We start from the raw sequence: 57,671 nt of genomic DNA, 5'->3' as shown, positions 1-57,671 counted from the left end.
ACAAAAGTAAATATTTACAGTGAACCCGGTGAGGAACCGCCTCTAAAAATACGAAAAATAAAAAAGATAAAAAGGTCGAATCCAAACAAAAACTGGGACCCTACAGACCCGGATAAAAATAATCCTTGGAAAAAACAAAAATAATTACTCGAAAACCAAAGAGAGGGGACATGATGGCAAAAAAATATTACGCTGTTAAAATTGGAAAAAATACCGGTATTTTCCAAACATGGGAAGAATGTAAAGAAAATGTTGACGGATATCCCGGAGCACTTTATAAAAGTTTTAAAACAATATCGGAAGCTTACACCTATTTGGGCGATGAAGGTACACAGATGAGTCTGTTTGATATGGATGCTGTCACGCAGCCAACCAATACTACAAAAACCGAAATCCCAGATGAAACTATGCCTATTTCCACTGCTTCTAAAGCAATTGCCTATGTGGATGGAAGCTTTAATGCCGAAACTAATGTTTTTGGCTATGGAGTTGTAATGTTTCACAATGGTAAAGAAATCCATTTATCTCATTCCTATAATGATGAAGATTTAGCCACTATGCGAAATGTTGCCGGAGAAATATATGGTTCTATGGCTGCCATGACATATGCTTTAGAAAACAATATAAAAACATTATCTATTTACTATGATTATATGGGAATTGCAAAATGGTGTACGGGAGAATGGAAGACAAACAAAAACGGCACCATTGCATACAAAAAATACTATGATAAAGCCAGAAAAAAAGTTAACATAAATTTCGAAAAAGTTAAAGGCCATTCCGGTGACAAATATAATGATTTAGCTGATAAATTAGCAAAAGAGGCTTGTGGTATTGAATAACCACAAGCCTCTTTATTTTATCTGAAAAAATATGATTAATTATTATGCAAATTAAATAGCCGCTTTTCCATTTCCGTCTATTTCATAGTAGCCTTTAAAATAATTGCTCCACTCAGTATATATTTTATTTCCATTTAAAATCTTGTAGCCTCGTATTCTTCTTCTTATAATAGGATAATATGTTATATCTCCTGCGCTCTTAATCCTTTCATCTATCTTATACAACATTTGCTCACTCATAATTGGTTTATTAACTTCCTCTCTCATTTCAAATTTATCTGTTTCAATAATATTTGTGATTATAATTTCTGTTTCATATCCATCAGCTCCAAAAATTGTATTCCATGCTTTTCCCCCTGGAAGTATAGGTTTAATTTTTGCAAAATCACAATTGTATTTAACAGTTGCTTCAAATGGAAAAGCAGCAGATAGTATTTTCATATCATCTTTAACGGAAACTTCTGTAATACCTGTCTTCCAAAAAGCCTCTGAACCAATTTTTTTTACATTTAACAAATCTATATCTTTTAATTTACTACACCCTTTAAATGCATAATTTTCTATATTTTTTACACTATTGAGATTAATTTTCGTTAAAACACTACATTCGCGAAAAGCCCTTCGTTCAATTTTAGTTGTTTTTTTAGGTATACTTACCTTTTTTAAAGATTTACATCTAAAAAAAGTTTTCTCTTTTATAACTGATATGCTCTTAGGGATTTTAACTTCTTCCAATCTACTTTCTCCAAAGGCATAACTCTTAATATATTTAACAGTGGAAGGAATACTTATTTTTTTCCCCTTATATCCTCTAAATGATTTTGCTGCAATAATTTTTACAGTGGAAGGAATTTTATAATTACCTCTTTTATCTTTAGGATATAATAATAGGGTTTTTCCATTCTTACTAAATACAACTCCCTTTACAGATTTATATTTCTTATTATTTTTTGAAACTGTTACCTTTTTCAAATAAACTGTATTTATATCTCTGAGTCTTCCTTTATAGTGCTCTCCAATATAAATATTTTTATAATATCTATCCGCTTTAATTTTTGTAATATCAGTTTTTTTACTTATAACCTTAACTTTTTTTGCTGACACAACACTCGTAGACATCGTGAAAATAATTAATAGTAACGAACATATCAACATTCCTTTCATAATTTTATTCATAACTCAACTCCTCCTTTATTTTCAATTATTTCAAACATTAAAATTTAATAAGAATACGCTTTTACAAGTGTTCCTTCTGCATTAGTTGCTAAAGCGGCACCTAATGTATTTGTTAGATACGCATTCCTTTCCTTTGCTGCAGATTCCATATTTTTTAATAATATATTATTTGTTATATAACATTTTTGAGGGGAAAATGCATTTTTATATTGCCCTTTTATTGTAGCTGTAAACTCAGCTAATGTTCCGTGATGCTGTATCTTTAATATATTAGTATCCAACTGCTTATATCTATTTCCACACTTTTCTCCCAACTCTGCAATGCGTTTAATAATACTGCTATAAACATCCCCTGTAAACAAATATGTTTTGTCACCAAATTCCACCCGACATATGATTGAACGATTATTCTCATAAACACCATCACCCAAGTTTGTATCTTCACTCTTACTTAAAGGACGATATACATATAATGTAGCCGCTCCTAAACTTAATTTTATTGTCTTTGATGCATTTACAGCATTAGTTATATTTTTATTATCAACATTCAAATTCGAAACATAATCACATGTCCATGTGCTATTAATTTTTTGCATTAACTCTTTATAAGATTGGGCATCACACCCCTTTCCCGTCCCAGCAAGATGTTGATGCACTTTTTCTCTATAGAATTTGGTAACCACTATATTTTTATTTTCTATAATTTGTTTCAAACCACCAAAGTGGTCAAAATGATGATGCGTTAATATAACATATTTTAAATTTAACTTTGAGTCCTCTCCACCTCTGGATTTTCTTATTTTTTCCAAATATGCATTACACAATCCATCGCCCGGACCAGCATCTATTAACGCAAATTCTCCATTGCACTCTATTAATATTGCATCCCCCCTTTTTAATGCCGCATTATCACTTTTAGCATCTCCAACTTTAATATAATGTATTTTTATAGTAGAAGCAGCAGCCTTTACCTGTACTTTTACTACTGAATTTGTATTTTCAAACTCTTTCTCCTCTTTTATATCATATGGGTATTCTTTTACATCTATGTTTGCATGATACGCTTCCTCTACCTCCTGAGGTGTAGCCTCGTCATCTCCAATCCCATAAGTGTATTGTGATATCTTTTCAGTATCTGCCCAAATTTCAATATTATAAGATACACTTATTGTCATCATTACACATAGCAAACTCCCTAATAATATCTTTAGTTTTTTCATAATCCTCTTCTCCCTTCTCATAATATTTACTTATAGAATATTTTTATTATATCACATTTTTTTCATATTTTTTCTTTTTGTGGATAAACGACCATATTTTGCGACAAACGACATCTCTTTACCTTTTAACATAAAAAAGCAAAATGCTGTTAAACTTTCTCAGTTCAACAGCATTTATTCAAAATATAATGATTAGGCATCACGCCATCTCTTCTCCATATTTATGTAATAATCTTTTTACATCACTAACGTATTTTCTTCCTATAGCTATCTCAACGCCATCTTTCATAAAAAAACTCTGTCCATGATATTTTTTTATATACTTAGCATTTACCATAAAAGATTTATGACATCGAAAGAGATAATATTTTTCAAACTTACCTTCGATATTTATAATACTCTCTTTCACAAAGATTTTGCTTCCATTACTCTTTGCTATTTCAAGTCCCTTTTCTTTTGCCTCTATATATGCAATCTCTCCGATGCTTATTCCTTTCGGCACCCCCTCCTCTTTATATTTGAATATCCCTCTGCTATTTTTATTTCTCTGCAAACACTTTTTGATGTCTGAAATTATTCTACTTTCATTCAATGGTTTACGGTGAAAGTTTTGTGGTTCTAAATCAAATATACCATCATCATAAGTTTTATCTTCAGAAATCAAAACTATGCTAATCTCTTTGTCTGCAAACTTTTTGCGAATGACATACCCCAATTCTAATCCTGTCTTTTGCGATAACCCAATGTTTAGAAAAATCATATCAAAAAAGTAGTCATCTTCTATTTTTTTTATAAGGACATTTTCATCATAAAATACTTCAACAATAATGTTCACACACTCTTTTACTCTAAATCTATGAATCCACTTTTCCAGCATAGCACAATATGTTTTATTGCTATCACATATCACAATATTCATAATCGTTCTCCACACTTATCCTATATAAGTTTTTCTCTTTTTTGTTTCCTTCTACAAAATATCTAACAGTATTTCCGGTCTATCAATTATTTTCATTGGTCTTAGACTTTCAAGCAACTTCCTGTCTCTAAATCCCCAACTACAAAGAACACAATCAATTCCTGAATTTTCTGCTGTAGCTCTATCAACTTCCGAATCCCCCACATATATGCTCTCAGACTTTTCACTGCCCAAAAGTTCTAATGCGTGTAAAACACTATCAGGAGCCGGCTTTTTCTTAATGCCTGCCTCCTCATTTTCACCAATAGCAATAGGAATATATTCTTTAAAATAAATTCGATTTAATTCTGTAGTTGCCGGCTGGGCCTTGTTGGAAACAATCGCCATTTTAATCCCCCGATGGTATAATTCCCGCAGTAACTCCATAATTCCCGGATAAGCTGCTGTTTTTACCTGACAATGTCCCTGATAATACTTTTTGAAATCTTCAAAAACACTTTGAAACTGTAAATTTTCTTCTCCCTGCGGAATTGAACGGATAATAAGCTGCCTGATTCCATTTCCTACATGCTTTTTTACCAAGTCCACACTATGGAGAGGATAACCATACTTCTCCTGAACAAAATTTACTGCATTTGCCAAGTCATCTATGGTATTTAAGAGTGTTCCATCTAAATCAAAAACTACCGTATTATACATTTTCCCTACCTTAACACCAATCTGAAATTAAAGTTTATTTCTTCTTTCTTACAGCATCCAGTATCATAATAATAGCAGCAAACAATACTCCTGTTACCGGCCATATAATCCATGATTTTCCCCAATTATTCGAAATAAAGCTATATCCCAAATAAACAGCTGTCACAAATAGCCAATACACAGCTGAGAATGTATCATTATTCTTTCTGTTTGATTTTTTCTCAATGGTAAACTCACCCTGTTCCAAAATCTTATCATAGCTATCTTTCATGATACCTGCCTTTACAAACCTGTACACTCCCAGTGCTACCAAAATCAAAAGCACCCCTACCATTCCGATAACAATTGCATGATTTTCACTGATACATGCCAACACTAAAGGCATCACTGATACTATACATAATACTACACCTACAGCTATATTTCTAGCAAAAATCGGTTCGAACTGCTCTGATTTTTCCCTATATTCTTTCTCAGTATCTTTGTCTATAGTTATCGGTTCTTTTTCTATAAACTCAAATTTACTTATTTTCATTCCATTCGAAATAAATAACCAGACTGCTACTGCAATTACCAGCAACAAAACGCATACTCCAATAAGTCCTGCCATATTTTCCTGCATATAATGTTTCTCAGTATTTTGTAATGCCATAAGCCACATCAACGGTACAGGAGAACAAATACATAAAAATACCCCCAATGCTATTTTACTACAGACACTTTTAATTGTACCCATATATTGCTCAACTTCTGATTTAGAAACAAATCTTGCCCGTGGTAATTCTTCTCTTTCTAAAGGCTGTTCATCACTGCTATCTGTTTCTTCTTTTAATAAATAATCCGTTGTTGTTTCAAATATCTGACTGAGCAAAATAATTTTGTCAATATCCGGTGTGGATAAACCACTCTCCCATTTTGATACCGACTGTCTTGACACATCCATCTGTGCGGCCAGCTCTTCCTGAGACCATCCTTTTTGCTTTCTAAGTAAAATAATTTTTTCTGCCAGTTTCATAACTACCTCCAATTTTATTTTCATTCTATCATCTATTTTATGACATTAAAACCATAGCATATATATAAAAATACAACCACCAATCAGACTTTTCAATTTGTCAACTGGTGGTTGCATCTCCTGTTAATCCCTGTTTTTCAGACATATTGCAACAATGGCGGCTATAATTAATATAATACCAATCAGCGCAATACCTGCTAATAATACTATATTCATTCCTTATTCTCCTACGCACGAACTTTGATATGAACTTCTCTCAGCTGCTGCTCTGTAACATCTCCCGGAGCACCACACATCAAATCCTGTGCATTACCATTCATTGGGAATGGAATCACTTCTCTAATATTTTCTTCTTCACGCAGTAACATTATCATCCGGTCTACTCCAGGCGCCATACCTGCGTGTGGTGGTGCACCAAACTGGAATGCATTATACAGTGCCCCAAACTTTTCTTTCAAGTCATCTTCTGTATACCCTGCAATCTCAAATGCTTTAACCATAACCTTCATATCATGATTTCTCACAGCACCACTGGATAATTCCACACCATTACATACAATATCATACTGATATGCAAGAATATCTTCCGGATTCTTCGTTTCTAATGCCTCAAGTCCACCCTGTGGCATGGAAAACGGATTGTGCGTAAATATCATCTTCTTTGTCTCAGTGTCATACTCATACATTGGGAAATCATTAATATAACAGAACTTATATGACTTCTTGTCAATCAAATCAAGTCTCTCACCGAGAGCTGTTCTAATCTGTCCTGCATAAAGTGATGCATTCTTTTCATTATCTGCGATAAAGAAAATTGTATCTAAAGCCTGCAAATCTGCCATATCCCTAATTTCATCTTTCATATTATCAGGGATAAATTTATCAATTGGCCCTTTATAAGCTCCATCCTCTAATACTTCTAAATAACCAAGTCCGCCCATTCCAATACTTTGTGCAAATTTTAGTAATTTTTCATGGAAACCTTTTGACAGCTTCTGTCCGACCTTGATTGCACGAACTGTCTTACCATGAAACGGTTTAAATGTACATCTCTGGAAAAAGTCTGTAACATCTATAATCTCTAGTGGATTTCGTAAATCAGGTTTATCTGTTCCATACTTCAACATTGCTTCTTTAAAACTAATGATAGGGAACGGTGCCTGTGTCACCTCGTATCCTTCCGGTGCAAACTTATTAAAAGTATCTGCCAGAACTTCTTCGCCAACTCTAAACACATCTTCCTGTGTCGCAAAACTCATTTCGAAATCTAACTGATAAAACTCTCCAGGAGAGCGGTCTGCTCTTGCATCCTCATCTCTGAAACAAGGGGCAATCTGGAAATATTTATCGAAACCTGACACCATAAGGAGCTGTTTGTACTGCTGCGGTGCCTGTGGAAGTGCATAGAACTTTCCTTTAAATTTTCTTGATGGAACAATATAATCCCTGGCTCCTTCCGGCGAAGATGCACAAAGAATTGGTGTCTGAATTTCTAAAAATCCCATATCCACCATCTTCTGTCTCAAATGCGAAATAACTTTTGAACGGAAAATCATATTGTCCTTTACTTTTGTATTCCTCAAATCAAGATAGCGATATTTTAATCTCACATCTTCACGCGTTTCCTTTGACGTCATAATCTCAAACGGAAGCTGTCTATATACCTTTCCCAAAACTTCTACTTTTTTTGCCTCTAATTCGATGGTTCCGGTAGGAATTTTAGGATTATAAGTCTCCTCATCTCTATGTTCAATAGGACCCTCTACCGAAATACAGTCTTCTTTACTGAGTCCCTCAAGTAATGATGTATCACGCATTACAACCTGCATAACGCCATACATGTCTCTTAAATCAATAAATGATACTCCACCATGGTCACGAATGTTTTCAATCCATCCTGCAATTCTTATTGTCTCTCCAACATTACTCTCTGACAACGCCTCCATTGTCACATCACGGTAAATATTATTTGTGTTAATATCCATTAGAATTCTCCTTTCTATTCCACTTCGATTTCGCATTTTCATGCTCCATCTCAGTCGCGGGCTTCGCCCTATATTCATAAATATTTTTATTTCACTTCGCCATGTGTTCATAAATCTAAAAACTTAGATTTGAGCAAGCTCAATCTGCGTTTTAGATTTATGAATGCATGGCTCGTGCCATTACGAAAAAAACTGTTCATCCTGAAAACATCTGTTTCAGGACGAACAGTGTAAAATCACTTATCCGCGGTACCACCTGATTTACTGCCTTTGCAGCCACTCATCGGTCTAAAAACCTTCCGATTTTCGCTCGGTTACGGCTCCCCTACTAACTCTCCAAATACATTTTATATATTTATCAAGATTTCAGTTCGCAGCTCAAAAGTGTTATTCGCCTTAATTCATTCTACAGGACTTCCACCAACACCTGCTCTCTGTAAGCGATAATTAAAGCTACTTCTCTTCGTCATTGCCATTAAAATTGATTATATAATATGAACGTTTTTGTGTCAAATATTAAATACCTATATATTACCTGATTTACTATGATTTTTCTCATACCAAACCAATTTTTAACTTTTTAAAAAAGCCTTATAGCATTTATATGCCTCATACACATCTGCTTTGCTTGTGACTTCCCACGGTGCATGCATATTTAAAACTGCGACACCACAGTCAATAACTTCCATACCATAAAGTGACATGATATACGCAATCGTTCCGCCACCGCCTGCATCTACCTTTCCCAATTCTGCCATTTGGAAATGAACTTCATTATCATCCATAATTTTTCTAATCTTTGCAATATATTCTGCGTTGGCATCATTGGAACCGGATTTGCCCCTGGCACCTGTAAACTTATTAAACACAACTCCCTTCCCTATATATGATGTACTTTGTTTTGAAAATACATCTGCATATAATGGATCAAACGCGGCATTTACATCTGAAGAAAGCATCTTGCTGTTACTCAGACACCTCTTTAATCGAAGCTCACTGTAATTTCCGTTTAAATTAATTAATTCCGCAACCATATTCTCGAAAAAACGCGACTGCATACCTGTAGCTCCGACACTTCCTATTTCTTCTTTATCCACTAAAAGACAACAGGATGTTGTATCCGTGTTCGGGCAGTCCAGCATTGCCTCCAAAGAAGTATATGCGCATACTCTATCATCCTGTCCATATGCCATAACCATACTTCCATCAAATCCCATCTCTCTCGCTTTTCCCGCAGGAACAACCTCTAACTCCGCCGAGAAAAAGTCTTCTTCATCCATTCCATATTTATCCTTTAATATTTTTAGCACACCCATTTTTACATTATCTTTTTCTTCCTCTTTGATTGGTATGCTGCCTACTAAAACATCTAATTTTTCACCTTCAATTGCCACTGCTGCCTTCTTTTCCATCTGTTTAGATGCAAGATGAATCAAGAGGTCTGTCACACAGAAGACCGGGTCTGTATCTTTTTCACCAATATTTACATTTACGGTAGTGCCATCTTTTTTTACTATCACACCGTGAATTGCCAGAGGAATCGTAACCCACTGATATTTTTTAATTCCTCCATAATAATGTGTATCAAAATATGCCATATCTTCTATTTCATAAAGCGGATTTTGCTTGACATCCATTCTCGGCGAATCGATATGTGCTCCCAAAATATTCATTCCCTGCTCTAACGGTTCTCTTCCTATTTGAAAAAGCGCCAGCGCTTTATTCATATAAACTCCGTAAATCTTATCACCGGTCTTGAGCGGCTTGCCTTCTCTTATCACATCCTCAAGCGCTCTATAACCTTTCTGTTTTGCCATTGATACTGCTTCTGTCACACATTCTCTCTCTGTTTTACACTGCGACAAAAAGTCTATATATCTCTTATTCAGCTTTTCTAATCTGTCAACATCCTCTGCGTGATAACTTCCCCAAACACTTTCTCTCTTCATCAATAATCTCCTTTTTAACTTTTATTATCAATTATTTATCCAACTATTATTTTTACACCAAACGCTACGAACCATGCAATGGTACATTGCAATAATACAACAACAACTGCCCACTTTCCTCCGAGTTCTCTCTTAACCGACGATACCGCCGCCACACATGGTGTGTACAAAAGCGTAAATACTAAAAATACAATCGCACTTTTTGCTGTAAACATAGTCCCTAACGCCTTTCCGCTCAACAAAACAGTTAATGTACTAACAACGCTTTCCTTTGCTGTAAACCCTGTTATGAGTGCAGTAGACGCACGCCAATCACCAAATCCAAGCGGTGCAAAAAGTGGTGCGATGGCACCTCCAATCATTGCCAGAATACTGTCTCCGGCATCCTTTACAATATTAAAATGAATATCGAAGGTCTGTAAAAACCATATGACCAGTGATGCGAGAAATATAATCGTAAAAGCTTTTGTAATAAAGTCCTTTGCCTTATCCCACAACAGTCTACATACACTTTTTGCCCCCGGCATCCTATAATTTGGAAGTTCCATTACAAACGGTACCGGTTCTCCTTTAAACTTGGTTTTATCTAATATGAGAGCATAAAAAACTGCCACTATAATACCTGTAAAATACAATCCTGTCATGACGAATGCCGATTTTCCCGGAAAAAAAGCTGCCGAAAAAAAAGCATAGATTGGTATTTTCGCTGAACAGCTCATAAACGGGGTAAGCATTATCGTCATTTTTCTGTCACGCTCTGAAGGTAAAGTCCTTGTTGCCATAATTGCCGGCACCGAACATCCAAAACCTATAATCATCGGGACAAAGCTTCGCCCCGATAGCCCCAACTTTCTAAATAATTTATCCATCACAAAAGCAATCCTTGCCATATAACCGCTGTCTTCCAGCAGAGATAAAAAGAAAAACAATACCACAATTATTGGCAAAAAACTCAAGACACTTCCTACGCCAACAAAAATACCATCTATGATAAGAGACATTAACACTTCATTCACTTCCGCTGCTTTCATTGCACTTTCACATAAATTGCTCAGGGTATTGATACCGGCATCCATCAGCTCTTGCAGCCATAATCCGATAACTCCAAATGTAAGATAAAAAATCATCGCCATAATAACAATAAACGAAGGAATCGCTGTATATTTCCCTGTAAGAACTTTATCTATCTTTCTGCTTCTGGCACGCTCTTTGCTCTCCCTTGGCTTGATAACAGTATCCTTACATACTTTGTCAATAAATGTAAAACGCATCTTTGCCAGAGCAGCATGGCGGTCCATTCCACTTTCTTTTTCCATCTGCACGATAATATGCTCTATCATTTCCTTTTCATTCTCATCTAAATGCAGCCTCTCAAAAACTTCTTCATCTCCTTCAATTAGTTTACTGGCTGCAAATCTCACAGGAACTTCATTTTTGTGGGCATGGTCATCTATCAAATGCATAATAGAGTGTATTCCTCTATGCACTGCTCCACCATCCTCACCTTCCGGCTCACAGAAGTCCATCCTGCCCGGACGCTCTCTATGTATTGCCACATGCATTGCATGTTCAATCAATTCATCCACTCCCTCATTTTTTGCAGCAGAGATAGGTATAACCGGTATGCCCAAAGTAGCCTCTAACATATTAACATCAATCGAACCACCATTGGCAATAACCTCATCCATCATATTAAGCGCCAGAACCATTGGGATATTTAATTCTATGAGCTGCATTGTCAGGTATAAATTTCTTTCAATATTCGTGGCGTCTACTATATTAATGATTCCTCTTGGTCTGTCATTTAAGAAATAATGTCGAGACACAATTTCCTCACTCGTATAAGGTGACAGAGAATATATTCCCGGCAAATCTACGACCATGGTGTTTTCCTGCCCTCTTATCTGACCATCTTTTCTATCCACAGTAACTCCCGGAAAATTTCCTACATGTTGATTTGAACCGGTAAGCTGATTAAATAATGTAGTCTTTCCACAATTTTGATTTCCTGCCAAGCCAAACGTTATCAGGCGTCCTTTCTCTATTTTTTCTCCACGCTGCTTTACATGATAAATTCCCGACTCTCCAATATGTGGATGTCTGGTTGTATTCGTCTGTTTATCTTTTCTCTTCTCAGTCTCTAACTGCTTTGACTGCTCAAAAAGTTCAATCTCAATACACTCTGCGTCATCTTTCCTTAATGTTAATTCATATCCCCATATTTTATATTCAATCGGGTCTCCCATAGGCGCTGTCTTAACATATTCAATAGCTGTTCCCTGTATTAACCCCATGTCAAGAAAATGTCTTCTCAGCTGTCCCTCTCCGCCTACATTTATAATCTTTCCTATCTGCCCCTGTTTTAATTCTGAAAGTTGCATTTTATTTTATGCCTCCAATATTCTATATTCAATAGTTTTCTCTATATCTATATTACTTTTTTCTACATATTTTTATATATTATTCTTTTCTTTCCATTTTTATATTGTATAATTACAATGATGTCATGTTTTAACCCCGGTATCATTATAATGCGAAATAGCTCGAAAGGAAAGATGATTCATATGATATTTCGATTAAAAAGCAAAGGATTATTTTTAATTATATTATCAGGAATATTTTGGGGAAGTATGGGAATTTTTGTCAGACACCTTTCTTCATACGGTTTTACCCCTGTTCAGATAGCATGTATGCGATTGGTCTTAGCCGCCATTATTTTCTCGGTTATCCTATTATGCAAGGAACCGGGAGGATTTAAAATTCATCCGAAAGATATTATTTTATTTCTTGCCCTCGGTCTCTGTAGCATTTTATTCTTTACAATCTGCTATTATACTGCTATTAAAATGATGACCATCTCTATGGCTGCTATTTTACTTTACACATCTCCTATTTGGGTAATGTTAATGTCAGTCGTCTTTTTTAAAGAAACAATTACTAAAACTAAGCTCTTGGCGCTCTCGTTATCTTTTGCGGGATGTATACTTGTATCTGGTATCGGAAACGGAAATATTAACTTTATCGGCATACTCATTGGTCTTGGCGCCGGAGTCGGATATGGACTCTACAGTATTCTTGGCACCATTGCACTAAAAAAATATACTCCGTATTCCGTCACAACTTTTACATTTATTGTAGCAGCACTCGGCTCTATTGTCCTCTGCTCTCCTTTAGATATGATAAATAAAATAGAACGTGCCCAAAGTTTTGTTTCGTTATTCATTTTTGTTATTATAACAAGCCTCGTCACTGCGGTAATTCCATTTATGTGTTATACAATCGGTCTTCGCAGTGTGGAGCCAAGCAAAGCCGCTATTGCCGCTACAATAGAACCGATGGTCGCAACACTCATCGGTGCAGTTATATTTCATGAAAAGATAACACTTCCTTCTGCAATCGGAATACTTTTGATACTCATAGCTATTGTCATTCTCAACCAAAAATCACAAAAATAGAACAGGTCTGTTCATGTTACCACGACACTGACCTGTTCCAATTTTTATAATATTATTTTGTATAAACTTCCATCTCCCACAAGGAATATCCATACGGCAATGCTCTCTTTACACCCTGCATTTTTACATATCTGGCACTCACTGCATCAAATACTACAGTGTCAATTCCACCATTTTGTCCTGTAAGGCTTTTAACTGTTTTCCATGTCTTACCGTCTGTTGATGTCTGTATCTTATAACTTTCTCCATAAGCACCTTCCCAGTTGAGAACTACCTTGTTAATTGTATATGATTTTCCAAGGTCAACACAAATCCATGCATCATCTGCGAAGTTTGATGACCAGCGGGTTCCATTATTTCCGTCAATTGCATACTTGGCTAATGTTCCATCTGCTTCCACGCCGGAAGCATCTGCTGTTGCTCCTTTTGCCACATTTTCTCCGCCTACATCCGGCTCTTCACTTTCACTGGCAGAACCCTTCCCGTATACTTCCATCTCCCAGATTGAATATCCATATGGCAGAGCTCTTGTTACACCCTGCATTTTCACATATCTGGCATCTGTTGCTGTAAATGTGATTGTCTCTACGCCGCCTTTTCCATCTGTTACATTCTTTACTGTTGTCCAGTTCTTACCGTCTGTTGATGTCTGTATCTTATACGCTTTTCCGTAAGCACCTTCCCAGTTCAGTACAACCTTGCTTATTGTATAAGTTTTACCTAAATCAACTGTCATCCATGCATCATCTACAAAATCTGATGACCAGCGGGTTCCATTATTACCATCGATTACATTTTCTACTTTCATTGCACCATTTTCTTCTCCTGATGCTGTAACCCTCTTATTCTTTGCAAGGTTTTCTCCTGTAACAACATCTCCCGGTTCCTCTGTACTTCCACCATTAATCTTATATGCAGCAGTTGATACACCGGAGGTTATCATTCCCTTTCTGTATGCAATGGCTTTCATTGTTGTATCTTTGTTAATCTTTACTGTTGGAACATAAAGCTTCGAATTTTCATTCGGTGTGGAACCATCTGTTGTATATCTGATTTCTACACCCTTTGTCGGGCTGTTAATCGTAAGATGCTGTGTTCCGTTATATGTACCTGATGCCAGGCTAAACTGCGGGTTCTGTACAGTAGCTGCCTCATATACTCCCATTTCCCATAGGGAATATCCATAAGCTAAAGCTCTCTTCACACCCTGCATTCTTACATATCTGCATGTTGTTGCATCAAAAACAATTTCTTCTCTGCCTCCCTTGCAGTTTGAAGTTTCATATACTGTGTTCCAGTTATTTCCATCTGAGGAAGTTTGTAACTTATAAGCTTTTGCATAAGATGCTTCCCAGTTAAGCGCTACTTTATTAATTGTATATGACTTTCCTAAATCAATCTGAGCCCATTCATTATCTGTAAAACCGGAAGACCATCTCGTACTTGTATCATTATCTGCAATCTTACCACCATCTACCGACGGATTTTCTGATGATGATACAGTTACAGTTTTGCCAAGAGCAATATTCGTATCAAGAGATACAGGTGTACCATTTACTGTAATGGTGCTGGTTGCCATTGCTGATGTAATACATTCATCTTTTACTGCAATCGCTTTTACTGTAGCAGTGCTTGATACTGCAAATGTTCCATCATATACCGGTGATGCTTTTGTAGGCATTGCTCCATCCACTGTGTAGTGAATTGTTGCACCTTCTGTTTTTGTCTTAATTGTTACATACTGTGTATCATCATATTTACCGGATGGTACGGAAATTTCCGGTGTTTCTGCCTGTATAATATTGAAGTTTCTGTCTTTGTATACTTCAAAACTTACTAATGCCTTTGCACCGATGGTTGCTGTACCAATTTTTCCTGACTTGTTATTAAATGATACTACTTTTGTCTCGTTTGTCGGATTCCAGACAGTTGCTGTGTATTTATTTGTAGTCTTATTATAGTAAACTGCTGCTGAGCAGTCACCTGTAGCAATAATATCTGTTGTCTTAACTCCTAATTCTTTCATTGCATGAATGAACCAGTAAGTATTCGCTGTATCTGTTCTCTGAACCTTTGTATCATTTTCCAAGAATTTATTTAACGCGAGGTCAGGATTTGTCTGTGAAAGGAATGGCCATGTAATATGCTGCCATCCTGTATCTGCCTGCGGATATTCCTTCAACAGTTTATCTATCTCCTCCTGACTCTTTCCTTCTTTGTTTGCAGCTTTTACCGCTTTATCCATAGCAATATCTGTATCTTTTAAAAGTCCCTGATAAATTTCAGCACATCTTGTCTGATTCATGCCATAATATGTCAAATATTCTGAAATCGGCAGCCACTGGATACCATATACATATAATGGCTGTCCTCCAAAGAATGTTCCATAAAAGTTAATACCGCCATATACCTGACCTACGACATCATATGGCCATGCTTCAACCCAATTATCTTTATCATAATCGAACCAATACTGTTCTACTGCTTCCATTTCATTTGTGAAACCGAACACACCTGCATCTCTATATGTATGATTATTTGTAAGCACACCCCAGAGATACATACTTACCCAGCTAAATAAGGATTCACTGGCTGACTCCTGATTATTTCCCGAATCATTGTCTGCATATCCACCTGCCCATGAATGACCCTCATACAAATCATACGCTCTGAATCTGCAATATTCACTGTCATTATCTGATGGGTTCGCATAATCGCGAATCATCATCTCAATCATACCCTTATAGTCATTGTAAAATTCTTCATCATATGTAGCTAGCACTGTCGCTGCAAACATAAAATAACCATATGTAAAATGATGGTCACAAATAGCTGCATTTGCCCCAAATTCACTCTGCTCATAATACAATGTTCCCCAATTCTGGTTATAAATGAAGTAACTAATATCATCCTTTCCATCGTATGTAAACCAGTTTACTAATATCTTCTTCATTCTCTTTAAGAAAGTATCTCGTAATTCTGTCTCACCAATCTGGTCTGCCATAAGAACTCCCATTCCAAGTGGATGCAGATTTTTACCTTCCCAATAAGCATCTCCTGCCGGATTTAAATTCTTCGTAGCATCTTCTAATTGATTTAAATATCCTAAAAGTGCTTCACCATCAAAGTCTGAACCTGTTGGAAGTGCAAAAGTAGGAAGAAGTCCCGCAAATTCTGAAACCGTCTTGAAAGAATTTCCTTCAATCGCTTTCATATCTCCTCTGACAGATGTATATGTTGCAAAAGAAGTATTATCATCTGTAGAATTCTTCCACTGGTGTGGTAACATGCATTGGAATGTCTGATTTGAAAACCCGGCTCTTTTTACCGTTGTTGTTACGCTGTAGTTTGATGTAATCTTTGCATTACTATCGTTATAATCGTAAGTTACATTTGTATCTGTTACAAATGCATATCCGTGACGATAGAATGTCTCTATCTGTGATTTATTCAGCATTGTACCAATTGACATATATCCATTCTTACCCGGAAATGTTACTCTGATATAACTTCCAATTTTTTTAAATGTTGTATTTTCCGGCACAGACAGTGCATAATAGCTCTTTGAAGTTTTTGTCTTTGCCTTATTATCATTATCTGTAATTTCAAGACCGATATGGTCTGTTTTTAATGTTGCTAAATTGTTTGTTAATATTTCATTGCCATTGCCATCAAAGATGGATGTAATACCCGATGACGAAATATAGATAGTCTCTGTATCACCATATTCCGTAAAGATATATGGGGAACCTTTTACAAAGGTGCTCTTCATTGCCAGATGACTGTCATCATATAATCCCGCTGTCACAGAATAATCACTGTAATCCATCACCTTATCGCAGGCACTGGCATTGTCTAAATTCTCTGGAAGAATATAGAAGTCTGTCTCTGTTTCTGTATTTACTGATACATTTACATCTGTCTCTCCCATATCCGGAAGCCAGCCTTCTGTTGCCGTCAATATTCCAAGCCCTTTTGCAGAATACTTTGTCTTAAACGGCATTGTACATAATGTATTGCCAAACCTGTTAATTAAAATTGACTGCCACCAGTCATTACTGTCAATCGGACTTTTGATGGATTCATCTTTATACACTGGAAGTTTTGTTTTCTCATTGTACATTGAATTTGCAAGGTAAGTTCCTTTTCCATTTGACGCCACATAGGACTCTGGCAGACTTGGTATACGATATGTCGGTCTCGTATCTCCCGGTTTATATTCATATACTTTAAATTCCTTTATACTAAATCCACTTCCACTTTCAACTCTTGTATATCCATTCATTCTGACATATCTTGCTGTTGCAAACATTGGTACATCAGCCACTTCATATCCATATCCTTTTAACTGTCTGTACACTGTTGTCCAGTCATTTCCATTGGTAGATACCTGAATGTCATACATTTTACCTGCATCGGAATTCCAGTCAATTACTACACGCCCGATGTCATAATTTCTTCCCAAATCTACCATAAACCACTGTTTATCGCTCTCGCCGGAACACCAATATGTATTATCACTGCCATCTACCGCATTTTTTGCAAGTACAGATGTCTGATTAATAACACCATTGTCATCATACATCCACCACACATCTCTCAGTGATGATGCTTGAACGCTTTTATTCTCTGCAATGTTTACTCCATAATCTACTGGTCTTTTTGTCACTCCGTCTATTCCGTACACTTCAAATTCGTAAAGTGAATACCCATAGGCTGTCAATGCTTTCTTTGTCATATTTAGTCTTACATATCTGGCATTGCCCTGTATTTTAAGTTCTTCATTTCCTCCATTACAATTATTGTTTGTATAAACTGTATTCCAATTTTCTTCATCATTAGATATCTGAATCTTATACTCTTTGGCATAAGCGCCTTCCCAGTATAATTTAACACCTGTAAAGTTTGTTATCTTCCCTAAATCAACATAAATCCATTCTTCACTATTCTCCCATGCGCTCTCCCATCTGGTAGACTTTGACCCATCGATTGCATATGCCGGGTCACTATTTCCCACGGAGGAACTTGCATATACCATTCTTCCCTGTGAAATCACATAAGGAGAATTATCTGCCGCTTTTATGTTTTGCGCCGGCATTGCAATAAACACCATAACTGCTGCCAGCCCTATTGCTGTAGCTTTTTTTGCTCTGGTAAATAGACTGCCTCTTCTCATTTCTCTGCCTCCTATTGATTCAACCTTTCTCTATTAGGTGTGTGTTGGTTTCGAAACCTTCACACAATTTCTGTGGTTACAATATAGCGCTATTTCCGTTCTTTGCCGGTCCAAATCCAGCCCCGACATCAAAAACATATTCTAAGAATAGGCAATAAAAATATTTTTTGCAATAATCTCACAAAATTGAAATTGTTTTATTAATATTTTTGTTCATTATGTACAATAATTAGTATTTTATCAAATAATGTAGGTGTCTTCCCTCATCAAAATGTTAATTTCTGTAGTAACTTTCAATGGTTATTTGAAATTCTGAAAAGTATTTTTTATAAAAATATTTTTATTTTACATAAAAAGACACCCAAACTGCAAAAGACCTTTTTGCAATTTGGATGTCTAAAAACATTTTCGTTTACCTGTACTCTTTTTACGCCTCTTTCATTGTCTCATAAAAATTAGCTCTTGTCGTCTGCATATATGGTTCTACCCAAAGAATACCTATACCACATAAACACATACCTACAAGTGTCCAACCAATAAAGCTTAAATCTAAAACAAACAAATCCCACTTATGTCCATTCGTGATTCTCATGCTTTCTTTGATACATGCATTCCAATCATAATCCGGATGATCAGCTTTTACATAATACGCCATAGAATAAGAATATGACTTTATAATACCAGGTATAACAAATAGTAATGACCAAAGAAATGTAAAAATTCCTGTCATAAGACCAATTAAAAAACAACCTGAAAAATCATCCTTAAATCCTTCAAAAACATCTGAAATGTCAATTGGCGCACCGGTTCTGACAAGTTTTAGAAATACATAACAGGTACCATACTGGATTGGTCCTGAAATAATCAGCGCTGCAATTACTCCCAAACATGGTATCATTGCACAAGCTGAACTCAAAGCTGTAATGATAAGAACCACTACCACACCCATAAGCCAGTTGTTACTAAAAATCCCACCGCCTAACTGTTGTTTAGACAGTGCTTTTATCTGTTGACGATTCATAATCTGCCTCCTAATGATATTTTTTTTCTATTTTAACATATTCGTCAAAATGTAACAATATTTATAATATTTATCATACATTTACCAAAAAACTTTTGCCAGTTAATTTTATTGAAATACTCTTCATTATGATTTAATATATACTAAGTTGTATTACAAAGATAAATACTGGAGGAACAAATATTATGAACTTCATAAAAGAAAAAGGGAGAGGGATGATTCTTTGTCTTTGCATTGCCATCCCCTCATGGTTTCTGGGAATGCAATTTCCAATTATAGGAGGCGCTGTTATTGCCATTATTGCAGGTATGATGATTACCTTATTGCTTCCTGACAAAACCGGTTTTGATGCGGGTATTAAATTTACATCCAAAAAGATTTTGCAGTGGGCTGTTGTTTTACTGGGATTTGGAATGAATCTAAACGTCATTTTACAGACGGGAAAACAATCCCTGCCTATTATAATAAGTACAATTGCAACTTCACTAATAATTGCATATATACTTCAAAAAATAATGCATATTCCGAAAAAAATCACTACATTAGTGGGCGTTGGTTCTTCCATATGCGGGGGTTCCGCGATTGCCGCTACCGCACCGGTTATTGATGCTGACGATGAAGAAGTCGCACAGGCTATTTCTGTTATATTTTTCTTTAATGTTTTAGCCGCTCTTATCTTTCCGACTTTTGGTTCTATTCTTGGTTTCTCCCATACCGGAGAAGCTTTTGGAATTTTTGCAGGAACTGCTGTGAATGATACCTCGTCCGTTACGGCGACAGCATCTACATGGGACAGCATGTTTAATCTAGGCTCTGCCACACTGGATACTGCCGTCACCGTAAAACTTACAAGAACCCTTGCCATTATTCCTATTACACTCGTGCTGGCTTTTATGCGAACGAGAAAAGAAAAACAGATATCTGAAACAGGAAAATCTGTAAATTTGAAACAGATTTTTCCAATGTTTATTTTATATTTTATATTTGCTTCCGTTATTACTACAATTGCATTATCATTCGGTGTGAAAGCCTCTCTCTTTTCACCAATTAAAGAACTGAGCAAATTTTTTATTGTTCTGGCAATGGCTGCCATAGGTCTTAACACGAATATTGTAAAACTTATCAAGACCGGTGGAAAACCTATTATTCTTGGTTTCTGCTGTTGGGTAGCAATTACATGTGTAAGTCTGCTCATGCAACATTGTATGGGATTATGGTAAATAAAGGGGACTTTATAATGATTGATAATAGACAGATTTTTAAAAAAGGAATGCGGGATGGAATCCCCATAGCACTGGGATATTTAGCAGTTTCCTTTTCTCTGGGTATCACTGCAAGAAATATTGGTCTTACACCATTTCAGGGCTTTCTTGTGAGTTTTCTTAATAACGCTTCAGCAGGTGAATACGCCGGATTTACTGTAATTGCGGCTGATGCCGCTTACATAGAAATTATCTTGGTCACGCTGATTGCAAATGCCAGGTATCTTTTAATGAGTTGTGCTCTAAGTCAGAGATTTTCCCCTGACACCCCGCTCATTCACAGGTTATGCATCGGCTATGATGTTACGGATGAGCTTTTCGGAATTACAATAGCGCAAAATGGTTATCTGAATCCATGTTACACATATGGTGCCATGGCTTTGGCAATTCCCGGATGGTCTATCGGTACGGCTATCGGTGTTATGGCCGGAAATATCTTACCGGACAAAATCGTAGGTGCACTCAGTGTTGCGTTATTTGGAATGTTTATTGCAATAATTGTTCCACCGGCAAAAAAGAATAAAGTTATCGCCGGATTAGTTATAATAAGCTTTATTGCGAGTTTTTTCTTTGCAAAACTGCCCATTATTTCCACATTATCAGGCGGTACCAGAACAATTATTCTAACAGTGGCTATTTCAGCAATTGCCGCTATATTTTTCCCTGTGAAACAAGAGAAGAATACTTGACAGCAAACAAAAAATATTAGTTTTAAATTAAAGGAAAAACCATGACACATAATCCATATATTTATATTCTGTTAATGGCATTCGTTACTCTGGCTATCAGAATCCTCCCATTAACATTGATACAAAAACAAATAAAAAATCAATTTTTACAATCATTCTTATACTATGTCCCATATGTTACTTTGGCCGTAATGACCTTTCCAGCGATTCTGGATGCAACCGATTCACCATTGACAGGTGGAGCTGCTTTAATCATCGGCATGGCTGCCGCCTGGTTCGGCGCAAGTCTTTTTCAGGTATCTGCCGCCTGTTGTTTTATTGTATTTATACTATCTTTTATAATATAAAACAGGCGGTATGAATACCGCCTGTAAGTTTATTTTAATTACCCTTATTGACTTTTAAGTTTTCTTTATTTCTTTATTTTTACTTTTTTAAGTGCTGACCAAACACTATATGTTTTCTTTCCATTTACTGTTTTATAATATCTTGCTCTAACATATAATGTCTTTTTCGCTTTAATTTTCTTTTTATTCTTGATAGTAACAGTTGCTTTTTTTGCCTTTACTGTCTTCTTTCCGGAATATGTTTTTTCACTCTTATTATATGATGTAAAATACTGAACTTCATATCCCTTAGCACCTTTAACTTTTTTAAGAGAAACTTTCATTGTTCCCTTTTTAGCATTTGGTTTTACCTTAGATACTTTGTTTGCTTTTAAAGCAGCACTTCCTGCAACAACTTTGAAATCTTTGACATCAACGACACCCTTCATATCATTTTCATTTGGAAATTCTTTTAAGAATGCACCCATTGCCAGCATAACACCCATAGTATTCTGCTTATAAGCAAGATTGTCACCAGGTACTGTGACTGAAGCTATTACATCAACATAATCATCATTTCTGCTGTCTAACTTAATAAAGTTTGAATAATCTTTTGTCTTTGAAAGAACGCTTGCTCCTTTGTATGTAGCCTTGATAGAATTAAATTTGATAGCCGGGTCACCGTCTTTTTCATGGTTTCTATAAGCTTTCAAATGAATATGTTTTACATAATTCATCTTTCCTGTTCCCACATTGTAACCTGTTCCATCTTTACGGGTCTTTGTCTCTTTAATCTCATTCTGTAGTGTGCTCTTAATCTTGAATGAAATAGTATATGTACGACCCTTTTCAATCTTTAAAATCTTATTTAAAGTAACTCCCCAAGGATTGCTCTGTGCAACTGTTCCATCAGGTTTCCAGTTAGCACTGTAACCTGTGCTTGTCACATTCATCGTAACATTTGTTGAAGTCTGCGAAGAAATCTTTGCATTCTCTCCATAACTCTTAAATGCATCTTTCTGGTTATTATAAACCTGTCCAGCTTTCTTTAATGCATCTTCCCATTCTCCTTTATCCTCTCTGGTATGAATGGAAAAGCCCTGCCACTTAACTCCATTAGAAATATCTGTGCCTGTTTTCACTGCTGCTGGTACAGCAGCTGTCATTCCAACTACCAATGTCAATGACAAGATAGCTGCTGACATTTTTTTGAATAAACTCTTTCTCATTTTATTCTCCTCCTTTAATTTTCCATAGTTATAGAATAACATTTTTATCACCCATTTTCAATAACAACATGTACGATAAAAGTTACTGCCATCATCTTCCAGCAACCAAAATCCTGATTCCATTACATCTCTCTTCTTCGTATACTTTCTCCGGCTATTTTATAAAATCCGGCAAAAATCGGAACACCTACCAGCATGCCGACAATGCCAAACAGGCTGCCGCCCAGTGTTACTGCCGCTAATACCCAAATTCCCGGTAAACCGATAGAAGTACCCATTATTTTCGGATAAATTACATTTGCTTCAATTAATTGTACAACTAAAATTATAATTAAAAATGCTAATGCTTTCATCGGTGATTCAGTCAAAACCATCAATGCTCCCACAGCTGTACCGACATAAGCACCAACTACCGGAATCAACGCAGAAAACCCTATTAACGTACCTATCATAACCGCATACGGAAATCTACATATCAGCATTACCCCAATACACATGCTCCCCAGTACAACTGCATCTATCAATTTTCCAATAATATAACCATGAAAACACTCATCAAACACTTCAAAATAGTGCATTATTTTGTGATACATCTTTTCCTTAAATAATGCTTTCAAAACTCTCTTGGACTGATGGATAAGCATCTCTTTTCCAGTCAGAAAGTACAATGCAAAGATAATTCCCAATACTACGGTTATCACAATAGAAATCACAGATGAAGCCAATTCTGCCATGGTATTTACAGCACCACCAACACCTGTAAATAAAAGACTTCCAATATTTTCAATAAAACTATCCCACTTCATTTTTTTTAATTTGTCCAGAGTCTCCGGGGATACCATCTTTCTCACATATTCATTTTTAGATATATCCTTTACCAAATCAGGCAGGCTGTTTACAAACGTTTCTATACAATTAACCAATTCCGGAATAATCATATAAATCAATGCTACAACGACACCGATAACCAATAATACGGAGGTCAGCATGCAAACTGGTCTTCTGCTTTTTATTACAAAATCTTTTTTGCTATTGGGAAAATATTTTTTTTCCAACGCGCACATAAATATATTTACCAGATATGCCAAAGCACATCCAATCAATATAGGAGTAATACCACTTAAGAACACTCCAATGGTATGCCCTACTATCTTCCAATAATTTATACATAGAAATAAGATAAAAATACTTACCCCGATTTTAAAACACTGCCGCCATTCTATTTTCATGTCTGCTCCTTTTGTCACTTTTTTCTGCTAATTTTATTCTCCTTTTTATGTATCAGTATAATGATATAATATATGTTAAATTAACACAAGCAACAATCTCTCTGTCTATATCTATTATAAATATTTTTTCATCCCTATTGTTATCAGGCAGGCAAACACAATAATGTAAAATCCTATACTGCTCCCCAAAAGCATCCAGCCCAGCTCGCTTATCGTAATTCCCATACTACTAATATTGTCAAAAAACATTGATAATATTTCAGGAATTACGTCAATCACAAGGAAAAATACTCCTGTAAAACATTCTCCTAAAAGAAGTCCTAAAGCAATACTCATCCCCATTGTCCTACTTATTAACTTTACATTAACTCCTTCTGCATTATTATAAATTAATCTTTTTTCAGCTTGCTCTAATTTCTTTTTTTCTATAATTTTGAAGATTAAGTTACAATATTTTTTTATCTCTTTTTCTACATGATTACGCTCCAGAGAATCAAGATACATATCCATCCCCCACTCTTTAACGTCTTTCGTATCTGAAAACCAGGTGCTAAAATAATCCTTATATTTATTTGTCTCATTTTTCTTTATTCTTTTCGTAATAATCTTTATTTTAATACACATACTACCTTTGATATAACCTTCAAAACATTTAATATGTGTTATATTTCTTTGCTCCCGATTTTCTTTATAATAATCAGGATAACTTCCATTCATACCATATTTTTTTAATCTGTCATCTATAAAATCTCTTACATGTGCAACCTCTTTTTTACCACAATATTTCTCAATGCGGCTTTCATATGTTGCAGCCGCCATCTTCATGTCATTAAAAATTAGTCTCCACAAATGCTGCGACTTTTCTTTTAAAAGCATACTTGAAATTTTGTCTGAAATATCAAATGCATCTTCTTTATATAATTTTAACAATAATTCTTCCACTTTTTGATTCCTTGACTCTCTGGCATATTTCAATAAAATATCAATCTGTTCTTTTTTTACGTCCCCTGCCATATCCGTTTCCGGCATACATAATAAAAGAGGGAGAAATGTAGCAAGGGGAAATAATTTTTTCTCTATTTCGTTCAAATATTCATCTCCGAGTTTTTCTACTTTATCCTTCATATCTGTTAGCTTTGCAATCAACATACTCCAGGGTCTCGTCTCGTCTGACTCATACAGCTCCATATAATTAAATAATTCAACATTTATCTGAACATCCTCACAATAAATCTCCACCTCGAAAATTGTATCTTCGCTCTTTTTTCGCCCAATAATTCCAAAACAATATTTACCACTTACTTTAACCCATTCTGTAAGATATATCCCATCCATATTTTTATTTTCGATAACATGATTTTCGTCAATCAACTTATCTGATTTTAAAATCATATTCACTTTACAATAATTTGTATTTAATATAGTTATCACAACATTCTTTTCCTGATTGTAATATATTTCATCGATTGACTTTCCATCTTTAAAACAGCAAATCAAATAATCAAACAAAATATTATTGACTTTGTCTGCCAATAATTCTGCCAACACTCTTTCCAATTCAATTTGCATCTCCCTGTCTCTTCTATCACATTCCCCCCTAAACTCCGGTATATCTGATACCTGTTTTCTATCAATATATTTCATACATCCACCCCCAATATACATTACAAAAATTGTAGCATACCGAAATAAAATATGAAATATTCGTACAAAATAATAGTATACATTTTTCCCTGTGGTTTGATGTAATGTAGGACAATTTGTCCAAACTAAAAAATTTATTGTCGATTTTCTGAATCTATGACATATATTGAAAAGTTTTTCCAACTGTGTATAATGATAATGTACAATTTAGGAGGTGCTTATGGCAAATAATACAAAAGTCAAAAACACAAAACAGACAGATGAAGAAAAATATCAATATGCGGAAACACTGCGCAAAGCCGTTAAATGTCTGACACACGATATCGATAAAGCGCAAACATATGAAGATATATCAAAAATATATGAGTCTTTGGGCGATTATGAAAATTCCCAGAGTCTTTATGAACAATGTACTGAATATGCAAACAAACATAGAGAAATAGCAAGAAAAACAGAAAAAAAAGAGACACCTTCCACAACAGTTACGCAGGAAAATGTAACCATGAAACCTCTTAGAAAAATCATCTTAATTTTGCTTGCAATTACTATTATCGCCTGCATCAGTGGAACAATTTATTTAAAGACCAAACCCGGAAGATATACGAGAGCCTCGTTTTTTCAAAAAGTAGAAAACTACGAAAAATCATATAAAATGTTTCACAATTTAGGGAATTACAAGGACAGCAGTATACGCTCTCGTGAGTGTAAATATCAATACGGTTTACAATGTAAAACTAAGAATGATTACATCAATGCAAAAAATACTTTTAGAGATTTAGGCGATTACAAAGAGAGCGAATCTCATCTCACGGAAGCAGAAATCGAAAATATTCGAAATGCTAAAATAGGTGATTCTGTGCTATACGGTTCTTATAAATGGCTTATTTTAGAAAAAAATGAGTCCAAAGTATTTTTAATTAAATCTGAACCCATTAATGGATATGCATACCACAATATAGATAAAGACATCACTTGGGAAAACTGTACCCTTAGAAAGTATTTAAACGATACCTTCTTAAGTAAAACATTTTGTGATGAAATGATAGAACGAATCGTTGATTCCCATGTTTCTATTCCTGACAATACAACATACAAAACTATTGGCGGTAAAGATACAACAGATAAATTATTTCTTTTAAATGGCCAAGAGGCTGACAAATATAAGAATATATTGAATAACTTTTTACGAGACTGGTGGCTTATTACTCCTGGAAAAACTCAGAATACTGCCCAGTTCGTTTCCTACGGAAAGGTCATGAATTATGGCTATCAAGTCACAAATACAAATATAAATATTCGACCGGCAATGTGGCTTTCCATAAAATAAACCTAACAGTAAAATGCGCAAGTGATATTATTCACCTGCGCATTTTCTATACGAAATCTGTATTTACCGGTTTAATTCCGGAATATTTGGTACAGTTGCAAATCCCTTTTCTAAATCCTCATCTGTCGGAATATAGTCACTCATCACACCATCATTAAATTTCTCATATGCGACCATATCAAAATATCCTGTTCCTGTAAGTCCAAAGACAATTGTTTTTTCTTCACCTGTCTCTTTACATTTAAGAGCTTCATCCATTGCTACCTTGATTGCATGACTGCTTTCCGGCGCCGGAAGAATCCCCTCTACTCTTGCAAATTTTGTAGCAGCTTCAAATACTTCTGTCTGCTCTACCGAAGTAGCTTCCATAAGTCCATCATCATACAACTGTGATAATATAGAGCTCATTCCATGATATCTCAAACCACCTGCATGGTTTGCTGATGGAATAAACCCATTGCCCAATGTATACATCTTTGCCAGTGGACAAACCATTCCGGTATCACAAAAATCGTAAACATATTTTCCACGGGTCAGGCTCGGACAGGATGCCGGCTCTACTGCAATAATTCTGTAATCTTTCTCACCCCTTAACTTTTCACCCATAAATGGTGAAATAAGTCCACCAAGATTAGAACCTCCTCCGGCACAACCAATAATAATATCCGGTGTTATATCATATTTATCCAATGCTGTCTTTGTTTCTAAACCAATCACTGTTTGATGTAAGAGTACCTGCGATAACACGGAACCCAACACATAACGATATCCTTCCTGTGTTGTAGCAGCCTCAACCGCCTCAGATATAGCACAGCCCAAACTTCCTGTTGTCCCTGGAAATTCTTTTAAAATCTTTCTTCCTACCTGTGTTTTTTCTGATGGAGAAGGTGTCACTGACGCACCATATGTTCTCATAACTTCACGTCTAAATGGCTTCTGCTCATAAGATACTTTTACCATATATACCTGACAATCTAAATCAAAGTATGAACATGCCATAGATAGAGCGGTTCCCCACTGTCCTGCTCCGGTTTCTGTGGTCACACCTTTTAATCCCTGCTTCTTTGCGTAATATGCCTGGGCAATCGCTGAGTTAAGCTTATGACTTCCCGATGTGTTATTCCCCTCAAACTTATAGTAAATTTTTGCAGGTGTGTCTAGTTCCTTCTCAAGAAAATATGCTCTCACTAAAGGCGCCGGTCTATACATTTTGTAGAAACTTTGTATTTCCTCCGGAATATCAAAATACGGTGTTGTGTCATCCAGTTCCTGCTTTATCAATTCATCGCAAAAAACCGGTCTTAAATCCTCAAATCCCATCGGCTGCAACGTGGCCGGATTTAACAGCGGCGCCGGTTTATTCTTCATATCAGCACGCACATTATACCACTGTTTTGGCAGTTCACTTTCCTCCAAATAAATTTTGTACGGAATTTTCTTCTCTGTCATAAAAATATATCCTCCTTGTCTTCGTTCTTATTACTATTTAATATAATAACATTTTTTTATTCTGCGTAAAGAAAAAACTTATCACTTTTTTTTGGAATCAGCATTGTCATTGTTCCCACAACAATCATAAGAAGCCCCATAACCGCCTTTTTTGACAAGCGTTCCTGAAATACAATAATTGTTGCACTTTGTTTCATATCTGTTTCTGCATTCTATTTTAGTATATGTAAAAAATATATTCAAACCAATTAATCAAAATTTTCATCATACACTATAACAAGAACTTCCAAGCTACAATATGCAGACTGATAAGAAACAATTTGTGCTATGTTTTGATGCAGCACGGGATAATGTAAGAATGCGCAAGTAGAACTTTCCCACTTGCGCATTTATTTTATAATATTTTTATTTATCTCCATAAAATCCTTCATCACTATATGATGCCCATTTAAGATACATTTCACGATAGTTTTCTTTTATAAACTCCTGAATTTTTCTTAATTCTCTATCATTTAACAAACCTCTATTTTGAACGACTGCTTCTCCATCATCCTTAACAAAGAACTTTGCTGAACCAGCCTCTGTCAATTTACAATCACTTGCATGAACATGCATACATTCTATAACACAAAATGATGTAAAATATAAATAATATCCGGCAACTTTATATTCATAATATTTTGGCATACTACTCCTCCATAAATTTCAAATTACGTGCAAGATACTCAGATACAATTTTTATCTCTATATCATCCATATTAGTTTCAATTATTTCGCCAGTAGCTGTTGCTACTGCTGCCTTATCAGGACGATTTAAATTTAAAATTTTATATTTTCCGTCACTAGAAGTAAATGCATAACCATTTACAATAACATCTGCTGTATCTGCAACTTTTTTAACATCAATCATATACAATCCTCACTTTCTTAATCGGTTCCAAAAATTCTTCCGGTTCCATATATAAATCTTTCAAAATAGGAACCAAATCTATATATTCTTCTTCATCTCGGATATTATGCCTATATTTAGCCATTACTACAATATATCCCCTATCCCATTCTTTTATCTCTGTGTATTTTTCAAGAGAATACGGAGCTTTAAAACGAATCACATAATTCTCAAAAGAAAAAATAGTAAATCTTTCATCACTACTTAATAAAGCTTCTGAATTATTCATTGTTTTCCTCCTCTCATTTTCACAATCTATTTTACATTTTCATTATACACTATTTTATAGCAAATAAGTAAAAATTAAATAAATATTTTATTTTCAATATTTTTCCCAAAAGTTAATAATTTGAATATGACTACATATGAATAAGAAAGCCTATACATAAATTCTTTTGAACGCTTGATAATTCCTATCATCTCTCGGAGGACAATAAACTGCAAACTCCACTGTCTTAAAGTCATATTTGTATTCTTCCATAAGTTCACTGTAAGCCTCTGCTACAATCTCTGGAGGATTGCGAAATGCTCCACATCCAAACGCACCAAGGATTACAACTTCATTTCCATTTGCTTTGACAACATCAAGAATACGTCTGCCCCTTTTTAGATGAAGTTCCTTTATTTCTTTTTTATCTATTGTAACCTTTCCTTCATAATTTCCGAAATACGCTCTTAAGTTCGGTGCTGCGCAGGTTATGATATTTACATGATACCAATCCTCTTCTTTCATCGTTTCAGGTCTGGCACCGTCTGTTTTAAATACTGTCACATCCGGTGTATAGATACAGTCATCATTATATAAATAATTTTTTGCCTTTCTATGTGGTATGTAAAACTCCTTCATAAATCTATCTATTTTTAGATTTGCATATAAGGTTGAACACCTGCAAAAACATTCTTCCTGCGCACCGGAGCCTCTTGTCACTCCGCCTCCCGGATTTGTTGCAGAAGCGAAATTCAGCACACATATCTTCTGTTCTTTATAATTCATTGCAGCTTCAAAACTTCTCTTTTTTGACACCACGATTTCCATAGGTTTTTCATATTTTTTGTTATTGTCTTTTCGTACAATATCCTTTTCCAAAATTAATTGCTGTTTCTCTCTGGAATTTTTAACGGATTCCATTAACTTCGGATTACTGTTGTACATTTTTCTAGTATCTTCAAATATTAATACGTTATCTTCTCTATTCATAGACTATCGCCTCTCATTCCCTTTTACAGTGTAAACGTTTATATTTTTGGTTCCGACTGTTTGGTTTTTCCGGAATTGTCCGCTCTATCACGCCCTGTTCCAACGCAGGATTTAAATAATTCTTTCGAAATGTCGGTCTATGTAATAAATTCATTCGTCCCATTATCTCTGTAGCTGATAATGTTTCATTGCCAATTGCATCTAAAAGTTTTCGAATCGAATCGGTATCTTGGTCGTTTACTTGGTCGTTATCTTGGTCGGTCGTGCGACCAACAACTGTAATTTCCTTTAAACTATCCCGGATTATCTCTAACATCAATTCCACAAAGACAGCGCTGTCACCGCTTTTGTCAGCCTCTCCCAGTGTATTATAATATTCTTCCTGACGTGACTGAATCAATTCCTCAATTGGAAGCCAATAAAACAACTCTTTCCATTTCCCAAGTAACAGACTATGCCACATTCTCCCTATCCGACCATTTCCATCGGCAAATGGATGAATAAACTCAAATTCGTAATGAAATATCGCACTTTTTATTAACGGGTGCATTGGGGAATCCTGATACCATCCAATCAAATCTTTAATTTGTCCTGAAACAAATTTAGCCGGAGGTGCCATATGTATAAGAATGTCTCCGTTGAATACTCCGACTCCGCCGGAACGGAATTTTCCATTTTCAGCCACTAATCCGTTCATCATCAGATGATGTGCTTTCAATAAATCCTCAACAGACATCGGGTTCAAACGCACCATCATCTCATATGCTTCATACGCATTCTGTACTTCCCTGATTTCATTTGGATTTCCCAGCACTCTCTTTCCATCCAATATTGCTGTAACCTGTTCCAGTGACAGAGAATTATGTTCAATTGCCAATGACGAATGAATCGTCCGAATTCTATTTTCCCGACGTAAATGCGGACTGATTGTACCTTCCTGTAAAACAGTGATTCTTCCTACCTGCTCGCTAATTTCTGCTACCAGATAAGTAATATAATCTGTCATACCAAATGGCGGCTTATAATTATTCACTCAAAATACCTCCATACTTGTGTTTTATTTCATATTTACTCTTAAATCCTATTTTAATATATGTAAAAAATATATTCAAATTAATTCATAAAAATATGTAATTGTCTAAATGTCACGGTTTGTCTCTTTTCATGAAATCAGAATTTTCATCATACACTATAACAAGCACTTTTAGGAGACGCCTATGGCAAATCCAGAGCAAACAAGTTTACTTAAAAGGAGCATTTTATGGTTATGCGTATTGCTGGCTGTAGTTGGTCTTACATATTATTATGAGGAAAACTTATTTAAAAACGGCTGGCAGGCATTAACCGCTTCCACATCTACTAAAGAACTGCCAATCTACAACGTGCAGACTGATAAGAAACAGGTCGCACTAAGTTTTGACGCAGCATGGGGGAATGAAGACACTCAAAAAATTCTTGACACATTAAAAAAGTACAAAATTAATGTAACTTTTTTTATGACTGGCGGCTGGGTTGAAAAATATCCTGATGATGTAAAAGCAATTAATGAGGCTGGACACGACCTTGGAAATCATAGTGAAAATCACAAGCATATGCCACAATTAAGCACAACTGAAATGGCAGACGAGTTAAATAAGGTGACTGAAAAAGTAAAGGCTCTCACAGGTGTTACCATGCATCTTTTCCGTCCACCATACGGTGATTATGACAATAACCTTATTATTCAGGCTAAATCATGTGGCTACTATACAATTCAATGGAACGTGGATAGTCTGGACTGGAAAAACTATGGCGTAGATGCTATCGTAAATACAGTCCTAAATCATAAAGATTTAAAGAATGGCTCAATTATCCTTATGCACAACGGTGCAAAATACACTGCCGAAGCGCTTCCAAAAGTCATTGAAGGATTGCAGGAAAAGGGATATACCATTGTTCCAATTTCAAAACTGATTTATAAAGACAATTACCATATGGAACATGATGGCAGTCAGGTAAGTGATAAACAGGCGGAAAGTGTTTCAAACCGGCAAAACGATAACAAATCTCCCTCAAAAAAGAAAGACTAATTTTCAAATTTATAGTATAATAGAAAATATGTTAGGTAGATAAAAATAGAATAAATATGATATAATTTAAACACATGATTTTATTAAAAATACTCATGTGCGCATAAAAATTAAGTATTTACAAAGGAGGCAATTACAAAATGAAATATTCAATTCAAGGTGAAACATTACCGGTAGTTATGTGTGAATTAGAAGCCGGTGAAAAAATTATTACAGAAGGAGGAGGCATGGCTTGGATGTCTCCAAACATGAAAATGGAAACAACCGGCGGCGGTATTGGCAAAATGTTTGGAAGAGCATTATCCGGTGATACTATTTTTCAAAATATTTATACTGCTGTGGGTGGCGCTGGTATGATATCCATTGCTTCCAGTTTTCCGGGTTCTATCAAGGCCTTTGAAATCACTCCCGGCAATGCAATGATAATGCAAAAATCAGCCTTTTTAGCTTCTGAATCCGGCGTAGAATTATCTATGCATTTTAGAAAAAAATTGGGTTCCGGATTATTTGGTGGTGAAGGATTTATTATGCAGAAAATTTCCGGACACGGACTGGCATTTGCTGAATTTGATGGGCACGTTATTGAACATGAATTAAGACCCGGCGAGCAGATAATTATTGATACAGGACATCTCGCTGCCATGACAGAAAGCTGTCAAATGGATATTCAGACAGTACCCGGCTTAAAGAATAAATTTCTTGGTGGAGAAGGACTATTTAATACCGTCGTAACCGGTCCTGGAAAGGTATGGTTACAGACAATGCCAATTTCTAACGTGGCTGGTGCATTAATTCCTTACATACCATCATCCAATAGTTAAATAACAAAAAATTTCCGCGAGGCGCAGATTTGCATGCTAAGCATGTACACTGCATCCCTCGCGGATTATAATTTCATTTCTTATTGGCTATACTTCTACAAGTTCATACTCTCTGATTCCATAACCAAGTTCTGCTGCTGCTTCAATCGTATGCACTCCGTTCCTGCTCTCGATTCTCTCTATCAGATGACCCTTTCCCGAATCATCAGCTTTATAAACCAAATCAATACACGCCTGGTCAATCGCAATCGGGTCAAGTGATACCAATATTCCGATATCCTGCATACATGGGTCTTCTGCCACTGCACAACAGTCACAATCTACTGACATATTTTTCATAACATTTACATAAACCACATTTCCGTTGAAATAGTCAACAACGGAACCTGCCGCATCCGCCATCGACTCTAAAAATGAATCATGGTCGGCTATCCACATTTCATCCGGTTTACCTGCACCATGAATATAAGCCTTTCCATAAGAGGAAGCCACACCAATAGATAACTGCTTTATTGCTCCGCCGTATCCTCCCATCGGATGTCCTTTAAAATGCGACAACACTAGCATCGAATCATAATCTGCTAACGTCTTGCCTACATAATTTTTCTTAATAACTTTTCCATTTGGAATTTCTAACTCCATATCCGGACCTTCTGCATCCATAAGGTCAACATCAAAATACTCATCCCATCCATGTTTTTTAATTGTTCGGAAATGTTTTTCTGTTGTGTTTCTCTCACCATCATACGCAGTATTACATTCCACAACCGTACCGCCCACATAGTCAATCACAGGCTTCCAAAAATCCGGTCTTAAAAAGTTCTGGTTTCCAACCTCACCGGAGTGGAGTTTGACAGCTACCTTTCCATCCAACTGTTTTCCACACATTTTATAAAGTTCTAACACTTTTCCCGGTGTTATTTCTCTTGTAAAATACACTTTCTCTGCCATAATATTCCTCCATTCTTTTGATACTCTTAGTCTAAACCATTTTATCATGTTTTACCAATACCTATTAGGAATAACGATAAATACTTACCGAGCATACTATTCTATATCTCTGTCTGAGTCTGCCACAATAATATGTTTCCCTTTCTCCCCCAAATACGGTAAAACATATTTTTCAATGTCATGATTTGCTTTATTTTCATTAAAAACTGTAACCGAGTCCAAATCAAGTTTCCTTCCGTCATGCATTACCAATACATAAGAACTTCGTTTAATATACTCGTCCCAATCATTATATCTTCCCTTAATCCAATACACTTTTTCTACTTCTTCGTATAGATACTCGTCATACTGAATCTCAAGAAAATGTTCCATCTTATTCTCATATAATCTGTCTTCATATACAATCAATGGTGGAACACTAAGCAGCGAATTAGCTCCCACTACCAGAATACAAATTATCCAGATAAAAATTTTCATCCATTTTCTCTGTTTATCAGTCACCAATATTTCGTCAAAATCCACCTTCTCTTTTTTATGCCTTAACTTATATATTTTCCCTTTATAGAACAGGCTCGTTAAAATAGTCGGTAAAAGTGCAAATAAAAAATTAAAATACCATTCGATTTCAGATACATAAACTGCATTTTTTCCTGCAATTCCTATAATTATTTTTGCCGTTCCCCAAAATAAACCTGCCCAAATAATATAAAAAACAATTAAAACATCTATCATTCCCATTGGAGTCTCTGTCCTCTTTGCCTTCCGATAGGAATAACAATTTATAGGAATCGCCTCAAAAGTTGTATCGGATTCTATTTTACCAATAAAATCATACAGTAATTTCTCGTATAAAATATATTTTCCTTTATGAATCTTTTTCCGATAAATTTTCTTAGCTTTCTCATATCTTCCCTGAAGAAAACACTGATATGCCGGTTCATTTGTAAGTCTCCACACCAGATTTTTTTCATATTCATTTATGCACCAGTTTAACATTCCTTCATCTTCAACAGTCATTTTCATCTTTTCATCATTCATCTTGAACAAATTCTGAATGTCTGTTAATCTTTTATTTTCTAACTCATTTAGAAAATCCGTATCTTCCATTGCATTGCCCAATAACGGCATATACTCATCCAAAATAGCAGTCAGCTGACAAAAGCATGCCTCCAGCCTTTCTTCATTTTCAATATAGGGAAACACGCAGCACCGCAAATCATTTCTGTTTATTGCTGTGACAATTTCACACAAATTATATGGGTTCCCAAAGTTCTTTACAGGATAAACCATACAATATAATGTGCTGGCAGGCAAACTGATTTTATCCTTCAACGAATATATAAATACTATTTCAAATCTTTTCAACACAATATGCTGCCAATAAAATTTACCATTCTCAAATCCTATATTTTCTATGGACGATTTTTCTTCTGCATACTTATCAATCTTTTTTCTTAAAATTTCTTTTATATCTTTTGCTTTCATAATTAATTTTCCTGCACGCTGGGCGAACAACCGCTCACCCCTTAAAACTAAAATCTTATAGAACAAAACAAGGAACAAACTCATTTTCAGATTTGTCCCTTGGCTCTCACAATATTAATCTATTCCTCCGCAATATATGTCGGTGCATTTTTAGGACTTTTTCCTTTGACTACATTATGATAATAAGCATATGTCATCGGTGTACGTCCATTTCCTTTGATATCTCCCTCAATCACTTCTCCTAAAAATACGGTATGACTTGAAGTTTCCATCGTATCAATAACTTTACACACCAAATACCCACAGGTATCATTTAATATCGGTGTTTCCTCCACAATACTAAAATCTACATCCTGAAATTTATTTGTATCCCTTCCCGAGAAAAATCCAAACTTTCCAATAAGCATTGGGTCTGAATCCTCCGCAATAATAGATATCGCAAACTTTCCAAACTCCTTTATACATTGATTCGTATAATTATCATGATTGATACTCACTGCAACCGTAGCAGGAGACGCTGTAATCTGTACTGCCGAGTTAGCTGTACAACCTGTAGCACGCCCATTATCCATTGTGGAAACCACGTACACGCCATACGATAAATTTCTAAATACGTCTGTATTCATAAACTCCTCCTCCCTTTTCCACTTTATTTTGTTTTATTTTACCACAAAAATAACCCAATCAACAACCTAATATTATTATTCACCAACCCAATTAAAAATATTTTCATATTATTACAATTGTTACTACATCTCCTTTATTCCAACTTAAACTTTTCCAACTTGCTCTGATATATCTTATAAAATCTGCTTCCCGGCATTTTATCAATTTCTTTGGTATATGCATGAAGTCCTAAGCTTCCATGTGCAATCTCCTCCACGCATCCTGCGATATTAGAACAATGATCTGAAATGCGCTCCAAAGCAGTAATAATGTCAGTCATAATAAATCCCTGTTCAATCGTACATTTTCCATTTTTCAATCTGTCAATATGTCTCTTTTTCAACTCATATTTCAATTTATCAATAACATGCTCCATTGCCTCAACTGATAACGCTGCCCTCATATCATCCTGTGAAAACGCAAGTTTTGTCTCTTCTAAAATTTCACTGACTGCATCAATGAGAATTTGAATCTCCTCCGTTGCCTTGTCTGAAAATTTTAATTTTTTCTCTGTAATCTCTTCCGCAGATTTCGCTATTCCAACCGAATGGTCCGAAATTCTCTCAATATCACCTATAATATGCAACAGTTCCGTAACGACTCTGCTGTCCTGTTCACTCAGATTCTGCCTGCTCACATGTACTAAATAAGTCCCTAATTTATCCTCATATTTATCCACTTCTTTTTCCGCATCCATAATTTTTTCTAAATTTTTTTCGCTGTATAATCCAATTAACTTACATGCGCTTTCAACTCCCTGTATCGTCTTATCAATCATCACAATTACCTGTCTCTTACACTGTTCTATTGCAATGGTTGGCGTTGCCATCAGTCTCTCATCGACTAGCTGCATAGAATCTCCTACCTTTGATTCTCTCACAATACAGCAGGCCAATTTTTCTAATTGGTTTGCAAACGGAAATAACAACACCGTACATAAAACATTAAATATAGTATGAATCACCGCTATTCCCAATAAATTTGCGCTTTCATTAATAAACGTTAAATCGACAATAGCATTGACGATACAAAATATTGTAAGCCAGACGGTAGTTCCGATGATATTAAATGCCAGATGTACCACTGCGGTTCTTTTTGCATTTTTATTCGCACCGACAGATGAAATCATTGCTGTAACACACGTTCCAATATTCTGTCCCATAATGATAGGAATTGCACTTCCATAGCTCACTGCTCCGGTAGAGGCCAATGCCTGAAGAATACCGACCGATGCGGAAGAGCTCTGAATTACAGCCGTTAAAACTGCCCCTGCAAGTACACCTAAAACAGGATTACTGAACATTGTTAAAATATTTTGAAACTCCGGCACATCTCTTAGAGGACTCACAGCATCTGACATTGCCTCCATACCAAACATTAAAACTGCAAATCCGAGTAAAATCATTCCCGTATCAGCACTTTTTGTATTTTTTTTCCTCATAACGAGAACAATCCCAATCAGCGCCAATATTGGTGTAAAAGATGAAGGTTTTAACAGACTAACTAATATATTACTACTTTCAATCCCTGACAAACTCAATATCCATGATGTAATCGTAGTTCCTACATTAGCTCCCATAATAATACTGATAGCCTGCTTTAAATTCATAATTCCGGAATTTACAAAACCGACTACCATAACCGTTGTCGCAGACGAACTTTGTATAATCGCAGTTACTCCTACTCCGAGCAGAAAGCCCTTCCATCTGCTGGACGTAAGCTTTTCCAAAATTCCTTTTAATTGATTTCCGGCTCTTTTTTCGAGGTACTCTCCCATCACATTCATTCCAAATAGAAATAACGCTAATCCGCCTATTAAAGATAAAATATTAAATATATCCATTTTTTCCTCCTGTTTTTTCCTTCTTTTGGTTTCTTCGACTTTATACTATAGGCAGTGTGTAAATTGTAATTATTTTGAATGTTAAATCTACGTTAAATATTTATAATTCATGTTAAAAAACTAATGTCATAACTGTTCCAACATTATACTCACTCTCCACAAATACTTTTGCATTATGAAAGTTTGCTCCATGTTTCACAATAGAAAGCCCCAATCCGGTTCCACCAATTTCTTTGGAATGACTTTTATCTACTCTATAAAATCGTTCAAAAATTCTTCCTATATCATCTTTGGGTATTCCCAGTCCGGTATCCTCCACTGATAAATGTATGCCCTCCTCACTGCTGTAAATATTTACATTTACCCTTCCTCCATCTCTGTTATACTTTATTGCATTATCTATAATGTTAAAAATCATCTCCTCAATAATCTGCTCTGCACCTGTAATAATCAAATGGCTGCCCGATAGGTTCATAGATACATTTTTCTTATCTGCTGCCGATTCTAAGTGTGCCATAACTGCCTGACTGGTCTCATATAAATTAATCGGCTCAAACTTTACTGTAATATCATTCCCATCCAGTTGGGACAATTTTATAATATCCCCTACTAAAATAATCAGCCTCTGAGCCTCATCATGAATTTTTCCCGCAAACCTAACAATATCCTCTTCCTTTACCAATCCATTTTGAATAATTTCAGCGAACCCTGAGATAGATGTTAACGGTGTTTTTAATTCATGGGAAACATTTGCCGTAAAATCCCTTCTCATATCATTCTGCTTCTTGTGCTCACAGTTTAATTCTTCAATTTGTTTTTCTATCTGCCTGTTTTGTTTCATTATCTTATCTAATAAAGGTTGTATTTCTTCATATGCCTGGCTTTTTTCAGGATAACTGAGATTAATTCCATTTATGGGTCTCGTTATTGCCCTCGAAACTCTTAATGATAAATATCCTGATATTATGATTGCAATACTCATGACAGCCATCATTGACGCAAACGTATTCAGCAACACTGACCAAATTGACGACATCGTATCAGACAATCTTAATACTTTTCCATCATTCAAAAGCTGTGCAACATTTATTGTCTTCTTTGATATGGTATCCGAATATCTCTCAGAATATCCATATCCCTGCTTTCTTGCCTCTATAATTTCTTTTCTTTTATTGTGGTTTTCCATTTTTTGTGTATTTTCTATATTGTCAAATAGAACTTTTCCATCTGTATCCACTAATGTTATTCTATGTTTTATATCGAATGATTGTAAAAAAGCCACACCATTCAGTTTTAAACCGTTGGCAGTGGCTGATAATTCATTCTTTAATGCAATCATATTCTGTTTAGAAAAATTTTTATAGACAATCACTACTGCTAAGACAGTTGTAACAACAATTACAACAGATGATATAATAAACATATTCAGAAAAATTCTCTTACTCATTTTCTTTTTTCTTGTCATAGTTTTCGTTTCCTCTTTTAGCTATTACTGATTTTATATCCTACCCCACGGATTGTCTTAATAATCCCTCCCGCTGTAGTCAGTTTCTGGCGAAGCGTTCTGATATGAACATCCACAGTTCTGCTTTCTCCATCAAAGGAATATCCCCATATCTTATTTAACATCTGATCTCTTGTCAGCACAATTCCTCTATTTTTTATTAATAGACAGAGCATTTCAAACTCCTTTAAAGTGAGAATAACTTCCTGACCATCCACTTTGACAATATGCTTTTCAGGACACACATAAAGATTATTCACCGTATAATCCGATTGGGTACTGCTATACTCAGCTCTTCTCAATAAAGCCTTTACTCTTGCCACCATCTCCATCATGCTAAAGGGCTTTGCAATATAATCATCTGCACCGCTTTCCAGACCGTTAATTTTATCATATTCACTGGTCTTTGCAGTTGCCATAATAACAGGAATTTTTTCTGTCATAGGATTCTTCCGCAATTTTTTTAATATTTCAATACCACTTTCCTCCGGCAACATTACATCCAGTATCACCAATGATGGCATTGTCTTTCTAATTGCCTTCCAAAATTCAGACGGCCGTTCAAAGCCTGTCGCCTGAAGACCGGTACTGTCTAATGTATATATAACTAATTCTCTAATACTGCTGTCATCTTCAACTAAAAAAATCATATTACTGCCTCCTTAAACTTAGCGTAACTTGTATATGTAATTTCTAAGTTAAGCTTAAGTAAATTTTAAGTTAAGTCACAATAACAGTTTATCCCTACACATGGGTTCCCAGTATTGAATATTCTACCCACCCTGCAATGTTTGTAGCATGGTCTCCGATTCTCTCCAAATACTTTGCAATCATAAGAATATCGATATATTCTTCTCCATCATCTGTCCTTTGTGTAATCATAGAAATTAATTTACACTTTATATCATCAAAATAGTTATCTACAACATCATCACTGATTATTACACTTTTTGCCATATCCAAATCTTTATTAACAAATGAATCAATACTATTTGTTACCATTTTTATTACTTCGTTAGCCATATCATTTAAAGGAACCTGATATTTAATACTGCTATTTTTTATATATTTTGCCAGCTCTACAATGTCTGATGCCTGGTCTCCAATTCTCTCCATATCGGAAATCATCTTCAGTGCTGACGAAATTACCCGCAAATCCTTTGCCACAGGCTGTTGTCTCAACAAAAGCTTCATACAGATATTTTCAATTTCTCTCTCTTTCCTATCTATTTCTGCATCTATATCAAATACTTCTATCTTTAACACTTCATTGGAATAGTCCATAGTCACTTTAATTGCTGTGGCAATTGCCTGCTCACATAATTTTCCCATACGAATCATTTCTTTATTCAAATTTTCTAATTGCTCATCAAATTTGCTTCTCATATAAATCAACCAAACCTTCCCGTAATATAGTCCTCTGTTCTCCTATCTTTTGGCATAGAGAACATTTGCTCTGTATCACCATATTCTATAACTTCTCCAAGTAAGAAAAATGCCGTCTTATCAGATATTCTTGCGGCCTGCTGCATATTGTGTGTTACCATAATCACAGTATAATCTTTCTTCAATTCTATCGCCAAATCCTCTATTTTAGAGGTTGAAATAGGGTCCAGCGCTGATGTTGGTTCATCCATTAAGATGACTTCCGGATTCACTGCCAAAGCTCTGGCGATACATAGTCTCTGCTGCTGCCCGCCAGACATTGCCAGCGCACTTTTCTTTAGCTTATCTTTTGTTTCATCCCAGATTGCCGCCTGATTTAATGTTCTCTCTACAATTTCATCTAGTTTAGATTTAGAACGTATTCCGTGTGTTCTCGGTCCATAAGCAATGTTGTCATATATACTCATCGGAAAAAGATTTGGTTTCTGAAAAACCATCCCAACTCTTCTTCTGAGCAAATTCACGTCAATGTCTCTATAAATGTCCACACCATCCAAGGAGATAGTGCCTTCTATCTTACAATCAGTAATCAAGTCATTCATACGATTTAATGATTTTAAAACTGTAGACTTCCCACAACCTGACGGTCCGATAAACGCCGTAATTTCATTTGGCGGTATACTAAGATTTACGTTTTTTATAGCATGAAAATCTCCATAATAGAGTTCCATGTTCTCAATATCAAACTTTCCCATTTATGATTCCTTTCCAACCTTTTTTGCTGCCTTTCCTGACAACCAATTTATAATTAATACAATAACAAGCAGAACCACCGCTGTTGCATATGCCTGATTCGTATACAGCCCCTCATTTAACAGGGAATACATATGAACTGCCAGTGTCCTGGTCGAGGATAATAAACTTTTAGGAACCTCTGCCACTGTTCCTGCGGTAAAAATGAGCGCTGCACTCTCACCGACAATCCTTCCTATGGCAAGGATTATTCCTGACAATATTCCCGGTACAGCTGCCGGAAGTATAATCACAAATATCGTTCTAAGCTTTCCTGCACCCAGTCCAAAACTTCCCTCACGAAACATATCCGGTACTGCCAGAAGCGCTTCCTCTGTTGTTCGTATGATTGTAGGCAAGACCATCATTGTCAGTGTAAATACACCTGCTAACAACGAATTGCCCCATTTTAATGCCAGAACAAACGCAATAAATCCAAACAATCCAAATACAATGGAAGGGATTCCTGCAAGTGTCTCTGTCGTAATTCTAATTATCTTTACTAATTTTGAATTTTTCTTAGAGTATTCTACCAAATATATGGCTGCCGCTATACCTATCGGCACCGCACACAATAACGTCAAAAAAACAACAATAATAGTATTAATAATTGCCGGTGTCATGGAGACATTTTCCGTATTATATTTCCACGCAAATAATTCCGGTGTTATATAGGGAATGCCATTAATCAATATATAAAACACCAAATAAACCATAGAAACCATTGTTACACTTACAGCAACTATGATTAAAATTAGCATTATCAGTGAACCTGGCTTCCTGAAATATTCTTTTATTTTATTCAATTTATACTCTCTCCTTTATGTAGAACCCAGAATCTTACTCTTCATTCTTTCTGTTTAAAATTGAAAAACATACATTAATTATCAAAATAAAAACAAACAATACCACTGCTGTTGCAATCAATGCTCTCCTGTGCAATCCTGTGGAATATGCCATTTCCAATACGATATTGGATGTCAGTGTTCTCGTTCCACTCAGTATACTTTCCGGATATATTGGCTGATTTCCTGCTATCATAACAACTGCCATTGTCTCACCAATCGCTCTTCCCATTCCTAAAATAATTCCTGACATTACACCTGACTTAGCAGCAGGAATAACTGTCTTAAATATACTTCTTTCCTTTGTGGCTCCCAGAGCCAACGCCCCCTCAAAATAACTTGAAGGCACTGCTTTTATTGAGGATTCTGCCGTATTAATAATTGTAGGAAGAACCATCATTCCCAAAAGTATAGATGCTGTCAAAATCCCCTTTCCACTGGTTTCAAATATATTTTGTATCGCTGGAACTATTACCACTAAGCCAAAGAAACCATATATGATAGAAGGGATTCCGGCCATAAGATTAATAATTGGTTTGACAAATCTATATAATTTATCAGGGCAATACTTTGCCAAAAATACTGCTGTCAGAAGTCCAATCGGCACGCCTATAACCATTGCTCCTGCCGTAACATATATACTGCCTATAATCATTGGACCAATTCCAAAAATTTCCTGATTTGCTTTCCATGTATCTCCAAATAAGAACTTTATAACTCCTATTTCCCGTATTGCAGGCATACCATTTGCAAACATAAATATGCATATTAATGCAACAGCTGCTATAGATATGCAGGCACAAACAAGAAACACAATTCTCATTAAGACTTCTAATCCTTTATTCAACGATTTTACTCCTCTAGTTTGAAAGCAATTCACCCCGTAACCGGCGGCAAACTCTTTATCTGACTCCTTTACTATTTTACTTCATCCCAATTTGTGATTTCACCTGTATATATTTTTTTTACCTGCTCACTTGTGAGACCTGTTAACGGATTATTGTTATTTATAATCACTGCAATTCCATCCATCGCTATCTGTTTCAATGTGAGTCCTGCTGAAAGTTCTTCATCTTTCAATTCCCTGGAAGACATTCCTATCTGTGCAGCTCCTTCTGTTGCTGCCTGAATTCCTGCGGATGAACCTGATTCCTGTATTTCAATTGTTACATCCGGATTAATTTTTGCATATGCATCTTTAATTTTATCCATTAAAGGTGCTACTGACGTGGAACCTGCCAAGGTAATCTTGCCTTTCTTTCCACTTCCCGTATATTTTCCTTCTGCTTTCAGACTAATATAACCCTCATCATTTACAATCTTCTGTCCATCTTCACTCATAATATAACTGATAAAATCTTTATCTAAGTCTGTAAGTTTTTCCTCTTTATAACAGATATTAAAAGGTCTCGATACCTTATATGTACCTATTTTTACATTTTCTGCCGTCGCCTCCACACCATCAATTTCAACTGCTTTTACATCTGCTGACAAGGAACCAAGTGATACATAACCGATTGCTTTCTCATTTTGACTTACTGTTTTCAGCATAACAGATGTACTGTTAGTTATTTCTGCTGTCTGTGTTGTGATATCATTTTCCTGCTCGTCAATAACTCCCATAAGTTCTACGAAGGCTCCCCTTGTGCCTGAACCATCTTCTCTGGAAACTACCGAAATTACTCCTGTTGCAGATGAAGCTGAATCACCATTTGTTTCTTTACTTTCATTACCCGATTTTCCACACCCTGTAATTGCCATTGTTGTAATAATTGTTGCAGCAATCACTGCCAAAAGTTTCTTTTTCATTTTTTTCCCGTATGATGTATCTCTTGCAATACATTCATACTCTCCTTTCTCCTTTTGATTTTGATTCTTTGTTTTTTTACAATATAAGCATATATTTTTCATGTTAAAAGTAATTACAAAGTTTTGTTAAAACTACTTAAAAAAACAGCTATCAAACTGATTAAAATAATCAATCTGATAACTGTTCTATTATTATATTAATAAGTTTATTCAAAAGGATATTTCACTCCCATTAACTGTCTTATTTTATCCATCTGTCTCATCATAATCATTGTCTGTTCGTGAGATATTTCTTCACAGAATAACTGTTTATTTTTAATTGCTTCAACACATGCACGCACTTCATACTCATATCCTGTTATTTGATGTTCTCTCTGTATTTCCTGAAAGATAACTTTATTGCTATCATATACTTTAATAGAATAGGGATGATTCACTCCCTCTAATACCATAAAACCTTTTGTTCCATATATCACCGCATTTCCATCACTGAAAGAACACATTCCTGAATTTAAATCTGCCATTCTGCCATCTTTATAAAGCAAAGTGTATTGTCCCGCAATGTCCATTCCCTGGTCAGAAAGCCTTACTGAAACATTTATATTTTGTATATCATCTCCCATAACAAGAGAAGCAATCGTCAACGGATAGATTCCAACATCCAAAAGAGCTCCCCCTGCTAACTCCGGCTCTAATAACCTTTCTTTTTGCATCATGGGAAAATTGAGATTTGCTGTCATATAAGTAACTTCACCAATAATTTTTTCCTGTAAAAGCTGCTGAAACTTTTTTGTCAAAGGCATAAACCTTGTCCACATTGCCTCACCCAAAAAGAGATTCTTTGCCCTGGCATACTCAATCAACTCCTTTGCCTGACGTGCATTTGCTGTAAATGCCTTTTCACATAATACATGCTTCCCATGTTTTAAGCACAACATAGCATGTTCATAATGAAAAGAATGAGGCGTTGCGATGTAAACAACATTGATATTATCATCTCTGACTAATTCTTCATAAGAACCATATGCCTTTTTCATTTTATATTTTTCTTTATATGATTCGGCTTTATCCAAATTTCTGGATGCTATCGCGTACATATCCACATCACTCATATTGGATATAGTCTTTGCCATGGCATTTGCAATATCTCCTGCACCTATAATACCAAATTTCGTCAATTTATTACTCCACTATCTCGTATTTTCCATCCGGTGGGTTATCTTTAAAATATTTTTCCACCTGTGAGCCCGGTTTACAATGAATCTTCAAATCCTCCAATCCTTCTTCGGTATCCAAAATACCGGCATGAAGACTTGTAATGTAATCAGGGAAATATATTTCCTTAATTTTACTATCTCCAAATGCCCATGTTTCTATTTCTTCAACTCCGCTTTCAATGACAACTGTCTCTATCGTAGAAAATGAAAATGCACCCGCATCTATCTTTTTCACATTACCCAAAATGGTAACCTTTTTTGTATCGAGTGCTCTGTCATAATCTGCCGACATCGCATTCTCAGCAATACGCTTTACGTTTTGAGGAATTGTAATCTCTTCCGCTTTGCCATTGTATGCCAGAAGTGTTCCCTCACCATCAATTGCAAATCCGTCTTTATCAAACATTCCTGCTTTTTCATAATAACTGTTGGATAAAAGGTTTTCTTCCAGGCAATCTGCGGCGGCATCTTCCTCCGCAAAATAATATATTTTATTTCTTGTCTTATCATCTGTATAGAAATATTTGTTTAGTTCATATTCAGAAATATCGTCCTCATCAATAGCATCCCTTAACTCTTTTTTCTCATCAACATAGTCCATAGATAGAGTAACTTTATCAAATGTAATCAAGTGCTCTCCTATTTCGTATGTTCCCGACTTTATTTTATTTCCTGACATATCCTGTTCTTCATATTTTCCATCATCAGTAAATATAATTTTATTCATCTCATCTATATTGACTTTGTACCATGTCCCCGATATATCAAGGTGCCTATAATCAATCTGATTATTTGATATATCTCCTCTGTGACATCGGACAAATATAAACATTGCTAAAATCAACAATAATACTAAAATGTCAATTATAAGAAGTCTGCCTATAGTAAGTTTTTTTGAAGAGGTATGATTTCTCTGTTTTTTATTGTAATATCTCTGTTCCTTTCTGTTATTGGATAAATTTTCCATATCTAAATTATAATTAGTTCTTTTATTTCTTTTTTGTCTAAATTGTACTTTAGAATGGTTTTTAATCTGTTTTGTTGTTCGAATCGTTTTATTATTTATGAGCCTAATGCTTTTTTTTACTATTTTTCTTGCTTTACCCATTTTTCTTTAAAACTTCTTTCATTATTTTATAAGTAGCAAATCACTTTTTTGTTTTTATTTTTTTAACTTTAGACCAACTACCATAAATTCTATATCCAAACTGATATCTATAAGCCCGCACTCGCACATAATATTTTGTTTTTCTCTTAAGTTTGCTTATTGTATAACTTGCCTTACTCGTGTACTTTGTCTTTGTCTTTCCTGTCTTAAATTTACTGTTTGTTGAATACTGAATCTGGTATTTATATGCTTTTGCTACTTTTTTGTATTTAATTGCTACCTTATATTTTTTCGATTTTTTAGATACTTTTTTAACTTTTCCTACGGAAGTAATTTTCGTAGAACCGGTTTTAATTGCCGGCTGTGGAGTACCTTTTTTGCCATCTTTATTAATATATGTAGCATATGCCAAATATTTTCCACTCTTAAAATCTACTCCCATGTAAACTGTACATCCGCTGTATTTTAATGCAATTGTTCCCTCTGACTTTACACCATTATTTTCGTCACGCTGCATTACATTTGGCAGAATCGTTCTAGGAGCGCTGACACTGGCTAAATGAACAAGAGAAGCTCCTGTTCTCCTGCTGTTTATATTTCCAATGTTAAGGTTTGAATTGTATTTTTGCTGGTCATATGCCCAGTGCGAATGTCCACTGAACATTGTAACATTCGGATATCTGTTTAATATTTTTCTAAATCTTATTTCATCTGAATTTCCAAAAATATATGTCAAATCATAAGAATATCCTGCCGGATTCATAAGGTTACCTACTGCTGTTGCTCCATTCCCATTCTCTGATGCCATATATGTATGGAAAAACAAATATACATTTTTATTGGCATAAGTATTTAAATTTTTCTCTAACCAGTTAAGCTGGTCATCACTTACTAAATATGCATTTTTCCTGTAATATGCCTTTGTCTGACTAAAGAAAATAAATATATCACCCTGTTTTTCATATATAAAGTCAACACCATTTGAACTGATAACTTTGACATTTTTGTCCTTAGTTCTCTTTGTGTTCACCTGTTTTGCAAATGATTTTACATGTTTTTCTGCATTTCCTGTCCATGATACATCATGATTTCCCATACATGTATATACGGTCATTCCCGGATATTTATTTATTGCGGTATTAAATTTTTTATAAGAGGAATCCTCTCCCTGATTACTCAAGTCTCCTGTCAGACCGACAAAATCTATTCCCTGATTATTGACAAATTTTAAAGCATTATCAAATGCCTCCACAGAATCATCCGCAGAATAATCACTGTATCTGTTATAATGTACATCACTCATCAATGCAAATTTATAAGATAATTTTCCCGCATTAAACTGCTTACTCTCAGGTATGTTATAACTGTACTCTGTTTTTGTTTCTGACTTGTAAACTAATAATTTTTCTGCCCCTTCAGGAATTGCAGTATAAGGCGATGCTATTTTATAGTTCCCCTCATAGTTTCCTGTTGTACTGTTTAGCTTTGTATTTATTTTCCCAAATTCCGAAAATTCTACACCGTTATAGGTCAATTTATTTCCGTCTTTATCACCCCAATATAAGTCGTATGCAGCTGCCTCATCCGTTGAAAGTGTTATACTTCCAGAAGCCGAACCCGCAGTAAAATTGGAAAAATTGTATGTAACGCCATTACTTTCCACATTTTCCTGTGCCGTTGTCTCCTCACCTATAGCTGAAGAAGTTCCCGACGGACACACCGTCACCAAAGATACTGCCAAGACTACTGCAAGTAACATTGATATCATATTTGTTGTAATAATTTTCTTTTCTATCATAAAATCCTCCATTATCTCACAAAACGTTTAATAAACCGCACAATATGCTTTTTGCTTTATAAAGTATAGCACACCCTCACTTTCAAAACTACCCCTCATATTTGGAAATAGTAATAATAATTTTATAAATTATAGCAAAAGAAGTGGGTACGCATTTTATTTTAGCGTACCCATTTTTCTATTTCTTTATTTTAAATTTCTTCGCCTTAGACCATGAACTGTAATACTTTTTACCTTTTATAATCTTGCAGACCTGTACTCTCACATACATATTTTTCTTATTTTTTATTTTTTTGCTTTTTATAGTAAAATTAGCTTTTTTTACAGTCTTTGTGACAAGGACTTTTTTAAATTTTTTAGATGTCGAAATCTGTATTTTATAGCTTTTTGCTCCACTTACTTTCTTGAGAGAAATTTTTGCTTTGGTCGATGATTTCTTTTTCGTTACAGATTTAACAGTCGTTCCTTTTACCTTAATTGGCTTTGCCTTACCTGTTGTCTCAACCGGTTTCCGAGTAGTTTCTGGATGCACACCGGTCGTCGCTTCTTCTCTGGCAAATTTTATATCCACATAATCAAGACACAGCCATCCACCATCCACGGCGCCGGAAACTTTTACTGTATTTAATCCTTTGTTTAATTTTATGTCCATAGAAATTGCTTCTGTTAGGCACCAATTTTCTGATGGAATTGTTTCAATCAGTTTCCACTTTCCATTGTCTACTGCAACACCCAACTTAGTACCTGCATCTGTGCCTGTATATCCTACAGTTATTCTATAAATTCCACTCTTGTCTGCTTTTACTTTAAAAGATATATACTGATGAATATTATCCTTTGTATTATCATTTAGATTTTCAACATAGGAAAGCCCGGAGAAATTATTCCAAGAGCCTTTATCTACAGTAGAAATACTTCCACCGCCAACTAAATCGCTATCCTCTGCCTCGTGTCTCCCCTCTGCATCTGTCACTTCGGACGCCTGATTATTTAATTCTTCTTCATCATCTACTATACTTTCATTTGGATACTTTGGCTCTTCCGGGTCCTGTGTTGTATTTGCCTCAGGACTATAATCAAATGCCTGTTTTCCATAGTTATCTCTTGTACTTAACACTACAAAATCGGAAAGCGCTGATTCATATCCTCCCTCAGATACAGCAGATACTTTATAAGAATATTTTGACGCATTTAAAACATTTACTTTATCCGTATATGTATTTTCGCTAACAGGAGCTTTATTTATCTGAAGATATTTTCCACTGATTCCTGTTGCACGATATACATTGTAATACTTAGCATTTCCTGAAGCCCTCCAATTCAATGTCACGTCATTTGCTTTAACACTCTGAATTTGTAGTGTATCAGGCTTATCCGCAACTTTGACATTGTTTATTGTATTTCCGTAAACTTCAAATGATACGATTGAATTTCCATATTCCGAAACCCTTGCTGTGCAATAAATTCTGATATATCTTGCTCTCTTTTTATTTTTAAATGTATATTTTACAGTTGCATTACTGGAACCGGATGTTTTCTTATATATGTTACTCCAATTTGCACCGTCCTCTGAAATCTGTACATTATAATCTCTTGCCGCTGCCCAGTCCCATATAATCTTGAACCCTGTCACTTCATACATTCCACCAAGGTCAACTTTCAGCCACTCGTTATCCTGCCATTCAGACTCCCATCTCGTACTATTATCACCATCAATCGCATACATCGCACGATTTCCACTTCCCTCACGCACAGAACTTGATGTTACCGTCTTTCCGAGTGCAATATTTTTGTCGTCAATCACAATATTAGCTGTAGTCTCTGACGGATTCTTTCCATCCACAAAAGCTTTTGCCTTTACTGTTGTTGTCTCATTTACCTCAAAAGATTTCGTATATAATGTTCCATTTGTTTTTGAAGGTGTGCTTCCATCTGTCGTATAATATACCTGCGCTCCTTCTGTTTCACAGTTTATTGTAACCATCTGTGCATTCGTGTATGCTCCTGATGGAGTTATCGTAATTTTCCCAACATAATTATCGTTATACAATTTTATTGTTGGACAATAATCATCTTTTGTGGATGTCCCTGCATTGTTAATGACATGTTTTACCTGACTGGAATTTGCAAGATTATGTGTCAAAGCATTTGTAACCTTTACTCCCTTAGCATTTGGCACTTCCATTGCACGCTCCTGGTCAATGGTTGCACCTGTATAGAAAGAATACATTCCAAGTCCATAAGCCTCGTGTGTCTCAACAGTATCTGCTACCTTATAGGATGCCCATCCTTCAACAGTTCCATTGTGACTCATATATGCTTCCGTACTTGGTACATCATATGGCATTTCGCTCTGATAAAAATACATTTTTCCGCCATTACCATTCCATATAGTCTGATATTCCTCAAAATGTTCCACCATCAAAGCATAAATTGTCACATTATCACCATTTACAATCAATCCGTTATAACAGATATTTTCATCCCAGCCTACACTGGCATCCCAGCCATGGTCCGCTCTCCATACCCAGAAATTATCTCCGATTACATTATTGCTGTTAATTTGAACACATGTATCACAACTCACCGTCTGAGTGTGGTTTGCTCCACCTACACGGAAGAATATATCCGACAACACCACCGGATTCGCTGCATGGCTTTGTCCTGTTTTTTCCTCACCTACTCTAAGCAGGGTTTCTGAATTTTTATGTCCTGCCTCAAATAAAAGTCCTGCCACTCTCACACCGTCAACATCTGCGATTTTCATTGCTTCCGTACCATTAATTGGTTCTAATGTGGCATATCCGAGACCCAAAACAACCGTATCCGCATTGGTTATTTCGATTGGCTTGTCAATTCTATAAATGCCCGGTGTAAGCAATAAATGCTTCCCGCTCTTTAATGCTGCATTTATTGTGTCAGCTGTATCTGTATCCGGTTTTGCGACATAAAACTGTTCTATCGGTATGCTTTTTCCATCTTCCTTACCGTTCGCCCAGGAAATACCTACTGTATTTTCCTTATATGCAGGTACAAAGACACTATAATTATTATTATCATCACAGACCAGATACGGACGTTCTGCCGTCCCCGGCGTATCAGATATAACCGTATTTTGAACTGTTGATGTATTATTTACTCTATCGCTGTCACCTACACACCCTACATCCACTAAATTCCAGCTTGTTCCCTGAAATGACTTAGCTTCTGTATTTCTGTTAAACCACTGCTGCTGTGATGCCAAATCTAATGTATTGGAAATCTTTGAATCTGACATATAGCCTCCGCTTGCCCAACTTCCATTGTCAACGAGAGTAACGTTTCCTTTTACATTCATTCTCCTAAAAGCAGTAGCCTGTGAAACAGCCCACATTACATTGCTGTTTACTGTTAAATTCTCTACACTTCTCCAAAAGTTCTGCGTAGCATTTTTTGTCTCGCCATTATTTGCAAAAAGCCAGTTTGCACTCACTTCAATATTTCCGATAGCAGTATCTGTAGGCAAAGCACCAAGCCCTGCAACCTGTGTATAAAATCCTACGTTTAATTTTAGGTTATCTGAATACTTTCCTTTTTTGAACATTACCGCATATCTGTTTTCATCAAACTGTGCCTCTTCCTGTTGTGTAAAAAGCCTGTCCACTTCTCTTTGTATTTCAGAGTTATTATCTTCCGGTGAATAGATAAGAACATTCTCTCCAAATAAGGCGGTTTCTTCGGAAACAGGTGAGGACTTTTCTGTTTCCTTTCCATTCAACTCAGCAGATACTTTATAATATGTACCCTGTTTTGCCTCACAGCTAAAACTCCGTTCTGTTGTTGTATTTACCAGACTATATGTTCCAAATCTACTATTCGACTTATATATCTTATATGATGAAGCACCCGTTACTTCATCCCACGATATTACATCTTTGTTATTTTCAACTTTTAATTGCAGATTATCCGGCTTGTCCGCAGCAGCCATAACTTTTGTTACATGCAGCCCTGTGACCGGCATTGCCGAAACAATCATTGCCAATGTGCAAACAAATGCTAAAACTCTCCTTTTCATATCATTCTCCTTTTATTTGTTATCGTTATCATTGCTATGTTACATTTAAATATATTATATTTCAATGCAAGATAAAAAAAAACTACTTAATCTAAAAAACAGAATTTCCCATTTTCTTTTTAGGAATTTTCCATCAAACAAATATTATAAACGAATCTCTGCTAACAGAATATAATATAAAAAAAGGCTTTTTTGAGATATGCTCCTCAACATTATTCTTCTTGTTTTTGCATTATGCATAGATATCTTTGTGGCAAGTATTGCTTATGGCACAAATCAGGTTGTTTTGTCTCGTCTACAGATTATAATTGCAAACGGCATATGCAGTATGTTTCTGGGTGTCGCTCTTTCTTTTGGCACCTTACTTGACAGCTGGATTCCGGAAACTTTTACAAAAGAAATTTGTTTTTTTAGCCTTCTATTTTTAGGACTTCTCAAGTTCTCCGATTCCATTATAAAACGATTTGTTAAAAAACATCAAAACATGCAAAAAAAAATTCATCTCGGGTTTTCAAACTTAAAGTTTATTATTAATATTTATTGTAATCCCTTAGAAGCCGACGCAGATAAAAATAAGAAACTTTCTCTAAAAGAAATTGTATTTTTCTCCGTCGCAATGTCCATTGACAGCCTGATAGCCGGAACAATGGCTGCCTTTTTAAAAATCTCTATTGTGTGGACTGTAATATGTGCCTTTATTCTGGGATGTATATTTACGTGCCTAGGACAATGCCTTGGACATAAAATCAGCAGAAAATTTTCAATGGATTTGTCATGGGTTGGGGGGATTTTATTTATTGCTCTTGCCTTCTCTAAACTATGACATCCCACCCTATCTCCCTTGTTTCAAGCTTTTCACAGGAAACAGGGGTATCTACATAAATATAACTTTTTTTCGGAACTCTTATACAATCACCGGAAGCGGCATCAGCCGCATTCCGGGATTGTAAGCGGTCGTCAAATGTCCATCTATGCAAGCATGAGGTCCATTTTCCTCGTCGCCATCACAAAAAACGTAGAACTTATACAAAGTCCTACGTCTATCTCTACTGACAAAGTTTTGCAACAATCTGATTAATTACTTTTCCATCTGCTCTCCCCTTAAACGCCGGCATCACAGTTTTCATTATCTGACCTTTGTTCTTTGTCGCAATCACATCTGCAAATTTCTCATTTAACTCAGCTTCTACCTCTTCTGCACTCATAAGCTTTGGTGCATATTCATTGAACACATCATACCTTGCCTGATATTCCTCAAGTAAATCTGTTCTGTCCGCCGGACAGCTGTCTATCTGTTCTTTTACTGTCTTTAATTCTTTTAAGATTACTTTATTTACCATTTCCTCCGGAATATCTTCTCTGCATCCTGCATCAATCGCTACTTTTTTAATTGCCTGAATTAGTGCTGAGATTGACTCTTTTCTTGCCTTGTCTCTCGCTTTCATTGCAGCAATCATGTCTTTTTGTAATATTTTAATATCCATTTCCTTTCTCCTAACTTTACATTTTTATCTATTTTACATTTCCTAAATTATGTGGTCAAGATAAAAATAGAATTTTAAATTTTCTATTATATTTCAATATCTATAAATTACTATCTACAAGCACTCTCTTTAATCTATAACTTTTGTTGTTTTTCCATATACTGTTTTCCCTTTTACTATTTTATAAGGCTTCATTTTTACAACTAGCTTAGTATACTCACCTTTCATTTTTATATGTATTTCCGATTTATTTGCTTTTACATTATATTTTTTTGTCGACTTATTTTTGCCATTATACTTAATAAGTTCTATTTTATACCCATCTATATTTTTTATTTTATTCCAATATATATTATGTTTATATGTATTTTTTTCATAATAAGACTCACTTGTAACTAGTTCTGCATTTGTAGAATAATATGATACATTTCCTTTATATTTCAATGTTATATTTTTACCCACACCTATAAAATCCTTATCATATCCCTTTCTATTCTGACGAAGTATCGTATATGTAATCTTTTTTCTTGAGAAACACCAAAATGCGCCTTTACCTATTGTCTTAACAGATGCTGGTATAACAACATTTCCTATTAATGTATCATAAAATGCAAATTTACCTATATGCTCAACTGTATCAGGAATATTTATCTTAAGTTTATTATTCATTGATTCTGCTCTACCAAAAGCTTCATTTCCGATTCTTTTTAACCCTTTAGGCAAAACTATTTCTTTTATACTACCATTAGAAAAAGCTTGATTTCCAATAGACTTAACACTTTTTCCAACTTTAACTTTTTTAACATCATCCAACCCCGAAAATACCATATCACATATTCTGGTTGCCTGGTCAGGAATTATAATATCTACTATTTTTGCATTTACTTTTTTATCAACTGGCTTTTCATAACATATTACTGCATTTGCTTTATTTAAATAACATTTATTTATTTTGTTTAAATGTAACTTTTTGCTCAAATCTTTCATATCAAAATCTACTTGTCGTAATAACTTTGATAATTGATTTTCAGACAGTTTACACTTAAGATTTAATTTTATATTTCTTCTCTTATCAAAATCGTCGAAATATTCTTCCTGCGTATAAGGATAACCCTTAATTTTTTTTATCGTATTTGGCAATGTTATACTTTTCAGTTTTGTACATACCGTCCTATAACAACCATCTGTAGTGGTTGCAATCGAATAATTAATTGCATTAACATGAAAAATTTCACAACCTTTTTTAACTTTGAGATTTTTCATATTAGAAGGTATAAACAATAATTCTTTTCCATCTTTACTATATATAGAACCATGAATACTCCTATAGTTAGAATCATCTTTCCTAACTATAAATTTATTTGTTCTCAAAAATTCAACATTATTCGGATTAAAGTCTGTATTAAAACGTATTACTTGACAATTTTTATCAGTAATTGCATGCATAAATTTATATTTCTTAGTCAGATATTTAAAATTTCCTGGCATTACTACTTTTTTTAAATTTCTACAACGATTAAAAGCCTTTGAACCTATTATTTTTACTGTTTTAGGAATAACAACGTTTTTTACTGCCGTTCCATAAAAACTATAAAATCCTATAGATTTTACGGTTTTACTAAACTCGACTTTCTTCAATTCTCTACAGTTTTTAAATGCTTTATTACTAACAGATGTCACTCCATTTTTAATAATAACTTTTTTAATATTTTTATTTTCTTCAAAAGTCATAGAATTTGGCATTTCACCATTACCATATACTGTTAATGTTCCAGCTTTCAATGTATAATTTACCGATTGCATCATATCATCATTTGCTGAAACATTTGCTTCTGATATTCCAAATGTGAATATTGTAAGCATAATGGTAACAACAATCAATTTATATATCTTTTTCATATTATCCTCCCTCTCCCTATGTATTCTTAATTATAAAACGAAATATTACCAGTTTTTGTCCCAATAAATAAACCAGAAAACCGGTTAAAATTTATTAAAACTTAACCGGTTTTCTAATACTACCATTTAATCATATATTTAAAACTAAGTTTATATCCAGACTAGTTTATTGCTCTTAAGCTATTATCCTATTACCACTATCTGTTTCAAGTTTTAAAAATCTTTCTCAAATATCCAATAAGTTGGATTTTCAAAAGGTCTTTGCTTCTTATTATATTTTTCGTTCAACCCTACCACTTCAACATCAATGTCTACTTCAAGTTTAAATAACAAAGATGTATCTGTATGAGTAAAATCTAATTTTTTAAGCTTGTTATTTCTACAATATATATCCTGTATCTCATAAATATAATCCAAATTTAAAGTTTCAAGTTGATTATTACTGCAATCCAGATATCCTATAAAAGAATTTTTTCTTAACTTCAGTTTTTTTAATTGATTATTTGAACAGTTTATTCCTTGATATATCCGTTCGCATTTGCTAAGGTTTAAGGTTTCTAATTTGTTATCAGAGCACCATAAAAATCTTATTTTTTTTGTTTTTGACAAATCAATTTTTTTAATTTTATTATTCTGGAATCCTAAATAACGTAATTTAATATTTTTATTTACATCCAACTTTTTTATATAATTATGACTACAGTCTAACACTTTCAATTTTATTAATCTGGTTATTCTTAATTTTTTTAATCGATTCTTTTCACAGCTTAAATATTCTAACTTTTGTAATCTATTCACTTTTAATTCTGTTATCTCATTTAAACCACACTTTAGATTTTTTAATCCTTTCAATTCGTTAAAATCGACCTTTCCATTTACGTTTAAATTTTCCCAGTCAATTTTAACTAACCGTCCTGTTTTTTTATCCCACTTATATGTCCATGCATTCATCTTTCGTGGTACTTCGGCTCCTCTATTTCTTTGCTGCTTTATTATCTGTTTCAGTGCTTTTACATCATGTGCATTTTTCTTAACTTTTGCTTCTACATTTACTGTTATTGAACCCACAAAAAACATTAATATCACAAAGCAAAGCATTTTATAAGCATATAACTTATTTTCTTTCATATATAACTCCTCCCTTACAATTTTAATTTTTTATAATATTTTGATTTTTTTAT

49 protein-coding genes and 1 other annotated feature (1 of these 50 running past the window's edge) are annotated in these 57,671 nt (G+C 35.0%); of the genes, 10 read left to right on the top strand and 39 right to left on the bottom strand.

Translation table 11 applies throughout. The features are described 5' to 3' along the window. A protein-coding gene (locus tag Q5O86_RS01440; RefSeq protein WP_302625373.1) for a L,D-transpeptidase crosses the window boundary here: on the top strand, nucleotides 1-144 show its end. Its footprint begins 651 nt before the window's first position; 144 of the gene's 795 nt are visible here — the last part of the coding sequence; the start codon falls outside the window, past its left edge; it ends in the stop codon at nucleotides 142-144. Between the two features lie 26 nt (nucleotides 145-170). Then, nucleotides 171-842, top strand: a complete 672-nt coding sequence (locus tag Q5O86_RS01435; RefSeq protein ID WP_368074719.1) for a viroplasmin family protein — start codon at nucleotides 171-173, stop codon at nucleotides 840-842. 51 nt (nucleotides 843-893) lie between these two features. Here Q5O86_RS01435 and Q5O86_RS01430 read toward each other — a convergent pair whose 3' ends face one another. The 8 genes from Q5O86_RS01430 to feoB all read right to left on the bottom strand — a co-directional run bounded on the left by Q5O86_RS01430 (nucleotide 894) and on the right by feoB (nucleotide 12,186). Then, nucleotides 894-2,018 carry a leucine-rich repeat domain-containing protein gene (locus tag Q5O86_RS01430; RefSeq protein WP_302625372.1) on the bottom strand — a complete coding sequence of 375 codons (1,125 nt, stop codon included), beginning with the start codon at nucleotides 2,016-2,018 and terminating at the stop codon, nucleotides 894-896. Between the two features lie 44 nt (nucleotides 2,019-2,062). Beyond that, a complete protein-coding gene (locus tag Q5O86_RS01425; RefSeq protein ID WP_302625371.1) occupies nucleotides 2,063-3,238 on the bottom strand; it encodes an MBL fold metallo-hydrolase in 1,176 nt (391 codons plus the stop codon). A 199-nt stretch (nucleotides 3,239-3,437) separates the two neighbouring features. After that, nucleotides 3,438-4,157 (bottom strand): LytTR family DNA-binding domain-containing protein, encoded by a 720-nt coding sequence (locus Q5O86_RS01420; protein ID WP_302625370.1) that lies wholly within the window; start codon nucleotides 4,155-4,157, stop codon nucleotides 3,438-3,440. A 51-nt stretch (nucleotides 4,158-4,208) separates the two neighbouring features. After that, on the bottom strand, nucleotides 4,209-4,856 hold the full coding sequence (locus Q5O86_RS01415) for an HAD family hydrolase (protein ID WP_302625369.1): 648 nt from the start codon (nucleotides 4,854-4,856) through the stop codon (nucleotides 4,209-4,211). Between the two features lie 34 nt (nucleotides 4,857-4,890). Continuing rightward, nucleotides 4,891-5,871, bottom strand: a complete 981-nt coding sequence (locus Q5O86_RS01410; protein WP_302625368.1) for a helix-turn-helix domain-containing protein — start codon at nucleotides 5,869-5,871, stop codon at nucleotides 4,891-4,893. A gap of 227 nt (nucleotides 5,872-6,098) precedes the next feature. Beyond that, nucleotides 6,099-7,856 (bottom strand): aspartate--tRNA ligase, encoded by a 1,758-nt coding sequence (aspS, locus tag Q5O86_RS01405; protein WP_368074718.1) that lies wholly within the window; start codon nucleotides 7,854-7,856, stop codon nucleotides 6,099-6,101. Nucleotides 7,857-8,070: 214 nt separating this feature from the next. After that, nucleotides 8,071-8,335: a binding site (T-box leader), on the bottom strand. 93 nt (nucleotides 8,336-8,428) lie between these two features. Then, the gene (locus Q5O86_RS01400; RefSeq protein ID WP_302625367.1) at nucleotides 8,429-9,805 is read right to left on the bottom strand and encodes an aminopeptidase; all 1,377 of its coding nucleotides are present in this window, start codon (nucleotides 9,803-9,805) and stop codon (nucleotides 8,429-8,431) included. Between the two features lie 35 nt (nucleotides 9,806-9,840). After that, nucleotides 9,841-12,186: a ferrous iron transport protein B gene (gene feoB / locus Q5O86_RS01395; protein WP_302625366.1), complete on the bottom strand. Its 2,346-nt coding sequence runs from the start codon at nucleotides 12,184-12,186 to the stop codon at nucleotides 9,841-9,843. Nucleotides 12,187-12,369: 183 nt separating this feature from the next. Here feoB and Q5O86_RS01390 point away from each other — a divergent pair, with 183 nt between their 5' ends. Next, nucleotides 12,370-13,260, top strand: a complete 891-nt coding sequence (locus tag Q5O86_RS01390; protein WP_302625365.1) for a DMT family transporter — start codon at nucleotides 12,370-12,372, stop codon at nucleotides 13,258-13,260. A gap of 52 nt (nucleotides 13,261-13,312) precedes the next feature. On the opposite strand, the gene Q5O86_RS01385 is transcribed toward Q5O86_RS01390, so the two are convergent. Together Q5O86_RS01385 and Q5O86_RS01380 are read right to left on the bottom strand one after the other, a co-directional pair. After that, nucleotides 13,313-18,436, bottom strand: a complete 5,124-nt coding sequence (locus Q5O86_RS01385; RefSeq protein WP_302625364.1) for a discoidin domain-containing protein — start codon at nucleotides 18,434-18,436, stop codon at nucleotides 13,313-13,315. Nucleotides 18,437-18,863: 427 nt separating this feature from the next. Then, nucleotides 18,864-19,457 carry a DUF975 family protein gene (locus Q5O86_RS01380; protein ID WP_302625363.1) on the bottom strand — a complete coding sequence of 198 codons (594 nt, stop codon included), beginning with the start codon at nucleotides 19,455-19,457 and terminating at the stop codon, nucleotides 18,864-18,866. A 185-nt stretch (nucleotides 19,458-19,642) separates the two neighbouring features. Here Q5O86_RS01380 and Q5O86_RS01375 point away from each other — a divergent pair, with 185 nt between their 5' ends. Genes Q5O86_RS01375 through Q5O86_RS01365 form a run of 3 tightly spaced genes read left to right on the top strand, consistent with a single transcriptional unit; the run spans nucleotide 19,643 to nucleotide 21,755 of the window. After that, nucleotides 19,643-20,677 carry a YeiH family protein gene (locus Q5O86_RS01375; protein ID WP_302625362.1) on the top strand — a complete coding sequence of 345 codons (1,035 nt, stop codon included), beginning with the start codon at nucleotides 19,643-19,645 and terminating at the stop codon, nucleotides 20,675-20,677. A gap of 17 nt (nucleotides 20,678-20,694) precedes the next feature. Continuing rightward, complete coding sequence (locus tag Q5O86_RS01370; protein WP_302625361.1) at nucleotides 20,695-21,408, top strand: AzlC family ABC transporter permease; 714 nt, start codon at nucleotides 20,695-20,697, stop codon at nucleotides 21,406-21,408. A gap of 41 nt (nucleotides 21,409-21,449) precedes the next feature. Continuing rightward, nucleotides 21,450-21,755, top strand: a complete 306-nt coding sequence (locus Q5O86_RS01365) for an AzlD domain-containing protein (RefSeq protein ID WP_302625360.1) — start codon at nucleotides 21,450-21,452, stop codon at nucleotides 21,753-21,755. A 65-nt stretch (nucleotides 21,756-21,820) separates the two neighbouring features. Here Q5O86_RS01365 and Q5O86_RS01360 read toward each other — a convergent pair whose 3' ends face one another. The 3 genes from Q5O86_RS01360 to Q5O86_RS01350 form a co-directional block, all read right to left on the bottom strand. Further along, complete coding sequence (locus Q5O86_RS01360) at nucleotides 21,821-22,963, bottom strand: hypothetical protein (protein WP_302625359.1); 1,143 nt, start codon at nucleotides 22,961-22,963, stop codon at nucleotides 21,821-21,823. 122 nt (nucleotides 22,964-23,085) lie between these two features. Beyond that, entirely contained in the window at nucleotides 23,086-24,192 is a 1,107-nt protein-coding gene (locus tag Q5O86_RS01355; RefSeq protein WP_302625358.1) for an AI-2E family transporter, read from the bottom strand. Nucleotides 24,193-24,306: 114 nt separating this feature from the next. Further along, nucleotides 24,307-25,836 carry a DUF3878 family protein gene (locus Q5O86_RS01350; protein WP_302625357.1) on the bottom strand — a complete coding sequence of 510 codons (1,530 nt, stop codon included), beginning with the start codon at nucleotides 25,834-25,836 and terminating at the stop codon, nucleotides 24,307-24,309. Between the two features lie 220 nt (nucleotides 25,837-26,056). Here Q5O86_RS01350 and Q5O86_RS01345 point away from each other — a divergent pair, with 220 nt between their 5' ends. Then, nucleotides 26,057-27,163: a DUF6273 domain-containing protein gene (locus tag Q5O86_RS01345; protein ID WP_302625356.1), complete on the top strand. Its 1,107-nt coding sequence runs from the start codon at nucleotides 26,057-26,059 to the stop codon at nucleotides 27,161-27,163. A gap of 63 nt (nucleotides 27,164-27,226) precedes the next feature. Here Q5O86_RS01345 and Q5O86_RS01340 read toward each other — a convergent pair whose 3' ends face one another. The 7 genes from Q5O86_RS01340 to Q5O86_RS01310 form a co-directional block, all read right to left on the bottom strand. After that, nucleotides 27,227-28,612 carry a TrpB-like pyridoxal phosphate-dependent enzyme gene (locus Q5O86_RS01340; protein WP_302625355.1) on the bottom strand — a complete coding sequence of 462 codons (1,386 nt, stop codon included), beginning with the start codon at nucleotides 28,610-28,612 and terminating at the stop codon, nucleotides 27,227-27,229. A gap of 56 nt (nucleotides 28,613-28,668) precedes the next feature. Next, the gene (locus tag Q5O86_RS01335; protein ID WP_302625354.1) at nucleotides 28,669-28,809 is read right to left on the bottom strand and encodes a hypothetical protein; all 141 of its coding nucleotides are present in this window, start codon (nucleotides 28,807-28,809) and stop codon (nucleotides 28,669-28,671) included. Nucleotides 28,810-29,017: 208 nt separating this feature from the next. After that, nucleotides 29,018-29,299 carry a DUF4160 domain-containing protein gene (locus Q5O86_RS01330; RefSeq protein ID WP_302625353.1) on the bottom strand — a complete coding sequence of 94 codons (282 nt, stop codon included), beginning with the start codon at nucleotides 29,297-29,299 and terminating at the stop codon, nucleotides 29,018-29,020. 1 nt (nucleotide 29,300) lies between these two features. Beyond that, complete coding sequence (locus Q5O86_RS01325; protein WP_302625352.1) at nucleotides 29,301-29,522, bottom strand: hypothetical protein; 222 nt, start codon at nucleotides 29,520-29,522, stop codon at nucleotides 29,301-29,303. Further along, a complete protein-coding gene (locus Q5O86_RS01320) occupies nucleotides 29,515-29,790 on the bottom strand; it encodes a hypothetical protein (RefSeq protein ID WP_302625351.1) in 276 nt (91 codons plus the stop codon). Before Q5O86_RS01320 ends, Q5O86_RS01325 begins: the two co-directional genes overlap by 8 nt. A gap of 150 nt (nucleotides 29,791-29,940) precedes the next feature. Further along, complete coding sequence (locus tag Q5O86_RS01315; protein ID WP_302625350.1) at nucleotides 29,941-30,759, bottom strand: TIGR02452 family protein; 819 nt, start codon at nucleotides 30,757-30,759, stop codon at nucleotides 29,941-29,943. Nucleotides 30,760-30,772: 13 nt separating this feature from the next. Continuing rightward, nucleotides 30,773-31,792, bottom strand: coding sequence for a Fic family protein (locus Q5O86_RS01310; protein WP_302625349.1), 1,020 nt, complete (start codon nucleotides 31,790-31,792; stop codon nucleotides 30,773-30,775). Nucleotides 31,793-31,976: 184 nt separating this feature from the next. Between Q5O86_RS01310 and Q5O86_RS01305 the strand changes: the two genes are divergently transcribed. Then, nucleotides 31,977-32,828 (top strand): polysaccharide deacetylase family protein, encoded by an 852-nt coding sequence (locus tag Q5O86_RS01305; protein ID WP_302625348.1) that lies wholly within the window; start codon nucleotides 31,977-31,979, stop codon nucleotides 32,826-32,828. A 140-nt stretch (nucleotides 32,829-32,968) separates the two neighbouring features. Continuing rightward, nucleotides 32,969-33,649 (top strand): TIGR00266 family protein, encoded by a 681-nt coding sequence (locus Q5O86_RS01300; RefSeq protein WP_302625347.1) that lies wholly within the window; start codon nucleotides 32,969-32,971, stop codon nucleotides 33,647-33,649. A gap of 87 nt (nucleotides 33,650-33,736) precedes the next feature. Here Q5O86_RS01300 and Q5O86_RS01295 read toward each other — a convergent pair whose 3' ends face one another. From Q5O86_RS01295 to Q5O86_RS01225, 15 genes are all read right to left on the bottom strand, one after another. Continuing rightward, a complete protein-coding gene (locus tag Q5O86_RS01295; protein WP_302625346.1) occupies nucleotides 33,737-34,600 on the bottom strand; it encodes a DUF362 domain-containing protein in 864 nt (287 codons plus the stop codon). 96 nt (nucleotides 34,601-34,696) lie between these two features. Beyond that, nucleotides 34,697-36,085, bottom strand: a complete 1,389-nt coding sequence (locus Q5O86_RS01290; RefSeq protein WP_302625345.1) for a hypothetical protein — start codon at nucleotides 36,083-36,085, stop codon at nucleotides 34,697-34,699. A gap of 119 nt (nucleotides 36,086-36,204) precedes the next feature. After that, nucleotides 36,205-36,711, bottom strand: coding sequence for a flavin reductase family protein (locus Q5O86_RS01285; RefSeq protein ID WP_368074717.1), 507 nt, complete (start codon nucleotides 36,709-36,711; stop codon nucleotides 36,205-36,207). Nucleotides 36,712-36,845: 134 nt separating this feature from the next. Then, a complete protein-coding gene (locus tag Q5O86_RS01280) occupies nucleotides 36,846-38,594 on the bottom strand; it encodes a Na/Pi cotransporter family protein (RefSeq protein ID WP_302625344.1) in 1,749 nt (582 codons plus the stop codon). A 112-nt stretch (nucleotides 38,595-38,706) separates the two neighbouring features. Beyond that, nucleotides 38,707-40,059 (bottom strand): cell wall metabolism sensor histidine kinase WalK, encoded by a 1,353-nt coding sequence (locus Q5O86_RS01275; protein WP_302625343.1) that lies wholly within the window; start codon nucleotides 40,057-40,059, stop codon nucleotides 38,707-38,709. 17 nt (nucleotides 40,060-40,076) lie between these two features. Further along, complete coding sequence (locus tag Q5O86_RS01270) at nucleotides 40,077-40,748, bottom strand: winged helix-turn-helix domain-containing protein (protein WP_302625342.1); 672 nt, start codon at nucleotides 40,746-40,748, stop codon at nucleotides 40,077-40,079. 94 nt (nucleotides 40,749-40,842) lie between these two features. Then, complete coding sequence (gene phoU / locus Q5O86_RS01265; RefSeq protein WP_302625341.1) at nucleotides 40,843-41,484, bottom strand: phosphate signaling complex protein PhoU; 642 nt, start codon at nucleotides 41,482-41,484, stop codon at nucleotides 40,843-40,845. 5 nt (nucleotides 41,485-41,489) lie between these two features. Next, nucleotides 41,490-42,239: a phosphate ABC transporter ATP-binding protein PstB gene (gene pstB / locus Q5O86_RS01260; protein WP_302625340.1), complete on the bottom strand. Its 750-nt coding sequence runs from the start codon at nucleotides 42,237-42,239 to the stop codon at nucleotides 41,490-41,492. Further along, complete coding sequence (gene pstA / locus Q5O86_RS01255) at nucleotides 42,240-43,037, bottom strand: phosphate ABC transporter permease PstA (protein ID WP_302625381.1); 798 nt, start codon at nucleotides 43,035-43,037, stop codon at nucleotides 42,240-42,242. A gap of 79 nt (nucleotides 43,038-43,116) precedes the next feature. Then, the gene (pstC, locus tag Q5O86_RS01250) at nucleotides 43,117-43,944 is read right to left on the bottom strand and encodes a phosphate ABC transporter permease subunit PstC (RefSeq protein ID WP_368074720.1); all 828 of its coding nucleotides are present in this window, start codon (nucleotides 43,942-43,944) and stop codon (nucleotides 43,117-43,119) included. Between the two features lie 95 nt (nucleotides 43,945-44,039). Continuing rightward, a complete protein-coding gene (locus Q5O86_RS01245) occupies nucleotides 44,040-44,930 on the bottom strand; it encodes a substrate-binding domain-containing protein (RefSeq protein ID WP_302625338.1) in 891 nt (296 codons plus the stop codon). Nucleotides 44,931-45,136: 206 nt separating this feature from the next. Beyond that, a complete protein-coding gene (locus tag Q5O86_RS01240) occupies nucleotides 45,137-46,108 on the bottom strand; it encodes a Gfo/Idh/MocA family protein (protein ID WP_302625337.1) in 972 nt (323 codons plus the stop codon). Between the two features lie 4 nt (nucleotides 46,109-46,112). Next, a complete protein-coding gene (locus Q5O86_RS01235; protein ID WP_302625336.1) occupies nucleotides 46,113-47,255 on the bottom strand; it encodes a leucine-rich repeat protein in 1,143 nt (380 codons plus the stop codon). 40 nt (nucleotides 47,256-47,295) lie between these two features. Continuing rightward, entirely contained in the window at nucleotides 47,296-49,053 is a 1,758-nt protein-coding gene (locus Q5O86_RS01230; protein WP_302625335.1) for a metallophosphoesterase, read from the bottom strand. Between the two features lie 178 nt (nucleotides 49,054-49,231). Continuing rightward, entirely contained in the window at nucleotides 49,232-53,107 is a 3,876-nt protein-coding gene (locus Q5O86_RS01225) for a discoidin domain-containing protein (RefSeq protein WP_302625334.1), read from the bottom strand. A 199-nt stretch (nucleotides 53,108-53,306) separates the two neighbouring features. On the opposite strand from Q5O86_RS01225, the gene Q5O86_RS01220 reads away from it, so the two are divergent. Next, the gene (locus Q5O86_RS01220) at nucleotides 53,307-53,930 is read left to right on the top strand and encodes a manganese efflux pump (protein ID WP_368074716.1); all 624 of its coding nucleotides are present in this window, start codon (nucleotides 53,307-53,309) and stop codon (nucleotides 53,928-53,930) included. Here the strand turns inward: Q5O86_RS01220 and Q5O86_RS01215 are convergent. The 4 genes from Q5O86_RS01215 to Q5O86_RS01200 form a co-directional block, all read right to left on the bottom strand. Then, a complete protein-coding gene (locus tag Q5O86_RS01215) occupies nucleotides 53,920-54,084 on the bottom strand; it encodes a hypothetical protein (RefSeq protein WP_302625333.1) in 165 nt (54 codons plus the stop codon). The genes Q5O86_RS01220 and Q5O86_RS01215 overlap by 11 nt on opposite strands. A gap of 69 nt (nucleotides 54,085-54,153) precedes the next feature. Beyond that, nucleotides 54,154-54,591 carry a GatB/YqeY domain-containing protein gene (locus Q5O86_RS01210; protein ID WP_302625332.1) on the bottom strand — a complete coding sequence of 146 codons (438 nt, stop codon included), beginning with the start codon at nucleotides 54,589-54,591 and terminating at the stop codon, nucleotides 54,154-54,156. 129 nt (nucleotides 54,592-54,720) lie between these two features. Continuing rightward, the gene (locus Q5O86_RS01205) at nucleotides 54,721-56,490 is read right to left on the bottom strand and encodes a leucine-rich repeat domain-containing protein (protein WP_302625331.1); all 1,770 of its coding nucleotides are present in this window, start codon (nucleotides 56,488-56,490) and stop codon (nucleotides 54,721-54,723) included. Between the two features lie 213 nt (nucleotides 56,491-56,703). Beyond that, nucleotides 56,704-57,618, bottom strand: a complete 915-nt coding sequence (locus Q5O86_RS01200; RefSeq protein WP_302625330.1) for a leucine-rich repeat domain-containing protein — start codon at nucleotides 57,616-57,618, stop codon at nucleotides 56,704-56,706. Nucleotides 57,619-57,671: the final 53 nt, after the last annotated feature.

This window comes from uncultured Eubacterium sp., assembly GCF_937958975.1.
Classification (GTDB): Bacteria; Bacillota; Clostridia; order Lachnospirales; family Lachnospiraceae; genus Eubacterium_G.
Note: the sequence above shows the minus strand (reverse complement) of the source record. Positions and strands in the feature narration are given on the sequence as shown.

What these genes read in the sequence shown, in the direction of transcription:
- Q5O86_RS01435 (WP_368074719.1), top strand. Translation starts at nt 171, where the DNA reads ATGATGGCAAAAAAATATTACGCTGTTAAAATTGGAAAAAATACCGGT.
- Q5O86_RS01430 (WP_302625372.1), bottom strand. Translation starts at nt 2,018, where the DNA reads ATGAATAAAATTATGAAAGGAATGTTGATATGTTCGTTACTATTAATT.
- Q5O86_RS01425 (WP_302625371.1), bottom strand. Translation starts at nt 3,238, where the DNA reads ATGAAAAAACTAAAGATATTATTAGGGAGTTTGCTATGTGTAATGATG.
- Q5O86_RS01420 (WP_302625370.1), bottom strand. Translation starts at nt 4,157, where the DNA reads ATGAATATTGTGATATGTGATAGCAATAAAACATATTGTGCTATGCTG.
- Q5O86_RS01415 (WP_302625369.1), bottom strand. Translation starts at nt 4,856, where the DNA reads ATGTATAATACGGTAGTTTTTGATTTAGATGGAACACTCTTAAATACC.
- Q5O86_RS01410 (WP_302625368.1), bottom strand. Translation starts at nt 5,871, where the DNA reads ATGAAACTGGCAGAAAAAATTATTTTACTTAGAAAGCAAAAAGGATGG.
- aspS (WP_368074718.1), bottom strand. Translation starts at nt 7,856, where the DNA reads ATGGATATTAACACAAATAATATTTACCGTGATGTGACAATGGAGGCG.
- Q5O86_RS01400 (WP_302625367.1), bottom strand. Translation starts at nt 9,805, where the DNA reads ATGAAGAGAGAAAGTGTTTGGGGAAGTTATCACGCAGAGGATGTTGAC.
- feoB (WP_302625366.1), bottom strand. Translation starts at nt 12,186, where the DNA reads ATGCAACTTTCAGAATTAAAACAGGGGCAGATAGGAAAGATTATAAAT.
- Q5O86_RS01390 (WP_302625365.1), top strand. Translation starts at nt 12,370, where the DNA reads ATGATATTTCGATTAAAAAGCAAAGGATTATTTTTAATTATATTATCA.
- Q5O86_RS01385 (WP_302625364.1), bottom strand. Translation starts at nt 18,436, where the DNA reads ATGAGAAGAGGCAGTCTATTTACCAGAGCAAAAAAAGCTACAGCAATA.
- Q5O86_RS01380 (WP_302625363.1), bottom strand. Translation starts at nt 19,457, where the DNA reads ATGAATCGTCAACAGATAAAAGCACTGTCTAAACAACAGTTAGGCGGT.
- Q5O86_RS01375 (WP_302625362.1), top strand. Translation starts at nt 19,643, where the DNA reads ATGAACTTCATAAAAGAAAAAGGGAGAGGGATGATTCTTTGTCTTTGC.
- Q5O86_RS01370 (WP_302625361.1), top strand. Translation starts at nt 20,695, where the DNA reads ATGATTGATAATAGACAGATTTTTAAAAAAGGAATGCGGGATGGAATC.
- Q5O86_RS01365 (WP_302625360.1), top strand. Translation starts at nt 21,450, where the DNA reads ATGACACATAATCCATATATTTATATTCTGTTAATGGCATTCGTTACT.
- Q5O86_RS01360 (WP_302625359.1), bottom strand. Translation starts at nt 22,963, where the DNA reads ATGAGAAAGAGTTTATTCAAAAAAATGTCAGCAGCTATCTTGTCATTG.
- Q5O86_RS01355 (WP_302625358.1), bottom strand. Translation starts at nt 24,192, where the DNA reads ATGAAAATAGAATGGCGGCAGTGTTTTAAAATCGGGGTAAGTATTTTT.
- Q5O86_RS01350 (WP_302625357.1), bottom strand. Translation starts at nt 25,836, where the DNA reads ATGAAATATATTGATAGAAAACAGGTATCAGATATACCGGAGTTTAGG.
- Q5O86_RS01345 (WP_302625356.1), top strand. Translation starts at nt 26,057, where the DNA reads ATGGCAAATAATACAAAAGTCAAAAACACAAAACAGACAGATGAAGAA.
- Q5O86_RS01340 (WP_302625355.1), bottom strand. Translation starts at nt 28,612, where the DNA reads ATGACAGAGAAGAAAATTCCGTACAAAATTTATTTGGAGGAAAGTGAA.
- Q5O86_RS01335 (WP_302625354.1), bottom strand. Translation starts at nt 28,809, where the DNA reads ATGAAACAAAGTGCAACAATTATTGTATTTCAGGAACGCTTGTCAAAA.
- Q5O86_RS01330 (WP_302625353.1), bottom strand. Translation starts at nt 29,299, where the DNA reads ATGCCAAAATATTATGAATATAAAGTTGCCGGATATTATTTATATTTT.
- Q5O86_RS01325 (WP_302625352.1), bottom strand. Translation starts at nt 29,522, where the DNA reads ATGATTGATGTTAAAAAAGTTGCAGATACAGCAGATGTTATTGTAAAT.
- Q5O86_RS01320 (WP_302625351.1), bottom strand. Translation starts at nt 29,790, where the DNA reads ATGAATAATTCAGAAGCTTTATTAAGTAGTGATGAAAGATTTACTATT.
- Q5O86_RS01315 (WP_302625350.1), bottom strand. Translation starts at nt 30,759, where the DNA reads ATGAATAGAGAAGATAACGTATTAATATTTGAAGATACTAGAAAAATG.
- Q5O86_RS01305 (WP_302625348.1), top strand. Translation starts at nt 31,977, where the DNA reads ATGGCAAATCCAGAGCAAACAAGTTTACTTAAAAGGAGCATTTTATGG.
- Q5O86_RS01300 (WP_302625347.1), top strand. Translation starts at nt 32,969, where the DNA reads ATGAAATATTCAATTCAAGGTGAAACATTACCGGTAGTTATGTGTGAA.
- Q5O86_RS01295 (WP_302625346.1), bottom strand. Translation starts at nt 34,600, where the DNA reads ATGGCAGAGAAAGTGTATTTTACAAGAGAAATAACACCGGGAAAAGTG.
- Q5O86_RS01290 (WP_302625345.1), bottom strand. Translation starts at nt 36,085, where the DNA reads ATGAAAGCAAAAGATATAAAAGAAATTTTAAGAAAAAAGATTGATAAG.
- Q5O86_RS01285 (WP_368074717.1), bottom strand. Translation starts at nt 36,711, where the DNA reads ATGAATACAGACGTATTTAGAAATTTATCGTATGGCGTGTACGTGGTT.
- Q5O86_RS01280 (WP_302625344.1), bottom strand. Translation starts at nt 38,594, where the DNA reads ATGGATATATTTAATATTTTATCTTTAATAGGCGGATTAGCGTTATTT.
- Q5O86_RS01275 (WP_302625343.1), bottom strand. Translation starts at nt 40,059, where the DNA reads ATGACAAGAAAAAAGAAAATGAGTAAGAGAATTTTTCTGAATATGTTT.
- Q5O86_RS01270 (WP_302625342.1), bottom strand. Translation starts at nt 40,748, where the DNA reads ATGATTTTTTTAGTTGAAGATGACAGCAGTATTAGAGAATTAGTTATA.
- phoU (WP_302625341.1), bottom strand. Translation starts at nt 41,484, where the DNA reads ATGAGAAGCAAATTTGATGAGCAATTAGAAAATTTGAATAAAGAAATG.
- pstB (WP_302625340.1), bottom strand. Translation starts at nt 42,239, where the DNA reads ATGGGAAAGTTTGATATTGAGAACATGGAACTCTATTATGGAGATTTT.
- pstA (WP_302625381.1), bottom strand. Translation starts at nt 43,037, where the DNA reads ATGCTAATTTTAATCATAGTTGCTGTAAGTGTAACAATGGTTTCTATG.
- pstC (WP_368074720.1), bottom strand. Translation starts at nt 43,944, where the DNA reads ATGAGAATTGTGTTTCTTGTTTGTGCCTGCATATCTATAGCAGCTGTT.
- Q5O86_RS01245 (WP_302625338.1), bottom strand. Translation starts at nt 44,930, where the DNA reads ATGAAAAAGAAACTTTTGGCAGTGATTGCTGCAACAATTATTACAACA.
- Q5O86_RS01235 (WP_302625336.1), bottom strand. Translation starts at nt 47,255, where the DNA reads ATGGGTAAAGCAAGAAAAATAGTAAAAAAAAGCATTAGGCTCATAAAT.
- Q5O86_RS01230 (WP_302625335.1), bottom strand. Translation starts at nt 49,053, where the DNA reads ATGATAGAAAAGAAAATTATTACAACAAATATGATATCAATGTTACTT.
- Q5O86_RS01225 (WP_302625334.1), bottom strand. Translation starts at nt 53,107, where the DNA reads ATGAAAAGGAGAGTTTTAGCATTTGTTTGCACATTGGCAATGATTGTT.
- Q5O86_RS01220 (WP_368074716.1), top strand. Translation starts at nt 53,307, where the DNA reads ATGCTCCTCAACATTATTCTTCTTGTTTTTGCATTATGCATAGATATC.
- Q5O86_RS01210 (WP_302625332.1), bottom strand. Translation starts at nt 54,591, where the DNA reads ATGGATATTAAAATATTACAAAAAGACATGATTGCTGCAATGAAAGCG.
- Q5O86_RS01205 (WP_302625331.1), bottom strand. Translation starts at nt 56,490, where the DNA reads ATGAAAAAGATATATAAATTGATTGTTGTTACCATTATGCTTACAATA.
- Q5O86_RS01200 (WP_302625330.1), bottom strand. Translation starts at nt 57,618, where the DNA reads ATGAAAGAAAATAAGTTATATGCTTATAAAATGCTTTGCTTTGTGATA.